We start from the raw sequence: 55,748 nt of genomic DNA, 5'->3' as shown, positions 1-55,748 counted from the left end.
CCCGCGGATCTCGTGGAGGGGCGCGACTCCGTGCGGCACCCTGTGGTCATCGCCGGCGGCGGCCCGACCGGCCTGGCCCTGGCGCTGGGACTGGCCAACCACGGCATCCCGGTGGTGGTGCTGGAAGCCGACGACACGGTCTGCAGCGGCAGCCGGGCCGGCGCCTTCACCCGCCGCACGCTGGAAATCCTGCAGCAGCTGGGCGTGATCGATGAAGTGATGCGAACCGGCCATAGCTGGTCCACCGGCTGGACCTACTACGGCGACAAGGAAGTGTTCCGCTTCGACATGCCGCACGACGCCAACCAGAAATACCCGCCCGCCATCAGCCACCTGCAGAACTACGTCGAGCACTGCATGGCGAACGAAGCCGCCGCACGCCGGGGCCTGATCGACATCCGCTGGCAGACCCGCGTGAAGGCACTGCGGCAGGGCGAGGACGGTGCGCGGCTCGAAGTCGAGACGCCGCTGGGCGGCTACGCGATCGACGCCGAATGGGTGGTGGCCTGCGACGGCGGGCGCAGCACCGTGCGGGAGCTGATGGACCTGCGGATGGAAGGCAAGCGCCATGAGGGACGCTACGTCATCATCGACATCCGCATCGACACCGAAGGGCTGCCGGTCGGGCGCCGCTGCTGGTTCGACCCGCCATCGAAGCCGGGCGGCACCCTGTTGATGTACAAGAAGCCCGGCAACATGCTGCGCTTCGACTACCAGCTCGGCGACGAGGACGATGAAGCCGAGGAGACGCAGCCCGAGCGCGTCTTCGCCCAGGTCGACCGGCACCTGAAGATGATGGGTGTCGAGCGCCCGTGGAAGCCCGTGTGGATGAGCCTGTACCGCGCCAGCGCGCTGACGCTCGACAGCTACCTGCACGGGCGCGTGCTGTTCGCGGGAGATGCGGCGCACCTGGTGCCCATCTTCGGCGTGCGCGGCATGAACTCGGCCATCGACGACACCAACAACCTGGCCTGGAAGCTCGCCTTCGTGCTGAAGGGGCTGGCCGGGCCGGGCCTGCTCGAGAGCTACAGCAGCGAACGCGTGCATGCCGCGCGCGAGAACCACCGCTTCGCCTCCAAGGGCGCGGAGTTCATGGCGCCGCCGTCGGCGCCGTTTCGCCTGATGCGCGACGCGGTCCTGTCGCTGAGCCAGCGCCATCCGTGGATCACGAGCCTGATGAATCCGCGCCAGCATGCGGCGATCCCGCTGTACCTGTCGCCGCTGAACGCCGCGCCCGAAGCGTCCGCCGCCTTCGAGGCGGGGCCGGCGCCCGGCGACATCCTGCGGGAATGTCCGCTCGAGAACGACGGGCGGGCCGGCTTCCTGACGGACCTGCTGGGACCGCATTTCACCGCGTTCTACTTCAGCGAGGACGGCGAGCTGCCCGAGGCGCTGGCCCGGGCCTTCGACGGCATCGCGCGGCGCATCCCGTTCAAGGCCGGCGTCATCGCCCGCACCGGCCGACGCGCCGGCGTCGCGGTGGACGCCACGGGACGCCTGTTCCCGCTCTATGGCGCGCAGCCGGGCAGTCTGTACCTGGTGCGCCCGGACGGCCATGTCATGGGCCGATGGCGGCGCGCCGACGGCGACGCGCTGACTCTGGCGATCGATCACGCGCTGGCGGCGCAACAGGAGGAATGCCATGTCTGACCAGGAACTCGACGACGTCTACACCCGGCTTTGCTATGCGCTGACCGACGTCGGCGACGCGCAGACGCCCGCCGTGCTGGCACGCCTGACGCTGCTGTTGATGAAGCAGGTCGGCGACGCGGCGGCCATTCACCGTGCCATCGATTCGGCCCTGGAAAAGGAACCCGCGTGACCCTCCCCACACACGAAGCGGATGCGCCGGCGCCAGCCTCGCGGATGACGGGTGGCGAGGCCCTGGCGCAACAGCTGGCCGGCGAGGGCGTGCGCGACATCTTCGGCGTGCCGGGCGTGCAGCTCGACTGGGCCGTCGATGCCCTGGCGGGCATGCAAGACACGCTGCGCCTGTTCGTCCCGCGGCACGAGCAGGCCACGAGCTACATGGCGGACGGCTATGCACGCTCCAGCGGACGCACCGGCGTGAGCATGGTGGTGCCCGGGCCGGGCATGCTCAACGCGCTGGCCGGACTGGCGACCGGCTATGCCTGCAGCTCGCGCATGCTGTTCCTGGCCGCGCAGATCCCGTCCGACAGGATCGGCCGCGGCCTGGGCGTGCTGCATGAACTGCCCGACCAGTCGGGCATCCTCAAGAGCCTGGTCAAGTGGCACGGGATGGCCGATTCGCCGAAAGCCGTGCCGCAGGTGGTGCGCTGCGCCATGGCGCAGCTGCGCGAGGGCAGGCCCCGGCCGGTGGGGGTCGAATTGCCGCAGGACGTCCTGCAGCGCTCGGACGAGGTGGCGCTGGCCCCGGTCGCGCCGGATGCCGCCCGCAGCGCCTGCGACCCGGTCCTGATCGAGCGCGCCGCCCGACTGCTGCGTGGCGCGCGTTGCCCGGTGATCGTCGCCGGCGGCGGAATCTTGGCCGCGGCGGCATCGGCGTCGCTGGCGCGGCTGGCACAGCGGCTGCAGATCCCGGTGCTGGTGACGGAGAACGGCACCGGCGCGCTGTCGTCGCGCCATCCGATGGCCCTGACCTGGCTGGCGTCGCGCGCCTTGCTGCCGCATGCGGACGTGGTGCTCTGCGTGGGCAGCCGCTTCATCGATCCGCAGGGCGCGCCGCCGCGCCTGCGGCCCGGCGCGCAGCTGATCCTGGTCAATGCGGATGCGCACGACCTGGGCGCCCCCCGGCAGCCGACCGTCGCGATCCACGACGACGCCCGCGCCACGCTCGACGCGCTCGATGCCGCGCTCGATGCGCGGCAGGGGCCGCCGCCGGACCGCACGCGCGAGGTGCAGGCGCTGCGGGTCTGGACCGAGGAGCAGCTGGGCGACATCGCACCGCAGCGCGAATGGCTGCAGGCCTTGCGCAAGGCCATTCCCGACGACGGCTTCCTGGTCAGCGACCTGACGCAGGTGGGCTATCCGGCGCACCTGGGCTACCCGGTGCACGAGCCGGGCACCTTCATCGGCGCGGGCTACCAGGGCACGCTGGGACATGCCTACTGCACCGCCCTGGGTGTCGCCGTGGCGCATCCCGACCGGGCCGTGGTGGCGATCGCCGGCGACGGCGGGTTCGGCTGGACGCTGCAGGAACTGGCGACCACGCGACGCTACCGGTTGCCGGTGGTGGTGGTGGTCTTCAACAACGAGGCCTTCGGCAATGTGCGCCTGCTGCAGCGCAAGCAGTTCGGGCGCGACTACGCGACCGAACTGACCAACCCCGATTTCATGGTGCTGGCCCGGGCCTTCGGCGTGGACGGCCTGCGGGTGGCCACGCCGGCCGCCCTGGCCGGCGCGCTGGCCGACGCCATCGCTTCCCGCCGGCCGGCGCTGATCGAGGCGACGACCGGCGACTTCCCCAGTCCCTGGCACCTGATACGGGGCCATGCGCCCGCCGATCCCAACCCTCTGGGTCAACCTGCCTGAAACGAAAGAGACAACCCATGAAAAAAGCTGCGCGCCTTCTCGCCACGCTCTGCCTGTCCATCGGGCTGCTGCCCCTGTCGGCCGGGGCCGCGGAGGTTTTCCCGCAGAAGGGGAAAGTGATCCGCATCATCACGCCGCTGGCGCCCGGCGGCTCCTCGGACATCCAGGCGCGCGCCATCGCGAACCGCCTGTCGCAAGAGCTGGGAACGCCCGTCGTCGTCGAGAACAAGCCCGGCGCATCCACCGCCATCGCGGTGCGCGAGCTGATGCGCTCGCCGGCGGACGGCTACACGCTGCTCTACACGATCACGGTCACGACCAGCCAACTGCCGCACCTGTACGCCAAGCCGCCGTTCGACGTCTTCAAGGACATGGCGCCGGTGGGCGTGGTCTCGCGCACCCGCACCATCCTGGTCGCCACGAAGGACGCGCCGTACAGCACGCTGAAGGAAATGATCGCCTACGCCAAGGCCAACCCCGGCAAGGTCAACTACGGCTCCTACGGGATCGGCTCGTCGGGCCACATCAACGGCGAACTGCTCAAGGCCAACGCGGGCATCGACATCGTCCACGTGCCCTACAAGGGCAGCACGGAAGCCGTGCGCGACCTGCTCGGCGGACAGATCCAGCTGGTCTTCGACGGCCCGTCGACCGCCATCGCCAACGCCAAGGGCGGGCTGGTGAAGATCCTGGGCGTCGCCGACAAGGAGCGGCTGCCGTCGATTCCCGACGTGCCCACCCTCACCGAGGCCGGCGTGTCCGGGATCGATCTGCCCGGCCTCGAACAGTTCTTCGCGCCGGCCGGCACGCCCACCGAGATCGTCGACAAGCTCAACGCCGCGATCATGAAGACCGCGCGCACGCCCGAGGTCACCGAGCTGTTCGTGCGGGGCGGCTCGACCATGGCGACCTCGACCCCCGCGGAGCACGCCCGGATGATGAAGGAGGACTCCGACCAGTGGGGCGTGGTGATCCGCAAGCTCGGCATCCGGATGGAATAGGCGTCGCATGTTCCTCGCCTTCGCGATCGCCAGTCTGGCGAGCGGGTTCGCCATGCGCGTGACGGACCCGATCGTGCTGCCGGTGGCGCAGCATCTGTCGGTCGATGTCGCCATGGCGGCCTGGCTGAGCCCCGCCTATGCCCTGCCGTATGCCGTGGCCCAGTTGTTCCTGGGGCCGCTGGGCGATCGGTTCGGCAAACTCCATTGCATGAAAGTCTGCGGCGTCGCCATGGCGCTGGCGCTCACCCTCGGCGCCTTCGCGACGACGTTTCCGCTGCTGCTGGCCACGCGCATCCTCGCAGGCGCCTTCGCGGGCGGGTTGATTCCGCTGGTGCTGGCCACCATGGGCGAGCGCTACGGCATGGCGGAACGCCAGGTGATGATCGGGCGCATGCTGCTGGCCATCATCGGCGGGCAGATGCTCGGCTCGGTCGTGTCGGGTCTGGTCCACGACGCGCTGGGCTGGCGCAGCCCGCTGGTCATCGCCGCGGCGCTGGCGGCGGCCGCTTCGCTGGCCCTGCTGCGGATGCCGTCGGTGCCGCACGCGGCCGGCAGCGCGCGGCTCTCCACCGCCGCGCTATATGGCCGGGTCTTCGAGAATCCCAAGGCGCCCTGGATCTATGCCTGCGTGGTGGCCGAAGGGCTGCTCTTCTTCAGCCTGTTTCCCTTCGCGGGCGCCTTGCTGCTGGCGCGTGCGCCCGGGATTGCCGGTTCGGTGGCCAGCCAGGCCGGGCTGGTGCTCGGTGCCTTCGGCGTCGGTGGCTTGCTCTATGCCGTGATGGTCCGCCAGCTGATCGCTGCGCTGGGCGTGCGCCGCATGTGCCTGGTCGGCGCCGTGGCCGCGGCAGGCTGCTACGCCGCCATGGCGTTCGCGACGACGTGGTGGATCTGCGCGGCGCTGATGGGGGTGGCGGGAATCGGCTTCTACATGATCCACAACTCGCTGCAGACCGAGGCGACGGAGCTCGCACCCGCGGCGCGAGGCTCGGCCATGGCCTTGTTCGCCTGCGGCCTGTTCGCGGGACAGGGCCTCGGTCCGCTGCTGGCCGCGCCCTTGATACGCTCCGCGGGCTTCGCCGCTTTCCTCATCGCGGTGGCCGTGGGCGTGCTGGCGCTGGGCGCGGTGGTGGTGCGCCGCATCGTGGTGCCGACGGCGGCAGTCGAACCCGGGAAGGGCGCCGCACTGCGTCCTTAAAATGAAGGACTCCATGACGAACAGCGCACCCACCCAGCCCAAGGACGAAGTCAGTGCCTTGGCACGCGGCCTGGCCGTGCTGCGGGTGGTCTCGCAGGCCAGCGCGCCGCTGAGCAACCGCGATCTGGCCGGCGCGACCGGCATTCCCAAGGCCACCGTGTCGCGCATCGCGGCCACCCTCGTGGGGGCCGGCTACCTGCGGCAATCCGCCGACAGCGAGCGCTTCAGTCTGGGGGCCGAACTGCTGAACCTGAGCAACGCCTACCTGCGCAATTTCGACCTGCGCAGCCACGCCCGGCTGTACCTGGCCGAACTGGCCGAGTTCGCGGGCGCGGCGGTGCACCTGGGCGTGCGCGACGGGCTCGAGATCGTGCTGATCGACTCCATCCGACCGCACTCCGCGGTGATCCTGTCGCGCCTCGATGTCGGCATGCGCATGGACATGGCCACGTCGGCCGCGGGCCGTGCCTATCTGGCCGCGCTCGAGGGGCCGCCTCGGGAGGCGCTGCTGGACAGCATCCGGCGCAATGCCGGCGCCGACTGGCGCAGCGTGAGCGCGCGCCTGGATGCAGCGATGCAGGAGTACGCGCAGAAGGGCTACTGCAGCTCGTTCGGCGACTGGCACCGCGACATCCATGCGCTGGGCACGACGCTGGCAGGTCCGCGCGGCGAGCTCTACGTCGTCACTTGCGGCGGGCCGGGCTACCTGCTTCCCAGGGAGATGATGGTGGACAAGATCGCCCCGCGGATGATGGAGACGGTGCGCGTGATCGCCAAGGAGGTCGGGGCAGTCGGCTGATTCGCGCCATGCGGACCGCAGGCACCCGAGCTCGATTCTGACCGGAGTTCATCATGCAGGTACGTGACGCTGGCCCAGGTGACATCGACGGCATCGCCGCCATCTACAACGATGCCGTGCTCAACACCACGGCGATCTGGAACGACAAGACCGTCGACGCCGCCAACCGCGCGGCCTGGCTCGCCGACCGCCAGCGGGTCGGCTACCCGGTCCTGGTCGCGGTGGATGACCACGGCGCAGTGGCGGGCTACGCCTCCTTTGGCGACTGGCGCGCCTTCGACGGCTACCGTCATACCGTCGAGCACTCCGTGTACGTGCGCGAGGACTGCCGCGGCGCAGGCATCGGCCGGGCCTTGATGACGGCCTTGATCGAGCGCGCGCGCACCCTCGGCAAGCATGTCATGGTGGCGGGCATCGAGGCGAAGAACGCGGGCTCCATCGAGTTGCACAAGAAGCTCGGCTTCGAGGAAGTCGGCCTGCTCAAGGAAGTCGGCACCAAGTTCGGCAGTTGGCTGGATCTTGCCTTCCTCCAGCTCAAGATCGATTCGCGCACGGATCCCGACGCCACCCCCGTGCCGTGAGCGGCGCGAAAGGGGCAAACCTCGGAGGCTCTCAGCGAACCAGATCGGCAACTTCTTCTGCGCAAGCAGATGCTCGGCGCCGAGTTCCAGCATTTGCGCGATGGCTTGACCCTCAAGGCACACGCTCTGCAGCGTGCCGGCTTCGTTCACGGTCAGTGGCCCTCGGGTGTCGGCGACGATCTCCCGAGGTGCAGCGACGCCAGAGCCAGCAGTCGAACCTCGATGCATCGACGATCCGGCTCGATGAAGAGGATCGCGCCGCCATCGCCGGATTGCCGAAGGACCGGCGCTTCGCGCCCGCGGCGATGATCACGATCGAGAGCGAGACCGTGAGCGCCCGCATCAAGGGAGAATGAGCAGCTCGGGCAGCAGGTCCATGGTGTGCGCATGCCGGATGCCGACGATCACCATCGTCGACAAGGGAAACCAGATCGAGTCCGCAACGTTGCGCAGGAAGGCACGCACATCGACCGTCCACTCGGCTGGCGTGCGATACAAGTCCAGGCGCGGGAAGAATGCCGGCGTCGTGCGCGCGTACTCCGCGTATTCCGGAAACCGGTCCAGCATCAGTTGCTCTTCGGCCTTTATGACCGCGGGATAGAGCACCGCGAAGGCAGACGCCAGAAGGCCGAGCACGAGGAAGGACCCCGTGAACGCTCCCAGCCCGACGATGCCGACGAAGTTGCAGACGTAGAGCGGGTGCCGGCACATCGAATAGGGGCCCGCGGTGACCAGGCTGGTTCCCTTGCGTCCCGACACATAGACCGCACACCACAGGCGGCCGGCCAGTGCGAAGGTCACGCAAGCAATCGCGATGAAAGTGAGTGCGCTCGTCAACCAGGGCGAGGCCGAAGCAGGGCTGCCGGTGACCAGTGCCGCGAGAACTCCGACCAGAAGGCATCGCCAGACCCCAATTCGGTGGCGAACCAAGAGCGGTTTGAACGAAGGCGCGGCAAGTTCGTCACTGGTCATATAAGAGACCTCCATCCAGAGAATCATTCAATCGGGGGCGATGCAAGCAGGCCCTTCGCATTTGTGGCCCGGTGGGGCTGCAAACCGATTCTTTGTGATGATCGTGAACGAAACGTGAATTCCGTCTTCGGCCTTCAGCCCGGCCGCGCGCAGCTGAAAATTATTGGACATCGTATAAACTTATACAACGTTCAAGTTTGGAGTCCATCTTGCCAGCCCCCAATCTTCCTGGCCGTCGCGAGCGGCGGCGCGCGCAGGTACTCGACCAGGTAGCGAAGGTCGCCATGCAGCTCTTCGAGGCGCACGGTTACGACACGACCACCATGGAGCAGATCGCGCTGCAGGCCGATGTGGCAAAGGGCACCCTCTACAACCACTTCGCAACCAAAGAGGCGGTCCTTGCGCACTGGGTGCACATGGAACTGGCGGTCGACACGGAGCGCCTGCGCGGCGTGATCGAGACTCCCGGAGATTTCGAGTCGCGGCTTCGCCAATTGCTCGAAGCGTCGGTCGAATGGTCGCAGCGCTACCGAGCCTACCTGCTTGCATACTTCCGTTTTCGATTTCTCAACATCGAGAGCGAACTCGAGGGCGGCAATGCCGAAGGGCGGCCGCGCGACCTGGCCGGGCTCTTCGCTCTGCTGATTGAGCGTGCGCAGCACGACGGCACGCTGCGCGCCGACGTGCCGGCCGAGCACCTGGCATCGCTTCTGCACCACTTGTACTTTGGCGCGCTGATGCGCTGGCTGACCCTGCCCGGATTGGTGCTGGCCGACGAACTCGAGATGATCGTCCAGATCTTTGCCGACGGTGCCCGCGCCGCCGGCAGACCGCAGCGGAGGAAGCGCGCATGAAGATCGCAGTGGTCACCTACGGCACCGAGGGCGACGCACGTCCGCTCGCCGCGCTGTGTCGCGCACTCGACGACGCAGGCCATTCATCGGTGTTCCTGGCGGACGCATCGACGCTGGGCACCGCCCGGAGGCTCGGTGTGCGCACCCAGGCGCTCGACGGCGACATCCGCGGCGCGGTGGGTACAGGTGGGGCGATCGCCAACGTGGTGGCAAGCAACCGGCCAGCGGCGGCCGCCCAGGCCCTCGCCGACATTGCCAACGCCAGCGCCACGGCATGGCTGCGCCAGATCGTCGAGACGGCGCGCAGTTGCGACGCCATCGTGTGTTCAGGATTGGCCGCCTTTGTGGGACTTTCGGCCGCCGAAGCGCTCCGGGTGCCGGTCATCGGCGCGGGGATGTTCCCGCTCACGCCCACCCACTGCTTTGCATCGCCATTCCTGCCGCCCGCGCAAGTACCGCGCCTGCTTCGCCGCGCGAGCCATCACCTCGTCAATGCGATGCTGTGGCGCGCGTTCCGGGCGGCGGTGAACACGGCGCGCGCCGAGGTGTGCGACCTGCCGCCGCGTCGGCGGATGTGGACCACGCACCCGATGGTCTATGGCTTCTCGCCGAGCCTTGTGCCGAGGCCACTCGACTGGCCCGCGAATGCCATGGTCTGTGGCCAGTGGGTGCCGCCCGCACCCGACTGGCAACCTCCGCCCGCATTGAACGCATTTCTCGCAGCAGGTGAGCCGCCGCTCTACGTCGGCTTCGGCAGCATGACCGGCTTCGACGCCGGCCGCCTGCGCCAGGCGATCATCAATGGCGTGGCGGGCCAGCGCGCGGTGCTGCAGCCCGGCTGGAGCCAGATGGACGTGCAGGGGTTGCCGGCCAACTTCCATGTGCTGGGTGACGCGCCGCACGACTGGCTGTTTCCCCGAATGTCGCTGGTGGTGCATCACGGCGGATCGGGAACCACGCATTCGGCGGCGCGTTCGGGGGTGCCGTCGGTGGTGGTGCCGTTCGCGGGCGACCAGTTCTTCTGGGCGCACCGGTTGAAGCAGGCTGGCGTGGCGCCGGATGCGGTGGCAGGCCATCGACTCCGCGCGGATGATCTGGCACGCGGGATCGCGTTCGCCGGGCATTCGGCGGTTCGGACGACCGCGCGGGCGCTGGGCGAGCGGATGCGCGCGGAAGACGGCTTGGCGCAGGGAGTCGCTGCGATCGACCGGATTTTGAACACGGGCCCTCTGCTGATCAGTCGCTCAGGCGCGCACCAGCTGTCGTGACAGAAAGCTGCAAGTCGCGACTAACAGGTTGGCGCATTCGGCCACGTTGCCCTCGATCCGGTGCCTGGGTCCGGCGACGGCCACGGCCAGCGTTTCGTTGTTGATCGTGAGAAAGGTCGCGACCGCCCACACGTCGCTCACGTTCTCGCCTCGCGTGACGAAGTAGCCGATCCTCCGGCTTTCCAGGATGTCCTGGATCAGTGCGTCGTGCTCGGTTTTCGTGGCGGAGGTGATGGGGACCAGTTGCCGGCCTTCCAGCCACGCGCGCAACTCGGGCTCCTTGAGGCTTCCCAGCAAGGCCTTGCCGATGGAGCTCGAATGCAGCGGCTTGAACTCGCCGGGCTTGGCCGAATAGCGGATCGAGTGAAGCCCTTCAATGACCTGCAGGTAGATCACCGATTCCGCCTGGCGCTTGCCGAGGATCACGGTTTCGCGGGTCGCGTCGCGCAAGCGCTCCAGCACCGGCGTGGCATGTTCGATGAAGGGATCCTTCGCGAGGATGTCGTGCGCCACGTCGTACATGCGCTTGGTCGGATAGAGCGCGCGCGGACGGTTGAGCGTGTACAGGTAGCCGCGTGCCGTCAGCGTCGCGACGATGGCATGACAGGTGCTCTTGGGAATGCCGACCGCCTCCGACAGGTCGGTCAGCGAGAGCGGCCGCTGGCTCGCCTGGAACGCCTCGAAGATGTCGATCACCCTCTCGATCGCAGTCACCGTCACACCGGACATCGCGCTTCCTTCCATGAACGTCTGTRGGGCCGAAGTTCGGCCGGTTGAACAAATCGGATCAATCCGCTTCGTTTCTCTCTCGCCGCCTCATTATGTTCGTAATGCTGAACATTGGTTCTTGTTCTAGAACTTGTCGGTTCATAGCATCGGCACGCAACAACTCGACGGAGACCAGACAGCGTGCAAACAAGCAAGGACATCGCAGTGGAGGAACGTGCCGGTGGCGTCGTGTGGATCACGATCGACCGGCCGCACAAGCACAACGCGCTCGCCCGGGGGGTGCTCGCCGAACTGGGGCGGGCCGTGGCCTCGGCCGGGGCCCGGCCGGACGCGCGCTTCATCGTCCTGAGCGGCGCCGGTGACCGCTACTTCGCCGCCGGCGGCGATCTCGTCGAACTGGCCAGCGTGCGCGACGAGCCCGCAACCATCGACATGGCCGAGCAGTCGCGTGCGGCGCTCGACGCGGTGCGCGCATGTCCGGTGCCGGTGCTGGCCTACCTGAACGGCGACGCCATCGGCGGCGGCGCGGAACTGGCCCTGGCGTGCGACATGCGGATGCAGGCGAAACACGCGCGCATCGGCTTCATCCAGGCGCGGCTGGCCATCTCGTCGGCATGGGGCGGCGGGCCGGACCTGTGCCAACTGGTGGGCGGCGCCCGGGCGATGCGCATGATGAGCCGGTGCGAGCTCGTCGACGCACCTCAGGCGCTGCAGTGGGGCCTGGCCGATGCGGTGGTCTCGGACGGTCCGGCGGGCGAAGACGTGCAGGCCTTCCTGGAGCCGCTGCGTGCATGTGCTCCCCAGGTGCTGCGCGGCATCAAGGCGCAGACCGTGGCCTGGCGCCAGGGCGCTTCCTACGAGGCCCGCCGCGCCATCGAGCGGCAGCAGGTGCTGAAGACCTGGCTCCATGACGATCACTGGCGCGCATCGGACAAGTTTCTTGCCAGGAGCGCGAAATGAGCGGCGGCACGGAGCCCGCGGTGCCCGACATGGAACCGCAGCTGCGACCCGTCAGCCCGAGCGGCATCGAAGTGCCGACCAGCGTCGGCCCCGAGGCCGTCCAGCCCGCCAGCATCGGCGCGGCCGGGGAGTACCCTTTCACGCGGGGCATCTTCCCCGATGGGTATCAGGGCCGCCTCTGGACCATCCGCCAGTACTCGGGCTTCGGCACCGCCGAGGAATCCAACGAGCGCTACAAGTTTCTGCTGGAAAAAGGGCAGACCGGCCTGTCGGTGGCACTCGACCTGCCGACCCAGTGCGGCCTGGATCCGGTCCACCCGATGGCGCGGCCGGAGATCGGCAAGGTCGGCGTCTCGCTGTCCAACCTGAGCGAGGCCGAGATCCTGTTCAAGGGCCTCGACCTGTCGAAGATCTCGACCTCGTTCACCATCAACGGCACGGCCGCCATCGTCTATGCGATGTACCTGGCCGTGGCCGACAAGCAGAACGTTCCGCGCAGCAAGCTGACCGGCACGATCCAGAACGACATCCTCAAGGAGTACGTCGCGCGCGGCACCTGGATCTTTCCGGTGCGCCCTTCGATGCGCCTGATCGCGGACTCGATTCTCTATTCCAACGACGTTTCGCCGCGCTTCAATCCGATCAGCATCGCGGGCGCCCACGTGCGCGACGCCGGCGCGACGGCGGCCGAGGAGATGGCCTACACCCTGGCCAACGGCCTGGCCTACGTGGACGAATTGCGATCCCGCGGCGGCGATGTGGAGAAGTTCGCCAAGCGCCTGTCGTTCTTCTTCTACGTGCACATGGATTTCTTCGACGAGATCGCCAAGTTCCGCGCCGGCCGCCGGCTGTGGGCGCGCCTGATGAAGGAACGCTACGGCGTCCAGGATCCGAAGGCGCAGCACTTTCGCTTCGGCGTGGTGTGCGGCGGCTCGTCGCTGGTCGCGCCGCAGCCCTACAACAACGTCGTGCGCGTGGCGGTGGAAACCATGGCGGCGGTGCTGGGCGGCGCCCAGTCCATCTTCACCTGCGCGTTCGACGAGGCCTTCCAGATTCCGACCGAGTCCTCGGCCGAGCTGGCGGTGCGCACGCAGCAGATCATCGCCTTCGAGAGCGGCATCGGGCGCACGGTCGACCCCTTGGGCGGCAGCTACTTCCTGGAGCAGCACACCGACCGGATGGAGCAGCAGATCACCCAGGTGATGGGCGAGATCGATGCGTACGGGGGCGTGATCCGGGCCATCGAAGACGGGTGGATCCAGCTGCGGCTCGCCGAGCGCGGACTCGAGCGCAAGCTCGACACCGATTCGGGCCGCAACGTGATCGTGGGCCAGAACCACTTCAAGAAGGTGGACGAGGAGATCAAGGTCGGCGAGGTGTTCACGCTCGATCCGACGGTGGCCCAGCGCGCGCTCGAGAAATACCAGCGGGTGCTCGACACGCGTCGGCAGTCGGAGGTCGACCGCTCGCTGGCCAGGCTGTCCGCCGCGGCAGCCAAGGACAACGAAAACATCATGCCCTACCTCGTGGAGTGCTGCCACGCCTATGCCACCGTCGGCGAAATGGTGACGCGCCTGAAAGAGCAATGGGGCGAATTCAAGGAACCGGTGAATCTATGAGTGCGCAACAGACCTCGGCCGCGCTGGCGGCCAAGCGGATACTGATCGGCAAGCCCGGTCTCGACGGTCACGACATCGGCGCCAAGATCATCGCGCTGACGCTGCGCAACGCCGGCGCGGAGGTGATCTACACCGGCCTGCGCCGCAGTCCGCTGCAGATCGCGCAGGTGGCGGTGGACGAGGGCGTGGACGCGGTGGGCCTGAGCATTCTGTCGGGCAGCCACAAGGAGCTGGTCGCCGAAGTCATCGCGCAACTGCGGGAACTCCAGGCGCACGATGTGAAGGTCTTCGTCGGCGGCACCATCCCGGCCGAGGATCAGCCCTACCTGCGCGACCTCGGCGTCACAGCGATCTTCACCGCCGACATGCCGCTGGACGTCGTTGTCCGTTCACTGGCGAAGAGTCTCGAATGAGCGCCGCGCCGGGCCGCTCCAGTGCGAACCACGAAGGTGCTCCGATGAACGCGCCGCTCGCGGGGATCCGGATCGTGGAGGTCGGCCACATGCTGGCTGGCCCCTATTGCGGCCTGATGCTGGCCGACATGGGCGCCGAAATCATCAAGATCGAGACGCCCGAAGGCGATATCGGCCGCACGATCAGCCCCCACTTCGTGGGACCACACAACGCCTATTTCGCGAGCCTCAACCGCAACAAGAAGAGCGTCGTGCTCGACCTGGCCAGCGACGAGGGGCGGGCCGCGCTGGGCCGCATCGTCGAGACCTCGCATGCGCTCGTGACGAACCTGCGGCCCTCGGCGATCCGCAAGCTCGGCCTCACCTACGAGGTGCTTCGGCGATGGAACGAGCGCCTGGTCTGCGTGGCCCTGACGGGCTACGGCCTCGATGGGCCGTACGCGGACAACCCGGCCTACGACTACGTCATTCAGGCGATGACCGGCGTGATGGCGTTGACCGGCGACCCCGACGCGCCGCCCACCAAGGCCGGCTACTCCGCCGTCGACAACTCGGCGGGGCTGGTGGCGGCGGTGGGGCTGCTGGCCAAGATCGTGCAGGGGCAGGGCGGCCAGGTCGACGTCGCGATGTACGACGTGATGCTCTCGCAGCTCAACTACCTCGCGGGTGCCGCGCTCAACGCCGGCGAGACCATCGAGCGGCTGGCGGACTCGTCGCACCCCTACGTCGTTCCGGCGCAGATCTTCGCGACGGCCGAGGGGTGGCTCACCCTGTTCATCACCCATGACAAGTTCTGGAAGACCTTCTGCGGCGAGATCGGGCGTCCCGAGTGGACCGTGGACCGGAAGTTCGCGACCATGGCCGGCCGGCGGGCGCATCGGGCCGAAGTCATCGCCGCCATCGCGAGCGTGCTGCGCCAGGCCTCGGCGGCCGACTGGGTGCGCCGCCTGAGCCCGCTGGGCTTGGTGGTGGCCGAGGTCGGCACGCTGAATGACGCCCTGCGCAGCGACATCGCCGCCGCGCGCTCGCTGGTCGTGCCGTTGGGAGACGGCAGCCTGCCGCTGCAGGCGGTGGCCAGCCCGATCCGCTTTCAAGGGTTCTCGCCGGTCTACGGCTTGCCACCCCTGCTGGACGAGCACGGCGACGAAGTGCTGGGAAGGGTCGCCTTGTGAGCACGCCGCCGCTCGATCGATGGGCGCTGAGCCGCGCGCTGACGCGCATGGCCAACGCCAGCACGGCGGAGCTGGCGCAGTCCGCGCCGCGCGAACGCCCGACACACGCGGCGTGCCGGATCGGCGTCACCGGGGCACCGGGTGCCGGCAAGAGCACGCTGGTCGGGCATCTCGCGCTCGAACGCACGCCGAAGGGCCGGCTGGGCGTGTTGGCCGTCGATCCGAGCAGCCCGAAGAGCGGCGGCGCGATCCTGGGCGACCGCGTTCGCATGGACGACCTGGCCGGCGTCGGGGACCTCTACATCCGCTCGCTCGGCTCGCGCCGTACCTGCGACGGCCTCGCCGACAACCTGCCCGAGATGCTGGACCTCATGGACGAGTTCGGCTTCGACGAAGTCCTGCTCGAAACGGTCGGCATCGGCCAGGCCGAGTACGCGGTGCGCGCGCAGGTCGACACGCTGGTCCTCGTGCTGCTGCCCGAGAGCGGCGACACGGTGCAGGCCATGAAGGCCGGGATCATGGAGATGGCCGACATCTTCGTGGTCAACAAGTCGGACCTGCCGGGAGCACAAAGAATGGCCACCGACATCCAGCGCATCGCGGCCGTGACCCGGCAGCCCGAGGGCGCGTGGCGGGCGCCGATCCTGCTGACCTCGGCCTCGCAGCCGGCCTCGATCGCAGCCCTGTCGGAAGCGATCGATCGCCACCAGGCGTGGCGCAGCGCCGACCCGCAGCGGCACCAGCGACTTCGCGCCCAACGGGCCCGCTATCGGCTCAGGCGACTGTTGGAGATGCGCGTCGCGGAGGCGATCGCCCAACAAGCCGATGATTTTTTCGAGGCACCGCTGAAGGAGCAGCTGGCACTGGTACTGGCGGCGGTGGTCCGCATCCCCGGCGCGCAGGGGGACTGAGCCATGCCGCGCGCACTGGTCGAGTCGCTGAAAAGTTCCCTGCGCAAGGGAACCGATGCGCGGGCCGCCGCGCCGTCCCTGGTCCGGCGCAACGTCGCTCACCTCGCGGCGGGGCGCTCTGGTGCGGGGCCGCCGCCCCCCGGGTCGCGCACCGTCGTGCCGGACGGCCGATGACAAGGATCGTTTGAATCAAAAAAACAGGAGACAAATATGAAGCGCATTTTCAACAACGCCCTGCCCAGGAAGACCTCGAGGTCACGAAGCCGCATCGCTGCGGCGGGGGCTCTGATATCCATCGCGGCCAGCGCGCCAGCCTGGTCGAAGATCAACGACGACGTCGTGAAGATCGGCGTTCTCGCGGACATGTCCGGCATCTACTCCGACATGGGCGGGAACGGAATCACCGAGGCGGTGAAGATGGCGATTTCCGATGTAGGCGGCACGATCAACGGCAAGAAGATCGAGATCGTGACGGCCAATCATTCCGCCAAGCCCGACATCGCGGCAACCACCGCGCGCGAGTGGTTCGACACCCAGGGCGTGGACATGATCATCAGCGGCCCCAGTTCGGGAACCAGCCTGGCCATCGCCAAGGTGGCTGCGGAGAAAAAGAAGATCGTCATGGTGACAGGCGGTGTCGCGGCCCAGCTGACCAACGAGGAGTGCTCTCCCTACACGGTCCACTATCTCTACGACACGGTGGCGCTGGCCCGCGGAACCGGCACGGCGATGACCCGGCAGGGCGGCAAGACCTGGTACTTCCTGACGGTCGACTACGCCTTCGGCGAGTCTCTTGAAAAGGAAACCACGCAGGTCGTCAAGGCCAACGGCGGCCAGGTGCTCGGCAGCGTGCGCCACCCGCTGTCGGCCTCCGATTTCTCGTCCTTCCTGTTGCAGGCCAAAGCTTCCGGGGCCGAAGTGCTGGGACTGGCGAACGGCGGAGGGGACACGATCAATTCGATCAAGGCGGCGAGTGAATTCGGCATCTCGAAGTCGATGAAGATCGCGGGGCTCATGCTGTTCATCACCGACGTGCACGCGCTGGGACTCAAGCTGACCAGCGGCATCAACCTGACCGAGGCGTGGTACTGGGATTCGGACGAGAAGACGAGAAAGTGGGCCGACCGCTTCCAGGAAAAGATGAAGAAAAAGCCCACCAGCATGCAGGCGGCCAGCTACTCCGCGGCGCTTCACTATCTGAATGCGGTCAAGCAGCTGGGGTCGGACCAGGCAGAGGAGGTGATGACGCAGATGCGGAAGGAGAAGATCAATGACATGTACACCCAGAATGGCTACGTCCGGGCGGACGGACGGATGGTCCACGATCTGCGGCTCATGGAAATCAAGAGCCCCGCCGAATCGAAGGGGCCCTGGGACTACTACAAGCAGGTGCAGATGATCCCGGGCGATCAGGCATTCGCTTCCAAGGCGGAATCCAAGTGCAAGTTGTGGAACTGACGGGAACTTCCTACGGGAGTTCGAAGAGCAGTTGATTTTTCGGTAACTACTATTCAGGAGACATGAACCATGATGACATCAGCGAGCGCGGAGATCGACAACAAGGTGGCTGCTTCCGCGGGCGTTCGGGCTTCCATTGCGGAGGGCAAGGATTTGCCGATATTGGACGTGGGGCCCTATCTGGCGGGCGTGCCTGGCGCGCTTGAGCAATTGGGGGCGGACGTGAAGTGCATCCAGGAGAACCTGGGCTTCTTCGCGATCGTCAACCACGGAATTCCGCAGTCGCTGATCGACGAGTCGTTCCGTCAGACCGCGAAGCTCTTCGATATCTCGATGGAGGAGAAGCTCAGGCACCGGGTCGGGTTCCACCACCAGGGCTACCTTCCGCCCAAGTCATCCATCCTGAAGTCGACCGCCATTGCCGAGAAGATCGCGGTCAATACCAAGAAGGACACCAACGCCGCCTGGCTGTTCATGAGGAATCGCTCCGCCGACGACCCGAAGGTGCTGTCCAACGTGCGACATCGCGGGCTGAACCAGTGGCCCGAGAGTCTGCCCGAGTTCAGGAAGACGCTGTTCGAGTACCAGACGTCGATGGAGAAGCTCTCCCTCAAGCTGCTGCCGATCTACGCGCGCGCGCTGGGTCTTCCGGCCGACTATTTCGACAGCATGTTCAAGGCGCCGGAGTACTACCAGCGCTGCGCCTACTACCATCCCGAAGAGAAGATGGAGGAGGGCCAGTACGCGCTGGCGCCGCACTCCGACGGCAGCTTCCTGACGCTGCTGCCGATGACGCCGGTGCCCGGGCTGCAGGTGATGACGCCCTCGAAGGAGTGGCTCAAGGTCAGCTACGTGAAGGACGCGCTGATCGTGAACACGGGGCAGATCCTCAACCGCCTGTCCAACGATCGGTTCATCGCCACGCCGCACCGGGTCGTCAATCCGCCGACGAAGCGCTATGCGCTGACCTTCTTCTTCTACCCGGATGACGACGCCAACGTCGGGCCGATCCCGGCGTGCGTGGGACCCGGCGAGAAGGCGAAGTACGACTCGCGCTCCTTCTACGACTTCTTCGTTCCCTACCTGGACGATCTCTACCACTACAACGATCCCAAGTTCATGAGCGAGGTCGAGCCTGCAGGGGCCGGCTCGAAGTGAAGGAGGCACGCGTGAGCAAATTGCTGATCGATGGGCGATGGGTCGATGCGGTCGATGGCGAAACCATCGACGTCATCGATCCGTGCAGCGGACAGGCGTTCGCGAAGATCGCACGGGGCCGGTCCGCGGATGTCGAACTGGCGGTCGCGGCGGCGCGCCGTGCGCTGGAAGGCCCCTGGGGGCGCATGACGGCCACGGAGCGGGGACGGATCCTGCAGCGCCTCGGGCAGGTCATCCTGGACCATGCCGAGGAACTGGCCGAAGTGGAGGCCCGCGATACCGGCAAGCCCATGTCCGTGGCCCGCGCGGACGCCAAGGCGGTGGCGCGCTATTTCGAGTTCTATGGCGGCGCCGCCGACAAGATCCATGGCCAGACCATTCCCTACCTGGGCGGCTACAACGTGAGCGTCGTTCGCATTCCGCACGGCGTCACCGCCCACATCATTCCGTGGAACTATCCCGCGCAGATGATGGGGCGCACGCTCGCTCCCGCACTGGCCATGGGGAACGCGGCGGTGGTCAAGCCCTCCGAGGACGCCTGCCTGAGCGCACTGAAGCTCGCCGAGTTCGCGATGCTGGCGGGACTGCCGCCCGGCGCCCTGAACATCGTGACCGGCTATGGCGCCGAGGCCGGCGCGGCGCTGACCTCGCATCCGGGCATCAACTTCGCGACGTTCACCGGCTCGCCGGAGGTCGGCGTCCAGGTGCAGCAATCCACGGCCCGCCACCATGTCCCGTGCGTTCTCGAGCTCGGAGGCAAATCGCCGCAGATCGTCTTCGAGGATGCGGACCTGGCCAAGGCGGCACCCATCATCGTCCGGGCCATCGTCCAGAACGCCGGCCAGACCTGCTCCGCCGGCAGCCGCCTGCTCGTTCAAAAAGGGATCTACGACCGGTTCGTCGCAACGATCGCGGCCAGCTTCGAGGCGCTGAAGGTCGGGACGCCGGAGATGGACCTGGACTGCGGCCCGCTGATCAACGCGAGGCAATGCGACAAGGTGAGCTCGTTCATCGCCGAAGCGGCCGCCATGGGGGTACCGAAGCTGGCCGAAGGCAGCCTGGCGCCAGGTGTTCCAGGCGAGGGCTACTTCGTCAAGCCCGTGCTCTTCGGACCCGTGCCTCGCGGGCACCGCCTGGCTTGCCAGGAGGTCTTCGGCCCGGTGCTGTCGGTCATGCCGTTCACCGACGAAGACGACGCGGTGCAGTTGGCCAACGCGACGGACTACGGTCTCGTCGCCGGCATCTGGACGGAGAACGGAAGCCGGCAGGCGCGGCTGGCGCAGCGCATCGCCAGCGGCCAGGTCTTCATCAACTGCTACGGCGCGGGCGGCGGGGTCGAGCTGCCGTTCGGAGGCGTCAAGAAAAGCGGCTATGGCCGCGAGAAGGGGTTCCTCGCCCTCGAAGAGATGAGCACCACCAAGACCATTGTCCAGCACTACGACTAAGGATTTCCAACATGTCCAGATTGAGCAAGAAAATCGCGATCGTCACGGGCGCAGGCAGCGGATTCGGCGCCGCGATCGCCCGGACCTACGTCAGCGAAGGCGCGAAGGTCGTCCTTGCCGACGTGAACCTGGAGGCGGCCCGGCGCATCGCCGCGGAACTGGGCGACAACGCCAGCGCCGTGGCGTGCGACGTGAGCCGCTTCGACCAGGTGCAAGCCATGGTTCGCCACTGCGTGGAACGCTTCGGCGTGCCCGACGTCGTGGTCAACAACGCAGGCACCACGCACCGCAATCAGTCGATGCTCGAGGTCGACGAAGAGACCTTCGATCGCGTGTTCGCCGTCAACGTGAAGTCGATCTTTCACATGACGCGCGCGGTGGTGCCCCTGATGAAGGAGAAAAAGGCCGGCGTGATCATCAACGTGGGTTCGGTCGGCGGCATCCGTCCGCGCCCCGGCCTGACCTGGTACAACAGCTCGAAGGGCGCGGTGAAGGTCATGACCAAGTCGATGGCCGTCGAACTGGCGTCCGACGGCATTCGGGTCAATCTCATTTCCCCGGTCATGGCGCCCACGGGTCTTCTTCAGGACTTCATGGGCGTGGCGGACACGGCCGAGAACCGGGCCCGCTTCGTCTCGACGATTCCGCTGGGAAGGATGTGCGACCCGGCCGACGTGGCGAACGTGGCGCTGTTCCTGGCCAGCGAGGAGGCTCGCTTCCTGACGGGGGTCGAGATGCCGGTGGACGGCGGACGTTCCATCTGACGGCCAGATTGCGGCGACCCCGTCAATCCACGGTCAATCCAAGCTCGCGCGTCATCGCCTGGTAGGTCGGCCAGCTGCGCCGGATGAGCTTCTGCAGTTCGGCGCCGGTCCAGGGCGGTCCTTCGACGCCCAACTGCGCGAGCACGCTCTTGACGTTGTCGGACTTGGTGGCGGCCTCGCGGGCCACCTCGGCCAGCTTCATCACGATGTCGCTGGGCAGGCCCGCGGGGCCAAGCACCATGTTGCATTCGATCAGGTCCTCGAAGGCTGGCCCGGTGAAACCTTCGTCGGCCCAGGTCGGAACGCCCGGCAGCAGCCGCTCGGAACGCTCGCCGGAGATGAGAACGATCGGCCGCAGCGAACCGCGCTGAATGCCGCCGGCCAGGCCCGCCATCGAGCCCGCGCCCATATCGATGTTGCCTGCCATCAGGTCGAACACCATCGGGCCCGTGCCCTTGTAGTTGACGATGTCGAATTTTCCGCCGGTCTGCTTGATCAGCTGGCTCACCATCAGTTGCCAGCCGGAGCCGATGCCGTAGTTGCCCACCGTCACCGGACGCTGGCGTGCCAGCGCGATCAGCTCCTTCAGGTTCCTCACCGGCAGATCCTTCTTGACCACCATCGGCGCGGTACCCGTGCTGAATGCGGCGATCGGCGTCAGGTCTTTCGTGGTGTCGAGCGGCACCTTCTTCAACAGCACCGGCGCCTGCGCCAACTGGCTGTGCAGGGTGATCAGCAGCGTGTAGCCGTCCGCGGCCGAGCGCGCCACGTTGTCGGCGGCGATCATGCCGATGCCTCCGGGCCTGTTCTCGACCACCACGGGCGTGTGGAGGCGCGTCGTCATGTACTCGGCCAGCGCGCGCGCGGTCGCGTCGTTGGACGACCCCGGCGCTTGGGCGGCCACGATCCTGATCGGTTTGGAGGGCCAGGCCTGTGCCTGTGCCTGCGCCAACCCCGGCAGCCACCCGGCACCGAGCGCGCCGAGTCCCGCGGCAAGCAAGCGGCGCCGTTGCGCCTCGGTGGCGGGCAATGTCGTTTCGAGTCTGGTGTTCATGTTGTCTCCTGCGGATGGATGGCGGGTTGCATGGCCGGGGATGTGCCGTGACGGCCCCCAAGAATGTCCGGGCGGCCGGCCGGCGCTCGACTCACATGCCGATCTGGTCGGCACGGGCTACCAGGTTCTTGACGATGCGCACGGAGGCGATGTCGATCATCTTTCCGCCGTACTGCACGGCGCCCAGGCCTTGCGCCAAGGCTTGGTCGTAGGCCTTGATCATGTCGCGGGCGCGCGCGACGTCTTCGGGCGAGGGGGAGAATGCCTCCTGCGCGATCTGCACCTGCGATGGATGGATGGCCCATTTGCCGACCATGCCGAGGATCATCGAGCGCCGGCATTCTTCGCGGAAGGCTTCGGGTTCCTTGAAGTCGGCGAAGGGGCCATCGACCGCGTCGATGCGATTCGCGCGGGCCGCGATCGTCAGCTTGTGACGCTGGTAGCTCCAGATGTCACCCGGATAGCCGCTCGGGCCACCGATGTCGCGAATCGAGATGCCCTGGCTGGCCGAGTAGTCGCCCATGCCGAAGATCAGGCACTCGAGGCGCGGCGTCGAAGCAGCGATCTCCTCGACCCGCATCATGGCCTCGACTTCCTCGATCAGCACATCGATGCCGATGCGCTTGCGAAGGCCGAGCTTCCTTTCCATCATCGTGAGCAGCTTGTCGACGAACTGCACGTCGGACGCGCCCATTGCCTTCGGCAGCATGATCACGTCGAGGTTCTCGCGCGCCCCTTCGACGACTTCGATGATGTCCTCGTAGGCGTATTCGGTCGTCAAGTCGTTGATGCGCACGCAGCGCGTCGTCCGGCCCCAGTCCAGTGTGTTGAGGGCTTCCACGATCCTGGCGCGGGCCGGCCGCTTCTCGGTGGGGGCGACCGCATCCTCGAGGTCCAGGAAGCAGAAGTCCAGGTCCATCTCCGACGCCTTCTTCATCATCTTTTCGCTGGAGCCCGGCACGGAGAGTTGGCAGCGGCGCAGTCGGCGCGGTCGGTCTTGAATCAAGGTCATGTCCTCGGTTGGAAAAAAAGGGGGTTACTGAACGACGTCGTCAGCGCGCAGCGCCGCGATCTCGTGGGGCTCGAAACCGAACTCGGCAAGCGTGCGGTCGGTGTGCTCGCCGGTCATCGGCGCACGGCGCCGCACGCCGCCCGGCGTCTCGCTCATGTGCACCGGCGTGCCGGCCACGGTCAGCGGGCGCGTCGCACCGGGCTGTTCGGTCTCGACCAGCATCTCGCGAATGCGGAAATGCGGGTCTTCGAAGATGTCGGCCGCGTCGAACACCGGACCGAAGGGGATTTCGCCGCCCAGCAACTCGGACAGCTCGGCCTTGGTGTGGCGCGCGGTCCAGCCGCTCACGGTGGCCTCGACCTCGGCCTTGTGCGCCATTCGGGCGTCATTGGTCGCATAGCGCGGATCGGTCGCCATCCCGGGTTGGCCCATGCGATGGGTCAGCGGTACCCAGAAGCGATCGTTCGGCACTCCGAGGCTGACGTAGCCATCCTTCGCGGGGAACAATCCGAACGGGCACAGCAGCGGGTGCCCGTTGCCTTCGGGTCCTGGCGATTGCGCGGAGGCGCTGTACTGGAACACCAGCCGCTCGCAGACCGCCAGCACGGCATCGACCATGCCGACGTCCACGAACTGGCCGCGGCCGGTGCGCTGCGCGCGCCAGCAGGCGGACGCGACGCCGAAGGCCAGGAAGGCGGCCGGGATCAGATCGCCGACGCCGGGGCCGATCTTGGTCGGCGCGCCACCGGGCACCGGGCCTGTGATGCCCATGATGCCGCCCATCGCCTGCGCCACCGGGTCGTATGCGGGCCATGTCGCGTAGCTGCTCTCGCCGCTGCGCGGGTCGCCGAAACCGCGCAGGGCGCCGTACACCAACCGCGGATTCACCTGCGCGAGCACGTCGTAGCCCAGTCCGAGCCGCTCCATCACGCCGGCGCGATAGTTCTCGACCAGCACATCGGCCTTCTCGACCAGCCGCAGCAGGGCCGCCTTGCCGGCCGGCTTCTTGAGGTCAAGCGTGAGCGAGCTCTTGTTGCGGTTGATCGAGGCGAAGTAGCCGCCGAAGCCCCCTTCGTCGATCTTCAGCGCGCCGTCGATGTACGGGCCGTTGCGGCGCGTCAGGTCACCGCCGGGTGGCTCGATCTTGATGACGTGCGCACCTTGGTCGGCCAGCATCATGGTGGCGTAAGGGCCGGCCAGCATCTGGGTCAGGTCCAGCACGACCAGCCCGTCGAGCGCACCGAAGGAGGGGGCGCGCGCGGTCACTTCTGCGCCCAATGGCTCTTTCGCTTGAGCAGAACGGTGCGCTCCGCCTCCACGCAGAGCTTGTCGTCCTGGTTCAGGCCGTAGTGCTTGAAACGCACGATGCCGGCGTCCGGCCGGTCCGCGTCGAGCCGCTCCAGAACTTCGCTGTACGCATAGAGGGTGTCGCCGTGGAAGACCGGGTGCGACAGGCGGATCTTGTCGAGCGCGAGCTCGCGCAGGCACTGCTCGGCCGTGTCCTGCGCCGCGAGCCCCAGCACCATCGACAGATTGATGCCGCCGAACACCACGCGCTGCGCGAAGATGCCGCGCGCGTCCTGCTGCATCGCATGCTCATTGAAATGGCCATCGGCCGTGTTCATGACCATGTTGGTGATGAGCACGTTGTCCATTTCGGTAACGGTCTTGCCGCGTGCATGCCGCAGCAGCAGTCCGGGCTCGAAGTCCTCGAAGTAGTTGTCGGTGCTGGTGAGCGTGGATGACTTCATGCCGCACCTCCGCTGCGTGCCTGGGATTCGTAGGCGCGGCCGGCGATCATGGCCTCGACCTCGGACTTGCCCAGCAGGGTGCTTGCGATGATGCGTTGCTGGATCTCCGACGTACCCTCGAAGATCTTGGTGAGCCGCGCGTCGCGCCAGTAGCGCTCGACAGGGAACAGCTTGGTGTAGCCGGCGCCGCCGAAGATCTGCATCGCTTCCGATGTCACCCGCTCTGCCATCTCGGAGGCGAAGTACTTCACCATCGAGGATTCCTTGTCGCAGCGGCGACCGCGATCGATCTCGCCGCACACGTAGTACATCAACTGCCGTGCGGCCTCGATCTCCGTCGCCATGGTGGCGATCTTGAAGCGGATGGCCTGGTACTCGGCGATCGGCATGCCGAACTGCTTGCGCTCGCCTGCATAGGCGATGGCGTCCTCGAGCGCGCCCTGCGCGAGCCCGATGGCCCGCGCCGCCGTGTGCGCCCGCGCGCCTTCCAGTCCCTTGGTCATCAGGAGGAAGGCCTTGCCCTCCTCGCCGATCAGGCCTTCGGCCGGGACGCGCAGGCCGTCGAGCGCGAGCTCGAAGGTCTTCCAGCCGAAGTAGCCGATCTTGGGAATGGGGGAGCCGGTCATGCCCTTCGGAAAGCTGCCGCGCTCCTTCTCGATCAGGAAGCACGAGATGCCCTGCCAGCGTTTGTCGGCGCTGGGCGGCGGGGCCGTCCGCGCGAACAGGGTGAGGTAGTCCGCGCCGTCGGCGAAGGTGCACCAGTACTTGTTGCCGGTGATGACCCACTCGTCGCCGTCGCGCACGGCGCGGCACGAGATCGAGGCCAGGTCGGAGCCGGTGTCGGCTTCCGACAGCGCAGCCGCATTGAGGAATTCGCCGCGTACCACGCGCGGCAGGTACTTCGCGCGCATCTCCTCGGACATGGCCGACTTGATCCAGCCGCCCTGGGCGCGCGCCACGATCGAGGCCACCGACATCCAGCCGCGCGCGAGCTCCTCGCAGATCAGGCAGTACTCGAAGTAGCCCAGACCCAGGCCGCCGTATTCCTCGGGAATCATGATGCCGAAGTAGCCCATGTCGGCCATCTTCTGGCGCAGGTCCATCGGGATCTCGCCGTCCGGGCCGTCCAGTTTGTTGGCGACCGGCAGAACCTCCCGCATGGTGAAGTCGCGCGCGGCGTCGCGGATCATGCGACGCTCCTCGGTCATGTAGCCCATTCCATCTTCCGACATCTTCAGTTCCTTGTTTTGACCAGGTTCGAGCGCTTGAAGGTGATGACTTCCTCACCTCGTTGATTCGCCCCGCGCGTGTGCCACGTCACGATCGCGTAGCCGGGCCGGTTCGAGGCCAGGCGGCCGGCGATGACTTCCGAACGCGCATACAGCGTGTCGCCTGGATACACGGCCTCCAGATAGACCAGTTCATCCACGCCCAGGAAGGGGCCGCCGCCTTCCGACAGGTCTTCCACCGACAGGCCGAACACCGTGTTGAAGACCAGCAGCGGGTTGACCGGCGTGCCCGGATGCCCGTGCGCCTTGGCGAAGGCTTCGTTGGTGTAGTGGGGGTTGTAGTGAAGGGTGAGGGTCGAGAACAGCGTGTTGTCGGCCGCAGTCAGCGTGCGGCCCCAGTGGTGCACGAATTGCCGGTCGATCTCGAAGTCTTCGTAGCGGTTGCCGCGCGGCCGCAGCCGCGCGTCGGCCTTCAGTCGCGTGACTGTCAGTTCGTTGGGAGTCATTGAATCGCTTCAAGCAAGGGTTGGAGGGAAGGGGCACGATCGAGCGACTCGACCGCATCGACGAAGCGGCCGAAGCGCTCGATGCCGAGCACGGGCTCGGCGATCGAGCGGGCCTTGGCCACGAGCCGCGTCCATTGCGCCGGGAGATCGATGGCGGGAATCGCGACGTTGGCGGTCCGCGTGAATCGCTCGCCGCCGCGCGTGTGAAGAACGACGGTGGCGGCATCGAGGTCCTCGGCGGGGATCACTTCCATTGCGATGCGCTTTGCCGCTTCGCTGTAGCGCGCATCGAGTGCAGTCTCCAGCGAATAGAGACCGAGATCCGCGGTGTCCGCGCCATCGAGCGCGAGCGCAGCCAAGTGCTGAATCGAGAACTTCACATTGAGCCCGGTCTGAGGGCTGGCGATGTCGCAGACGCCGCGCTGGCTGCCGGCGACCACGATCGTCATCGACTCGAGTGCATCCAGGTCGACGCCGCAGTCCTGCCTCAACTGGCGGATCGCCTCGATCGCCGAATGCGTGAGATAGCACGCGGCGTGGTACTTGAACAGCGTGCTTTGGATGGCGAAGCCACGGCTCGTGTCGATCGGTGCGGCAAAGGCATTGGTTCGGGGCGCCAGGGTCCGGGCGAAGCCCTGGAAACACTCGATCGCGTCATGGCCGGCCGTGAAGCCGCGGGCTGCCAATTGGGCCGCCATCAGGCCGTTCATCGCGGCCTTGCCGGCGTGCAGCGGCTTGGCCATGGTGCCGAACATGCTCTTCAGGCCGGCTGCCTGCGTGGCGGCCAGGCCGAGCGCGTGCGCGGTCTGCTCGCTGTCCAGCCCGCGCAGGTTGGCGCAGGCCGCCGCGGCGCCGAAGGTGCCGACCGTACCGGTCGGGTGGAAGCCCTGGGCGTAGTGGCTGGATCCGACCATCTCGCCCAGGCGGCTCTCGACCTCGTGGCCGATCACCAGGGCGCGCAGCAGTGCCCGGCCCGATGCGCCGCCGACCTGCGCCAGCGCCAGCGCGGCCGGAGCGACCGGCACGGTCGGATGCCCGACCATGCGCAAGGCCACGTCGTCATAGTCCAGTGCGTGGCCCGCCGTGCCGTTGATCAGGGCCGCGTCGTGCGGCCTGGCACGGGCACCGCCAGCGATCAGGGTGCAGGGTGCATCGGTCGGGCCGGCATACTCTTCAGCCAGCATCAGGACCATCGGATCGCCGGCACCGGCGATGCTGACCGCCAGCCAGTCCAGCATCACGTGCTTGGCCCATTCGAATGCGACGGGAGTGATCGACGCATCATCTGCTCGGCTGATCCACTCGGCCAGCAGGCGCGTGGCAGCAACGCCGCCGTCGGCGGCCCGGATGTCTTTTTCCACTGTGTCTCCTGCCCGTGCAATGGGGCGATCGTTGATCGGCAGGCGTCAGTATTGACTCGCCGATCTGTCAAATTGATCGCATATGTGATGGTTGATGTCTGCGCCAATCCATCACATCCATGATGGTGGTGCTGCGTCGCGTAGCCCACACTCCGACGGGCGCCACGCCTTCCACTCGGGAAGGCCGCCTCGTTCCATCCATCGACATCCGTTGCATGATCATTTCCACTCCCACTCAAAAGCCACGTCGCTCGGCGATGTACGTTCCCGCGGTCAACACGCGCGCTCTCGCCAAGGTCTGCAGCCTCGATTGCGATGCGGTCATCTTCGATCTGGAAGATGCAGTCGCGCCCGGCATGAAGGACGCGGCACGCAGGAACCTCGTCGAACTCTTCGCCAGCGCCCGGCCGGCTCGGCAGGAACTCGTGATCCGAACCAATGCCATCGGCAGCGACGATTTCGCACACGACATGGCTGCCATCGCGCAGTGCCGGCCCCACGCTGTGCTGGTCCCCAAGGTCGGCGCGGGACACTGTTTCACCGCGGTCGCCGCGGCGGCGGCTGCGCACGGCCTGAGCCACACGCTGCGCCTTTGGGCCATGGTCGAGACCCCCGCCGCCTTGATGGCCCTCGACGAGATCGTGCGTGCCGGCCTGCAGACGACGCCGCGGCTCGACTGTCTCGTGGTTGGCACCAATGACATCGCGAAAGACACCGGCGTCTTCCCCGGCGACGGACGGACCTTCCTTCTGCCCTGGCTGATGAACATCGTGCTGGTCGCCAAGCACCGCGGCGTGTGCGTGCTCGACGGCGTGTGGAACGACTTTGCGGACGTCGCTGGCTTCGACGCGGAGGCGCTGCAATCCGTGAAGATGGCGTTCGACGGCAAGACGCTGATCCATCCCACGCAGGTCGCGCCCGCGAACCGGGCCTTCTCGCCTTCAGAACCCGCCGTCGCCGAGGCTCTCCGCGTTGTCGCCGCCTTTCAGCGCCCCGAGCACGCCGGTGCGGGCGTGATCAACCTCGACGGCAAGATGGTCGAGCGACTCCACCTGGCACAGGCGCAGCGCCTGTTGGCGATCCACGACGCGATCGATGCCCGTGCGAAGACCTCGCCCTAGCGGCGCCGCAATTAGGTCAAGAGCTCCGGGCGATCGAGAGCAGCGCCTTCAGCAATGGGCCGCGCCGCTTGTGCAGACGTTCGATGGGGCCGCCGACGCCGATGCTCAGGCGCTGGCCGCGGATCGACGTGGCCAGCAGCGTGGCGATCACCCCCGCGCCCGGTGTCGCCAGATTGGCGGATTCATAGTAGCCGTGCTCACGCGCGAAATCGACGGCGCGCTGCGTTTCGGCCAGCTTGGCGGGCGGGCCTCCGTGGCTGCCCTCCGCGTTGTAGCGCCGCAGCAGGCGGCCAATCTGGTCGTTGTCGAGCGCGCTCAGCAGCATGATGCCGGTGGCGGTGCGGTGCATTGGACGTATCGTCCCCGGAGCCGGCGAGAAGCGAAGCGCGTGAGGGGCGTCGATCACCGACAGGTACTGCATCAGCATGCCGTTCTGGCGTCCCAGCAAGACGGTTTCGTCGGTCTCGTTGGCGAGGCGTCGCAGGGTGTCCTGCACGGCATCGCGCCGATGCGGGACGTGCGTGACCCAGTCGCCGAGAAAAGCGATTCGTACCGAGGGGCAGTACTCCCGCGTGGCCGCGTCGAATTCCATGTAGCCGCGCGTCACCAGCGTCTTCAACAGCATCGACACGCTCGACTGCGGCGCGCCCGTCTTCTGGACGATCGTCGCCACGCGCAGCGGCCGGCGCTCGACCTCGAACAGCTCGATCAGTTCGAACACGCGAACCGCCGACTTCACCATCCCGTCCTGCACTTGATTCCCCTTGGATGCGAACCTGACCCGTCATGCCCGCCCCATCGCGATCGAGGTCCCGGGTGTTCATCACATCCATGATGCCACGACGAGGTCCTCGGTCCCGGCCTTGCAGGCCGCCTTCGAATTCATCAGCGCCCGGACGAACTCGCGTGGCGCTTCGCTATCGCCCGGGGGGGGGGGGCTGGCCTTTGCGGCGATGCGAGATCGCACCGGCAATTGTTGAGCACTGCGCTCGTCAAATGAATCACATATGTGATGAATGAAGACGCGAGCGTGTTCGTGGGGTTCAGAAGTCTCGTCAGCGGCCGATATTGGGGCATGCCTCCAAAGACCTTCAGGTGGCTCACCCTATGAGCCACTGACGCCCAATACTTGACCATGTGTTGAAAAAACCTGGAGAAAACAGATGACCGCAAAAACCGCAAAGAACGTCGACCCCGCCGCTGCCGACCTGGAATGGCTGCTGCGCCATGCCGAGTCCGAAGACCTCGACACCCTGGTGGACTACATCACCGACAAGGGAGAGGGTCGGGTGGCCCTGGACGGCGATGTCTGCAAGCGGCTCGTCGCTTGCAAGGGCATCAAGGGCCTCTACAACGACGAGGACCGCGAAATCATCGCAAGGGAGATTCGCCTCTTCGGTGGCAGCACGCTCGTCAACATGTTCCGCGGAGATGGCGTTGAGTACGCCGAGGTCGTCCGCGATGTTGCCAAGCACCTCAAGGTCAACTTCAGCAGCGATGCAAGCACCCTGTCGCTCGAGCAGGGCATTCTCGCCAAGCTCGTCGACGCCGCCTTCGAGGACATGAGCTCCGAACAGCAGAAGGCGCTGCTGAAGGAACTGAATATCGTCAACCTGTCTGCCGCGGGCCCCGGCGCGGCCATCCTGGCGCTCGGCATCGGCAGGGCGGGAGGCTTCGCGACCTATCAGATGGCCGTGGTGGTGGCCAATGCCCTCGCCAAGACCGTGCTCGGGCGAGGCCTGCCGTTCGTCGCCGGCCCGGTGATCAGCAAGGGCCTGGGCGTCCTTCTCGGCCCGATTGGCTGGGCGGTCACCGCCGCCTGGGGCTTGGCGGACATCTCGGGCGCGGCGTACCGCGTCACCGTGCCCTGCGTCGTGCATATCGCCTACATCCGCCAAAAGCTCATCGCCGCGCGGAACTCGGCAGCCTGCCCGTCATGCCAGGCCCCGAATGCCGTGGCATCCAAATTCTGCGGCGAATGCGGCAAGCCCCTGTCGAAAGCCGCCTGAACGCCTGGCGCGGCAAGCGATCAGGCGTCCGCGTACTGTTGCAGCGCCTGGCTCAGCGCTCGCCGGACGTCGCTTCGCAGGCCCGAGGGCCCTAGAACCTCGACATGGGGGCCATGCCGAAGGATGTCCATGGTGAGCTCGCGAGCGTCCGTGTACGGCACTTCCAGAATCAGCCGCCCCTTGTCGTCGCGGGTCGCGCGCTGCTGGGCGTGCCAGCGCTCGCGCTCGACCCAGCGGGCTCGCTCGGCGCTGAACCGCAGCCGGGCCCAAGTCAGCTTTCGGCCCGAAAAGATGCCGTACCCGTTGCCGACGAAGTCGTCCAGGTCCTGTTTGGACACTCTGGAAGCCGGGCGCGACAGCGCCTCCACATCCTCAATCGAATCCATCGCGAACGACCGCAACCCCTCCTTCTCGTGGCACCACGCCACCAGGTACCAGTTGCTGCGGTAGTGGATGAGCAGTTGAGGCGACACCAGCCTTCGGGACGACTCGCCGCGCTCTCGCCCGTAGTAGGCCAACTCGAGCCGCTCGCGGCGAAAGAGCGCCGAGGCCACGACTTCGAAATGCTTGTCCGGCACGGCCCGCGAGGCCGTGGTCAGCAGCTTGACGCGGCTCTCCACATCGCTGGCCGCCTGGTGCCCGGTCTCGATCAGCGCCCGAAGCCGCGCTTTCAGGGGCTCGATGTGCCCACCCAGGAGGCCCGGCTGCATGTCCGCCAGCACGGCCTGCATCGTCAGCAGCGCATAGGCCTCGCTGGAATTGAACCAGAGGCCGGGCAGCGCCTGCCTTCCCAGCTCCGGCCCGTCTCCCGAATACCGATAGCCGCCCGCGTCTCGGTCCCACTCGATGGGCGCATGGAGCCGGTCCCGCATGTATTCGATGTCGCGCTTGAAGGTCGCCCGGGACACCTCGAGCTCCTCCAGCATCCTGTCGATGGAAACGATGCCATGCCGCAGCAACAGGGAGTCAATCTTGTGAAAGCGTTCCGACCGGTCCATTTGAATTTTCCAAGCAGAGATTCGAATTCGTTCAATGGCTCACGTCATGAGCCACCTCGACCCCATAGTACCTGCATCGCCACCAAACATTCCGAAGGATGTCCCCCCCAGTCCCTGCTTTCGATCAACCCGCTCCCACCCGCGTCGCTGTGCTCGACAGTCCCGACAGACGCGTGACTGTCGAACTCTCGTTCTTCGAGCAATGCGCCGGTGAGCCGAAGGTTCGCGTGAGGGCCTTTCGCCCGGGCGCCGCCAGCGCGACCTTCCATCTGGACAGCGCAGCGGTGGTGAAATTCAGCCTGGATTCCCGCTGGCTGGTCATGCACGACCGCGCCGCCATCGTGCTCTGGAGCACATGCTCGCCGGGCGTCAAGCACTTCCGGTCGCCACGCAGTCAGGCACGCGGCTGGTTCGGCTGGAGCCGTCGCTGTGTCATCCAGTCCGTGACCGAAGTGGAGGGAGTCCTCATGGTCCGCTACGACGAGCCGGCGCACGACGGTCGAAGCGTGCAGGTCCTGCCGCTGAACGGCTCCGCGGGCTGGCTCGCGGGGCCGGGGCCGACACCTTGCGCGCTCGGTTCGACAGATTCACTCACTTGAAACGGTAAACGATGATGATTCCCTCTCCGCTGCAATACCTCGCGTCGTACACCATCGCCTTCGTGGCGGGCGCAGTCGCTCTGGCAAGCGTTCACGCCTATGGCAAATGGATGAAGGCCTCCGGCATGCGCGAGCGCGATCGGACCTGCTGAACGGAAGCCGGGAGAGCGCGCAGCGATCTCGCAAAACCCACCGGAACGCTCGGCCTCCTGCCTGTGCGTATCATCGGACGCGCATTGCAGAACAGCGCCACCCATGAACAACATCTCCGAATCCTGCAATTGCCTTCCATGCATGCGCGCGACGTCCCGCACTGATTGAGACTTCGCCGTGCCCATGCTCATCATGATGTCCGCCGCCGGCGAGACCCGGCAGGTCCCGCTCCATCCCCACGACAACAGGGTAGGGCGCGGCACCGGCAACGATGTGATCGTCGACTCCGCGCAGGCGAGCCGCGACCACGCGGTCATCGACGTCGAGCAGGCGTTCGTCACGATCACGGACCTCGGCAGCCGCAACGGGACCTTCGTGAACGACATCCGGATCGAAAGCCAGGTTCTGGCTCACGGTGACGCGATCCGCCTCGGCAGCTACGAGATGCGCTTCGTCGCCGCCGACCAGGAGTTCACGCAGGTCGAGGCCTTGCGCCTGCTGACCATGCACGGGCTGCTCGTGAATCTCGAGCGGGAACGCCCACCTTCGGACGCACCGACCGTGCCGGACGCGCCTCGGAGCGAGCGCGGCAGGCTTTGACCGCTCTCGCCGGCTGAGACGGCACGCCCTTCGCTCGCCGGCCCCTCACAAGGCGCTTGCCTTTTTTGGCCGGCGCGTCCACAGTGTTTTGAGTGTCATGTGGCCTCGAGCCGGACCAGGCCCCCCCGATCGAAGGCCGGCAAGGAGACAAGCATGGAGATCGATGCAACCGAGACCGGGCGCAGGGTCGAACGCCTGGACGAGGTGATTCAACTCATCCGCACCAAGGTCGCGGGCGATCCGGCGGAGCTGCTCGCTGCCTTCGTCCGGCAGTACTTCGGCCAGGTCGATCCCGAAGACCTGGACGAACGGCAGGCGGCGGACCTCTATGGCGCCGCGCTGTCGCACTGGAACTTTGCACGCAAGCGCGAACCGGGGCGCGCGAAGCTGCGCGTGTTCAACCCGACGATTGCGGAACACGGCTGGCAGTCGACCCACACCCTGATCGAGATCGTCAACGACGACATGCCGTTCCTCGTCGACTCGGTGACGATGGAAGTCAACCGCCATGGACTCACGCAGCACCTGATCATCCATCCGCTGGTGGCCGTGAGGCGCGATGGCGAAGGCGTCCTTCAGGGCCTGGCGGCGGATCCTGCGCCGCCCGATGCCTGCCGCGAGTCCTTCATCCACGTCGAGGTGGACCGCGTGGCCGACGCGAGCCGCCTCGACGCACTGGCTGCCGACCTGACGCGCGTGCTCGGCGACGTGCGGCTGGCCGTGACGGACTGGAAGCAGATGCAGCAGCGCGTGCTGGCCATCGCCCAGGATCTCGACGAACGCGCGCCGCCGATCCCGCCGCAGGAACTCGCCGAGGGACTGGCCTTCCTGCGTTGGCTGGCCGACGACCACTTCACCTTCCTGGGCCACCGCAGCCATGAACTGGAGACGGTCGACGGCGAGGATGCGCTGCGGATCGTGCCGGAATCGAGCATGGGCATCCTGCGCGAGGCCGCCAAGGATGCGACGGCCGCTTTCGCCGCGCTGCCACCGGAGGTGCGCGCCCACGCGCGCCGGCCCGAACTGCTGGTGGTCACCAAGTCGACGTCTCGCTCCACCGTCCACCGACCCGGCTACCTGGACTACATCGGCATCAAGCGCTTCGACGCCGATGGCCGGGTCTGCGGCGAGGACCGCTTCCTCGGCCTCTTCACCTCCGCGGCCTACAGCGCCAACCCGAGCGAGATTCCGCTGCTGCGGCGAAAAGTGGCCGACGTGGTCGAGCGCGCCGGCCTGGCGAGCGGCAGCCACTCGGGCAAGGCGCTGGTCAACATCCTCGAGACCTATCCGCGCGACGAGCTGTTCCAGACCCAGCCCGACGACCTGCTGCACACGGCCATGGGCATCCTCCACCTGGGCGAGCGCCAGCGCTTTCGCCTGTTCGTGCGGCGCGACCTGTTCGAACGCTTCCTCGCGTGCATGATCTTCGCGCCGCGCGAGAACTACACGACCGAGCTGCGCCAGAAATGGCAATCGATCCTCATGCAGGCCTTCAACGGCACCAGCTCGGAGTTCAACGTGCACCTCTCGGAGTCGGTGCTGGCACGCATCCAGTTCGTCGTGCGTACCAAACCCGGCAACATCCCGTCCTTCGATGTGCGCGAACTCGAGCAGCGCATGGCTGCCGCGGCCCGGCGCTGGGACGACGACCTGAAGTCGGCGCTGACCGAGGCGACCGGCGAAGCACGCGGCAGCGAACTGCTGCGCCGGTTCGGCGGCGCATTCCCGGCCGGCTACCGCGACGAGTTCGCGGCGCGGGCCGCGGTGCACGACATCGAGCTGATGGAGCGCTTGACCGATGCGCAACCGCTCGGCATGAACCTCTACCGGCCGCTGGAAGCACCGCCCGGTACCTTGCGCTTCAAGGTGCTGCAGCGCGGCGGACCGCTCGTCTTGTCGGCCAGCCTGCCGATGCTCGAGCACCTGGGAATGAAGGTGCTCGACGAGCACCCGCACCGGCTGGCACCGGAGGGCAGGGCCCCGGTCTGGATCCATGACTTCGGATTGCAGAGCGTGCTCGGCGCCGCCGACGCCGACACCGAGGTCGACGCGTTGCGGCCGGTGTTCGAGGATGCCTTCGCAGCGGTGTCTTCCGGTGCCGTCGAAAACGACGACTTCAACCGCCTGGTGCTCGCGGCACGCCTGCCGGCGCACGAGATCGTCGTGTTGCGCGCCTACGCGAAGTACATGCGGCAGATCGGCTTCGCGCTGTCGCAGTCGTTCATCGAGGGCACGCTGGCGGCGAACGGACGAATTGCGCGCGCGCTGGTCGAGCTGTTCAAGCTGCGCTTCGACCCCGCGCAGGCGGCCGGCGGCGAAGGTCCCGCGGGCGAGAAGGTGCGCGAGATCGAGGCCGCGCTCGAAGACGTGGCCAATCTGTCGGAAGACCGGGTGCTGCGGCAGTACCTCGCATTGATCCTGGCCACCACGCGGACCAACTTCTGGCGCCGCAATGCGACGGACAAGCGGCGCAGCTTCCTGTCGTTCAAGTTCGATTCGGACAAGGTGCCGGACCTGCCGGCGCCGAAGCCGATGTTCGAGATCTTCGTCTATTCGACGCGCTTCGAAGGCGTGCACCTGCGCGGCGGCCGCGTGGCGCGCGGCGGGCTGCGCTGGTCCGATCGGCCGGAAGACTTCCGCACCGAGGTGCTGGGCCTCGTGAAGGCGCAAATGGTCAAGAACACCGTGATCGTGCCGGTCGGCTCGAAGGGCGGCTTCGTGCTCAAGATGGCGCCTTCCCCGAGCGATCGCGACGCCTACCTGCGCGAAGGCGTGGCCTGCTACCAGGACTATCTGCGCGGCCTGCTCGACCTCACCGACAACCGTGTCGCCGGGGCGATCGTGCCGCCGCCGCAGGTCCGGCGCCATGACGGCGAAGACCCGTACCTGGTGGTCGCGGCCGACAAGGGAACGGCCACGTTCAGCGACTACGCCAACGGCATCAGCAACGAATACGGTTTCTGGCTCGGCGACGCCTTCGCCTCCGGCGGCTCGGTGGGCTATGACCACAAGGCCATGGGGATCACGGCGCGCGGCGCCTGGGAATCGGTGAAGCGGCATTTTCGCGAGATGGGCATCGACACCCAGACGACCGAGTTCACGGTCGCCGGCATCGGCGACATGTCGGGCGACGTGTTCGGCAACGGCATGCTGCTGTCGAGGCATATCCGGCTCGTGGCGGCCTTCGACCACCGGCACATCTTTCTCGATCCGAGTCCCGACGTGCCCCGCAGCTTCGCCGAGCGCGAACGCCTGTTCAAGCTGCCGCGTTCGTCGTGGGCCGACTACGATGCGGCGCTGATCTCCGAGGGCGGCGGGATCCATGCGCGCAGCGCCAAGTCGATCCCGCTCACGCCCCAGGTCAAACAGGTGCTGGGCCTCGCGGCCGATGCGCTCACGCCGACCGAACTGGTCAACGCCATCCTCAAGGCCCCGGTCGACCTGATCTACAACGGCGGCATCGGCACCTACGTGAAGGCGACGAGCGAGAGCCACGCGCAGGTGGGCGACCGCGCCAACGACGCCCTGCGCGTCAACGGCAGGGAGCTGCGCTGCAAGGTGCTTGCCGAAGGAGGCAATCTGGGCTGCACGCAACTGGGCCGGGTCGAGTTCGCGCGGGCGGGCGGGCGCATCAATACCGACGCGATCGACAACTCGGCCGGGGTGGACACCTCCGATCACGAGGTCAACATCAAGATCCTGATCGGCCTGCCCATCGCCGAAGGGGAGCTCACCGAAAAGCAGCGCAACGCGCTGTTGCCCGAGATGACCGACGACGTGGCCGCGCTGGTGCTGCGCGACAACGTTTTCCAGACGCAGGTGCTGTCCGTCACCGGGCGCATCGCCCCGCAGCTGCTCGATGCGCAGACCCGCTTCATGCAGTACCTCGAGAAAGCCGGGCGCCTGAACCGCGCGATCGAGTACCTGCCGTCCGACGAAGAGCTGGCCGAGCGGCGCGCCCAGGGCCAGGGATTGACCAGTCCCGAGCGCGCCGTCGTGCTCGCCTACAGCAAGATCTGGCTCTACGACGAACTGCTGGCCTCGCCGCTGCCGGACGACCCCTGGGTCGCGACCGCGCTCGAGCGCTATTTCCCCACGCTGCTCGCGCACAGGTTCTCGGCCTACATGCCCAAGCATCCGCTGCGGCGCGAGATCATCGCCACCCACGTGACCAACAGCATGATCAACCGTGTCGGCAGCACCTTCGTGCACCGCCTGGTCGAGACCACCGGCGCCCGCGCGTTCGAGGTCGTGCGCGCCTACCTGATGAGCCGCGAGATCTTCGGCATGGTGCCGCTGTGGCTGTCCATCGAGGCGCTCGACAACCGCGTCGACGATGCGGTGCAGTCGAACCTGCTCATCGACACCAGCCGGCAACTGGAACGCGGCACCAAGTGGTTCCTGCGCTCACGGCGCCTGAAGGAAGACATGGCGGCGACCATCGAGCACTTCACGCCGAACGTCGACGCGCTGTCGGCGAGGCTGACCGAACTGCTGGATGCCGATGAACGCGCCCGCGTCGATGCGGCGGTCGCCCACTATGTGGCCGGCGGCGTGCCGCGCGAACTGGCCGAGCATGTCGTCACCTTCGATTCGCTGTACGCCACGCTCGACATCGCCGAAATCGCCGGCGGCGCCAGGTGGCCGGTCGCCCTGGTCGCCGCGATCTACTTCGACCTCGCCAACCGGCTCGGCATGCCGTGGCTGCGCGATCGGATCGCGGCATTGCCGGGCGACCAGCATTGGCAGATGCTGGCCAAGGGCGCGATGCTCGACGACCTGTCGGGCCTGCAACGCTCGATCACCGGCGCGGTGCTCGCGGGGGGCGGTGAGGCCGAATCGCCGGCCTCGCTGGTCGAGGCCTGGCAGGCTGCCAACGGCCGGGCGCTCGAACGTGCCGCGAAGCTGATGGGGGAACTGCGTGCCGTGCCCATGCCCGACGCGGCGATGCTGTCGGTCGCGCTGCGGGAATTGCGGGCCTTGGGTTAGGGCCTGTGAACAGGTCCTAGCCGCTCTCAGGGTCGTTGGGGCGATGCAGCGCAGCAGCGCTCCAGTGGTGGCAGTATCCCGAATGGCCGGGTCACCCGAATTGACCGCACGGCTGCTTCTAACCTGGCGGAGGCCCATCATGGCGAGACTGGTCATGCGCACGCGCAGCAAGCCCTACCCGGTGACTGTTGGCGACGAGACGAAATACATCTGCGGCTGCGGCCTGTCGGCGACCCAGCCTTTCTGCGACGGCACGCACAAGAAGACTCGCGACGAGCCGGAAGGGACGCTGTGCTGGTATGACGCCGACGTGGGTCGCAACGAACTCGCGGATGCGTTCCCCAACATCCGAACGCCGAGCGAATAGCTCGCGCGCACGAGATTCGCTTCGCGCCCGCGCCGCACAAGATTGACAACCACAGGGGTTCCGTTAAGAATCAATTCGACTATCTCGGTTCCAGCCTGGGCATTCTTGTGGCATCCAGCCACGAAGGAAATTTGTGGAACGACCGAATGAATCCTTCACGAAGGCACAGGAGTTGCGCAGCTTCCTGTTCCTTTCCGTTGTCACGGCACCCGTGCTCGCAGGCATCATCGTCGCGAGCTATGGCTTTCTCGTTTGGATGTATCAACTCCTTGCCGGCCCACCCGGCAGTTGATCCTTCACGCGTCGCGCCCAGCGCGCACCAGCCACCTGTCAAAAGGAAGCCAACGTGCCTGAGGAAGTCCATATCAGCAGTCTTGTGGTGCATGCCGCGCCCAAGCGATTGCAGCGCGTCGAGGATGCCATTGCCCGGATGCCCGGCGCACGGGTCTACGGCAGCTCTCCCAACGGGAAGCTGGTCGTCACGCTCGACGCCGGCAGCGCCGACGAAATGCTGTCCAGGGTGGGCGAGATCCAGCGCACCGATGGGGTTCTTTCCGCCGCGCTGGTGTACCAGTACGCCGATACCGTCGAAGCGATGAACGAGGAGATCCCCGATGCCGATTGACAGACGGGACTTCATCCGCCAGACCGCGGCGGCCACCGCGGGCGCGGTGGCCGGCATTCCCTTGACCGGCCTCGCGCAGTCGGTGTCTCCCGACACCGCCGGTCTCAAGTGGTCCAAGGCGCCTTGCCGCTTCTGCGGCACCGGATGCGGCGTCACGGTGGCCGTGAAGGACAACCGGGTGGTCGCCACGCACGGCGACCCCGAAGCCGAAGTCAATCGCGGCCTCAACTGCGTCAAGGGCTACTTCCTGTCGAAGATCATGTATGGCGACGACCGCCTTCTGACGCCCTTGCTGCGCATGAAGAACGGCCAGTATGCGAAGGACGGCGAGTTCACGCGCGTCTCATGGGACCAGGCCTTCGACGTGATGGCGGAACAGTTCAAGCGGGTGCTCAAGGACAAGGGCCCGACCGCGGTGGGCATGTTCGGCTCGGGCCAATGGACGATCTGGGAGGGCTACGCCGGGCTCAAGCTGATGAAGGCCGGCTTCCGCTCGAACAACCTCGACCCGAATGCGCGGCACTGCATGGCGTCGGCGGCGGTGGGCTTCATGCGGACCTTCGGCGCCGACGAGCCGATGGGCTGCTACGACGACATCGAGGCCGCAGATGCCTTCGTGCTGTGGGGCTCCAACATGGCCGAGATGCATCCGATCCTGTGGACCCGCGTGACCGACCGCCGACTGAGCGGGCGCAACGTGAAGGTGGCGGTGCTGTCGACCTTCGAGCATCGCTCGTACGAACTGGCGGACATCGAACTCACCTTCACCCCGCAGACCGACCTGGCGATCCTCAACTACATCGCCCACCACATCATCGCGACCAACCGCGTGAACCGTGACTTCGTCGACAAGCACACCTCGTTCCGGCTCGGCAACCCCGACATCGGCTACGGGCTGCGGCCTGAACATCCGCTGCAGAAGGCGGCCAAGAATGCGGGCGATGCGGGCGGATCGAAGCCCATGACCTTCGACGAGTTCGCCAGGTTCGTCTCGACCTACGACCTCGACTACACCGCCAGGCTCAGCGGCGTGCCGCGCAACCGCCTGCTGGCGCTGGCCGAGATGTACGCCGACCCGAAGGTCAAGGTGATGTCCTTCTGGACCATGGGATTCAACCAGCACACGCGCGGTGTGTGGTGCAACAACATGGTCTACAACATCCATCTGCTGACCGGCAAGATCTCGACGCCCGGCAACAGCCCCTTCTCGCTGACGGGTCAGCCGTCGGCTTGCGGCACCGCGCGCGAGGTCGGCACCTTCTCCCATCGGCTGCCGGCCGACATGGTGGTGACCAACCCCAAGCACCGGGCCGAGACGGAACACATCTGGAAGCTGCCCGACGGCACCATCCCCGGCATCCCCGGCTACCACGCGGTGCTGCAGAACCGCATGCTGAAGGACGGCAAGCTCAACGCCTACTGGGTGATGGTCAACAACAACATGCAGGCCGGCGCCAACCTGATGCAGGAGGGCTACCCGGGCTACCGGAATCCGGACAATTTCATCGTCGTGTCGGATGTCTACCCGACCGTCACCGCGCTGAGCGCCGACCTGATCCTGCCGGCGGCGATGTGGGTCGAGAAGGAGGGCGCCTACGGCAACGCCGAGCGCCGCACGCACTTCTGGCATCAGCTGGTCAGCGCGCCCGGCGAGTCGCGCTCCGACCTGTGGCAGCTGATGGAGTTCTCGAAACGCTTCAAGGTCGAGGAAGTGTGGCCCGAGGAACTGATCGCCAAGAAGCCCGAACTGCGGGGCAAGACGCTGTTCGAGGTGCTGTTCCGCAACGGCCAGGTCGACAAGTTTCCGAGCTCGGAGGTCGAGGCCGGCTACGACAACGACGAGGCCAAGGCCTTCGGCTTCTACGTGCAGAAGGGCCTGTTCGAGGAGTACGCCAGCTTCGGACGCGGCCATGGCCACGACCTGGCGCCGTTCGACACCTATCACCAGGTTCGCGGATTGCGCTGGCCGGTGGTGAACGGCAAGGAAACCCTCTGGCGCTATCGCGAAGGCTCGGACCCTTACGTGAAGGCCGGCACCGGCTTCCAGTTCTATGGCCACCCTGACGGCAAGGCGCTCATCTTCGCGTTGCCCTACGAGCCGCCGCCGGAGGCACCCGACAAGGAGTTCCCGTTCTGGCTGTCGACGGGGCGCGTGCTCGAGCACTGGCATTCGGGCTCCATGACGCGCCGCGTGCCCGAGCTGCACAAGGCCGTGCCCAACGCGGTGTGCTACATGCATCCGGACGATGCGAGGGCCCTGGGCGTGCGGCGCGGCATCGAGGTGGAGATCAGTTCGCGGCGCGGCAGCATGCGCACGCGGGTGGAGACGCGAGGCCGCAACAAGCCGCCGCGCGGACTGGTGTTCGTGCCGTGGTTCGATGCCAGCCAGCTGATCAACAAGGTCACGCTGGATGCCACCGATCCGATCTCCTACCAGACGGACTTCAAGAAATGCGCGGTGAAGATCGTCAAGGTATGAGGCCCGTCCCGGAGATACCCGCATGACCCCACGCAAGCTCCTCCCGCTGCTCGGCCTGTTGGCCGCGTTCGCGTGGGCCCAGCCGTCCGGCGGCCTGGTGGACGCGGCGCGCGGCCCGGTGCCGGTGCCTGAGCTCACGCAGCCGCCGCGCCTGGGCAATGCCGTGAACGACGACGTGCGCCGCCCGCGCAACTACGACATGCAGCCGCCGACCATTCCACACCGCGTGGACGGCTACCAGATCGACAAGAACTTCAACAAGTGCCTGGATTGCCATGCGCGCGCCAGAACGGAGTTTTCGCAGGCGATCCCGGTCAGCCCGACGCACTACATCGACCGCAGCGGCAAGGTGCTGCCGCAGATCTCGACGCGGCGCTATTTCTGCATGCAGTGCCATGTGGCCCAGGACCCGGTTCTGCCGCTGGTGGGCAACGCCTTCGAGAACGCCGACCAGATGGCGAAGAAGGCGGCCGAGGCCGCCCAGGCCGGCAAGAAGTAGAAGCGGGAACGCCACACCATGATGAACCTCCTCAAGCGCTACTGGGCCATCATCCGCCGGCCGAGCGTGCATTTCAGCCTGGGTTTCCTGACGCTGGGCGGCTTCATCGGCGGCATCATCTTCTGGGGTGCGTTCAACACGGCGATGGAGCTCACCAACACCGAGAAGTTCTGCACCGGCTGCCACGAGATGCGCGACAACGTGTTCGTCGAGCTCAAGTCCACCATCCACTACACCAATCGTTCGGGCGTGCGTGCGATCTGCTCCGACTGCCACGTGCCGCACAACTGGACCGACAAGATCGCGCGCAAGATGCAGGCCTCCAAGGAGGTGTGGGGAAAGATCTTCGGAACCATCTCCACGCAAGAGAAGTTCCGCGAGAAGCGGCTCGAGCTGGCGCAGCACGAATGGGCACGCTTCAAGGCCAATGACTCGCTGGAATGCCGCAACTGCCACAACTACGATTCCATGGACTTCACGCGGCAAAGCGTGCGCGCGCAGAACATGCACATGACCTTCCTCGCGAACAAGGAGAAGACCTGCATCGACTGCCACAAGGGCATTGCCCACAGGCTGCCCCACATCCCGCCGGGTCAGGGGCCGACCGACACACCGGGCCAGGTCGTCCCCAAGGAAGGCGACGAGGCGCTGGCGCCCGCCGGCGGGGCTCCGGGCGGCGCCAAAGCGGGTGGCTGAGGTCTTGCACGGCGGCCTCCGCGTTCGCGACCTGGCCTGCGCGAGGGGAGGGCGGCGCGTGTTTGCCGGCCTCAGCTTCGAGGCCGCGGCGGGAGACGTCGTGCAGGTGCGTGGATCGAACGGCAGCGGCAAGAGCAGCTTGCTTCGGGTGCTGTGCGGCCTTCTGCAGCCGATCCAGGGTGAAGTGCATTGGCGCAATCGGCGTGTTGGCGCGCGCGACGCGGACTTCGCGAGGGAGGTGGCCTACATGGGGCACGCGGGCGGAATGAGCGGCGAACTCACGGTACTCGAGAACCTGCGCTTCTCGCTGCATGTCGCGGGCAGCGCCTGCGTCGATGCGGCGTGCCGCGACGTGCTGGAGCGGCTGCAGCTTTCGGGCCGCGAGGACGCCCCACTGCGACATCTGTCGCAAGGCCAGCAGCGCMGCCTGAGCCTGGCGCGCGTGCTGCTGAGCCAGCGGCCGCTGTGGCTGCTCGACGAGCCCTGCGCCGGCCTGGACGCGGAAGGAGAAAAGAGCTTCGATGCCTACCTGGCCGAGCACGCCCGCCACGGCGGCATGGCCGTGGTGACCACCCATCGCGACATCGGCCAGGATGGCCCTTGCGCGTACGCCCTCGACATGAACGACCTGAGCAATGCTGGCTGCCTCGATACCGATCATCGGACGTGAAGTTCGCACGGCCTCGCGCCGACCGATGGATGCACTCAGCGCACTGCTGTTCTTCGTCGTGGTCGGCAGCGTGTTCCCGCTGGCCGTCGGACCCGACGCAGCGCTGCTGGCGGCCATCGGTCCCGGCGTCGTGTGGGTGGCGGCGCTGCTCGCGGTGATGATCTCGCTGCATCGCCTCTTCCTTGCGGACCTGGAGGACGGTTCGCTCGAACAGTTGTTGCTGTCGCCGCGTTCGCTGACGGGCATCGTCTGCGTCAAGATCGCCGCGCACTGGCTCATCACCTGCCTGCCGCTGATCGCGGTCGCGCCCTTGCTGGGGCTCCAGTTCGGGCTTCCGGCGCAAGCCATCGGCCTCCTGCTGGTGTCGCTGCTGCTGGGCACCCCGACGCTGGTCTTGCTCGGCGCATTGGGTGCGGCGCTCACGCTGGGCCTGCGCGGGAACGTGCTGCTGGCGCTGATCGTGCTGCCGCTTTGCGTACCGGTGCTGATCTTCGGCAGCGGCGCGGTGACGGCCGGCAACCAGGGGCTGGCGGTGAACCCGCACCTGTCGCTCCTCGGCGCCTGCCTGTTGGTGGCCGCGTTCCTGTGTCCCTGGGCGGTGGCCGCGGCCCTGCGCCTGGCCGTCGAATGAGCGGTCGCACCATGGACTCGCTGCGACGCATCGACCCCGCCGCCCTGACACCAGCGCCGGCAGGCATGCGCGGCGGGTGGCGGCGGCTTGCATCACCTGCCGTGTTCCATGGCTGGGCGGGCCGGGCCGTACCGTGGTTTGCGGCCCTGGCCGGCGTGCTGGCGATCGCGGGGCTGGCGGTCGGCCTCCTGGTCGCCCCGACCGATCATCAACAGGGCGAGGTCTACCGCATCATCTTCATCCACGTTCCCGCGGCCTGGATGTCGATGTTCATCTATCTCGTGGCCGCGTTCCATGCCGCGATGGGCCTGGTCTTCAACACGCGCATCTCCGCGCTCATGGCGCGGGCGCTCGCACCCACGGGGGCGCTGTTCACCGTCATCGCACTGTGGACCGGCGCGGTGTGGGGCAAGCCGACCTGGGGCACCTGGTGGGTGTGGGACGCGCGACTCACCTCCGAACTGATCCTGCTGTTCCTCTACCTGGGCTACCTGGGCCTGGTGTCGGCCATCGACGATCCGCGCCGCGCGGACCGCGCCGGGGCGATCCTGCTGCTGGCCGGAGCGGTCAACGTGCCCGTCATCTATTTCTCGGTGCAGTGGTGGAACACCCTGCACCAGGGCGCATCGATCAGCCTCACGGCCGCGCCCGCGATGGCCCACACCATGCTCGCGGGCCTGTTGCTCATGGCGGGTGCATGCTGGGCCTACTCGGTGGCGGTGGCGCTGGCACGGGTGCGTTGCCTGATCATGGAGCGCGAGGCATTGGCGAGGCCGCGATGAACAGCAACGATCCGGTCTTCTTCCTTCTCGCAGCATACGGCGTCACGCTGGCGCTGATCGCCGCCGAGGTCTGGGCCCTGGTGCGGCGCGGCCGCGCGCAAGCCCGACCGCCGTCGCCAAGGCCGCGCGATGAAGCCTAGGCAGCGGCGCATCGCGATCATCGGTTTCGGACTGCTGGCGTTCGGCCTTGCGGCCGCGCTGGTGCTCAACGCACTGCGCTCCAACCTGGTCTTCTTCTTCAGTCCCAGCCAGGTCGTGGCCAACGCAGCGCCGCGCAATGGCGCCTTCCGCATCGGCGGGCTGGTGGAGACCGGCTCGGTGCGGCGGGCCGGCGACGGACTGACCGTCCGCTTCGTGGTGACCGATCTGGCGCAGCGCGTGCCGGTGAGCTACCGCGGCCTGCTGCCGGACCTGTTCCGCGAGGGCAAGGGCGTCGTGGTGGCCGGCCGTTTGCAGCCCGACGGGTCGTTCGAGGCGAACCAGGTGCTGGCCAAGCACGACGAGAACTACATGCCGCCCGAAGCGGCCGCGGCGCTGGAACAGGCGCGGCAGTCCCATACGGCGCCGACACTCGAGGCGCCGCCATGATTCCCGAGATCGGCGTCTTCAGCCTGGTGCTGGCGCTGCTGGTCGCGCTGGTGCAGGGCACCCTGCCGCTGGCGGGCGCGCATTGGGGCGTGGCCGGCTGGGTGCGCGTGGCGCGTCCGGCGGCGCTCGGACAGTTCGTCTTCGCGGCCATTGCCTTCGCCTGCCTGGCGTGGAGCTTTCTGGACAACGATTTCTCGGTGCTCTACGTGGCGTCGAATTCGCATGCCGAGCTGCCCGCCGCCTACCGTTTCGCGGCCGTGTGGGGCGGTCATGAAGGCTCGATGCTCCTGTGGCTCTGCCTGCTCACCGCGTGGGCCCTGGCCGTGGCCCTCTTCAGCCGGCAGCTGCCCGACGCCTATGTCGCGCGGGTGCTCGCGGTGATGGCGTGGCTCGGCGTGGGATTCCTGCTGTTTCTGCTGTTCCTGTCGAATCCGTTCACCCGCCTGATGCCGCCGGCCCTGGAGGGGCGCGACCTGAACCCGCTGCTTCAGGACCCCGGCATGGTGGTGCATCCGCCGATTCTCTACATGGGATACGTGGGCTTCTCGGTCGCCTTCGCCTTCGCGATCGCCGCGCTGCTGTCGGGCGAACTCAACGCGGCCTGGGCTCGCTGGTCGCGCCCGTGGACCGTGGCGGCCTGGATGTTCCTGACGCTGGGCATCCTGCTGGGCAGCGCCTGGGCCTACTACGTGCTCGGATGGGGCGGCTGGTGGTTCTGGGATCCGGTGGAAAACGCGTCCTTCATGCCCTGGCTCGTGGGCACGGCGCTGATCCACTCGCTGGCGGTGACCGAAAAGCGCGGCGCCTTCCGCAGCTGGACCGTGCTGCTGGCCATCTGCACCTTCTCGCTCAGCCTGCTGGGAACCTTCCTGGTGCGCTCGGGCGTTCTCACTTCCGTGCACGCGTTCGCGGTCGATCCGGGGCGCGGCCTTTTCATCCTGGCCTTCATGGTGGCGGTGGTGGGCGGCTCGCTGCTGCTGTTCGGCTGGCGCGCACCGCGCATCGGGCTCGGCGGACGCTTCGGCGTGCTGTCGCGCGAGTCGCTGCTGCTGGCCAACAACGTGGTGCTGACGGTTGCGGCCATGTCGGTGCTGATCGGTACGCTCTACCCGCTGGCGCTCGACGTGCTGGCGGGCCAGAAGATTTCCGTCGGGCCGCCGTACTTCGAGGCCGTGTTCGTGCCGATCATGGTGCCGGCGATCTTCCTGATGGGCGTGGGGCCGGTGGCGCGCTGGAAGCATGCGCCGCTGCCGGAACTGGCGCGGCGCCTTCGCTGGGCCCTGGCCGCCAGCGGGGCAGCCGCGCTGCTGTTGCCGTTGACGCTGCCGACCGGGCAGCGCGGCTGGCCGGCGATGTCGACCTTCGCGCTGCTGCTGGCGGGCTGGGCGGTCGCCAGCGCGGCCGCGCACGCCTGGCAGCGCCTGCGCGGCGCACCGGGCGGCTGGCTCGAACGCGCGCGGCGCCAGCCGCGCGGCTGGTACGGCATGCTGGTCGCCCACGCCGGCATCGGCGTCTTCATCTTCGGCGCGACGATGGCCAACGGCTTCGAAAGCCGGCAGGAGCTGAAGCTGCGGGTGGGAGAGAGCACCGCGCTGGCCGGGTTCGCGTTCCGCTTCGACGGCATCGCGCCGGCCAGCGGGCCCAACTTCGACGCGCAGCGCGCCACGGTGCGCGTCACCCGCAAGGGCGAAGCAGTGTCCACGCTGCACCCGGAGAAGCGGACCTACCGCGCGCAGCAGATGGCCCTGAGCCAGGCCGCCATCGACGTCGGCCCGATGCGAGACCTCTTCGTCGCGCTCGGCGACCCGGCCGGCGACGAGGCCTGGACCATGCGCATTCACGTCAAGCCCTTCATGGCCTGGATCTGGGCGGGCTGCCTGCTGATGGCCCTGGGTGGCCTGCTCGCGGCCACCGATCGCCGCTACCGCCTCGGCCTGGCCGCGCGCCCCGATGCGGTCGCCGGCGGCGCCCCCGTCGCGCTGCGGCCGCAGGAGGGCGCCTGATGCGCTTCAAGCTGCCTTTTGCGATCTTCATCGTGCTGGCGGTCCTGCTGGCCGTGGGGCTGCGCCGCGATCCGAAACTGCTGCCCTCGGCCTTGATCGACAAGCCCGCGCCCACGATCGACCTTCCGTTGCTGCACGACCCGCAGCAGATGCTGAAAGTCGAAAGCCTGCGCGGACAGGTCTGGCTGCTGAACGTATGGGCTTCATGGTGCGCGCCTTGCCAGGACGAACTTCCGGTGCTAATGGAATTCGCCAGCAAGGACGGCGTGAGGCTCTATGGCCTCAACTACAAGGACAAGGGCGATGCGGCGCGCACCTGGCTGCTGCGCTGGGGCAACCCCTACCTGGCATCGGCGGTCGACAGCGACGGCCGCATCGGCATCGACTACGGCGTCTACGGCGTGCCCGAGACTTTCGTGATCGACCGCGCGGGCCGCATCCGCTACAAGCATCCGGGTCCGATCACCGCCGAGATCTGGCGCGACCGCCTGCTGCCTGTGGTGCGGAGCCTGCAATGAGCCGCCCGGGCTTCTCTCGGGCAGCGGCTTCGGCATTCCTGCTGTGGGCATTGACGCAGGGCGCGGCGACGGCAAGCTCTATCGAGGACAGGGAGGCGCAGCTCTCGGCCAGCCTGCGATGCCTGGTGTGCCAGAACCAGACCCTGGCCGAATCGAACGCGCCGCTGGCCGCGGACATGCGCCAGCAGATCCGCGAGCAGCTCGGCCAGGGCCGCAGCGAGCAGCAGATCAAGGACTACTTCGAGCAGCGCTACGGTGCCTTCGTGCGCTACGACCCGCCCTTCAGGCCCTCGACCTGGCTGCTGTGGCTGGGGCCTTTCGTGCTGCTTGCGGCGGGCTTCGCGGCCATGTGGCGCATCGTGTCGCGGCGCAGCCGGTCGGAGCCCGTGCCCCTGACGCCGGCGGAACGCGAACGGGCAGCGTCGCTCCTGGAAGAGGACGCGCCGTGACGGGCTTGTGGCTGGCCGCCGTGGCGCTGCTGGTGCTGGCGCTGCTGTTTGTCGTGCCGCCCTTGCTCAGGGCGTCGGCAGCGCGTCCGCTTGCGCAGGCGGAACTCGCACGCCGCCTCCATGCCGACCAACTGGCCCAGCTCGAGAGGGATCTTCAATCCGATGCACTGAGCGCACACGATCGCGCGCAGGCCATCGACGAGCTGCAGCGGCAGTTGCTCGACGACGCATCGCAGCCGGCGCCGCGACCCGGGCTCGCGATCCGACCCTGGATGGGCGCGGGTGTCGCGGGCCTCCTGAGCATCGTCGTGCCCGCCGCGGCACTGCTGCTGTACCTCGAGGTGGGCAATCCGAAGGCGGTCGCGACGCAGACGCTGGCGGCGCAGCGAACGGGCACCCATGAAGGCGATGGCAACGAGGTGGAAAGCATGGTCAGCCGTCTGGCGATGCGCCTGCGAGCGCAGCCCGACGATGTCGAAGGCTGGATCGTGCTGGCGCGGTCCTACGAGTTCCTTCGGCGCTACGACGACGCGGTCGTTGCGTACCAGAAGGCGATGGCCCTCGCGCCGGACCAGCCGCAGCTGCTCGCCGACTATGCGGACGCCCTGGGTTCGGCGCGGGATGGCGATCTGACGGGACCGGCGCAGGCGGCCATCGACGCCGCATTGGCTCTGGACGCCGACCATCCCAAGGCCCTGGCGCTGGCCGGCATGGCCGCGTTCAAGCGCGGCGATCTTTCGCTGGCACGGCAGCACTGGGAGCATGTGCGTTCGCTGCTCCCGCCGGGTTCCGAGGCCGCGATGAAGGTCGATGCCGATCTTGCCCGGTTGAATCGGCCCGAAACCCCCACCCAGCCCATCGCGAATGCCTCGTCGAAGCGCGTCGAGGGCACGGTCTCCATCGCGGCTTCGTTGCGGGACAAGGTCTTGCCGCAAGACACCGTTTTCGTGCTGGCCAAGGCTTCGGCGACGGGACGCATGCCCGTCGCGGTCCTCAGGCTTCAGGCCAAGGACCTGCCTGCCAGGTTCGTGCTCGACGACAGCCTTGCCATGTCGCCGGAGCTGCCCATGTCGCGCTTTGCCTCGCTGACGATCGAGGTCCGGGTGACGCGCTCGGGCCAGGCGGCGCCACAGCCCGGCGACCTGACGGGTTCCGTCGCCGAGGTTGCACTGGGTCAGGAGGGCGTCGCGCTGCTCGCGGACCAAGTGATCCGGTGATTGGCACAGCCCGGCTGCCCGCCGAGGCATGGCGCCCCATCGGTGCTTCCTATAATCCGCCCCGACGGTAGATCGCTCCTTGCTGGAGCGATCTCCGCCACGGTTCGAAGGTGCCCCCCACGCCGGAAATGGTTTGGGGGGTTAAACGGGAAGCAGGTGCGCGCGTCGACGACGCGCAATGCCTGCGCTGCCCCCGCAACGGTCAGCGGATAGAGAAGTTTCGAGTGAGCACCCGCGGGTGTTCGCAGCCACTGCGCTCGAGTCGAGCGTGGGAAGGCGAGGCTTCTGTTGTCGTGCGCAAGCGCATGACAGCAACCCGCGAGCCCGGATACCGGCCTTCGCAATCGCCTTCGGACGCTGCGGGAGTGCGTTTGTCCGGGCTGCTCGGCACCTGCGTGCCGGGTTGGCATCGGCTCGTGCAATTGCAGCGTGTGTCTCTTTGAACAGCCCAGCGGGAATGCGGGCTAGAGGAACAACGTATGCGCAAGCCTGCCGAGCTCGGGATCTTGACCCGGGTCTCAGGTCCTTTCACGACCCATGACATCACGATCCCGGCATTTGTTGCCCTGCTCGCCAGCACCCCGGCGCTGGCGCAACAGAGCCTGCGACCCGTCGAGGTGACGGCCACCCTGCAGGATCAGGCGCCGGCGCTTCAGGCAACCACCGAAGTTGCCGGCAGGCTGGGCCTGAGCGTGATGGAAACGCCGGCTTCGGTCGAGGTGATCAGCCAGGAGACCATGGAACGGCGTGGCGCACGGACTTTCGAGGAAGCCTTGCGCGGCGGCGTGGGCATCACCGCCGGCGGAGCGCCAGGATCGCCATCGGTGATCTCGACGCGCGGCTTCACCGGCGGCTTCATCACCTATCTGTTCGACGGCGATCGCATTGCGGTGCCGACGATGGTGAGCCGGCCCCAGGACACCTGGAACTACGAACGCATCGAAGTCCTGAAGGGCCCCTCGTCGGTGCTCTACGGCGAAGGCGCCATCGGCGCGGCCGTCAACTTCGTGACCAAGCGACCCGACCGCAACAACCCCGGCGCCGAGGCCATGCTTTCCTACGGAAGCTTCGGCACGGCCAGAGCCGGCGTCGGCCTCGGCGTCAACGTGGGTGAGTCGAGCGCTTTCCGGCTGGACTACAGCCACCAGCAAACCGATGGGTACGTCGACCGCAACACGCAGCGCTACGACAACCTCACCATGGGCTTCGGCACGGCGTTGACGCGCGATCTCACGCTCGATCTGTCGATGGACTACGCCAGGGACAGTGCGCTGTCCTATCAGGGCACGCCGCTGGTGCCGCGTGCCTACGCGCTCCAGCCCACGGACATCGTCAGCGATGCCAACGGGCGGGTGGTCGACCGCAGCATCGCGTTTCGCAACTTCAACTTCGACGATGCAGAGATGAGTGCGAACAGCCTCTGGACGCGCGCCAAGCTCAGCTGGCAGATCGCGCCGGAATGGAAGCTGCGCAACCAGCTTTCCTACTACACGGCGGACAGGGCATGGCGCAACTCGGAGTCCTATGCCTTCGCCGCCCCGGGCCGCATCGTGCGCGACCTGGTCGGCATCACGCACGACCACCAGATCCTGACGGATCGGCTCGATCTCGCGAACACGTCGCCGATCGGGGGAATGAAGAACCGGTTCGTGGCGGGGCTCGAATACACGAAGACCGACTTTTCTTCCAACCGCGACTTCTCCAACGGATCGACCGCGGCCAACAATGCGCTCTCGGTGAGCGAGTTCGCCACCATCCCGGGAAGCTACCGCTTCTTTGCCGCGAACCCCGCCCTGTTCGCGGGTGCCGGCAATCGCACGGTCTTCGACGCACGGATCCCCACCGGTTCGATCTTCATGGAAGACGCCCTGTCGGTCAGTGATCGATGGACCCTCGTGGGCGGCCTGCGGCAGGACTACGTGAAGCTGGAGCGTCACAACCTGGACCTCAACACCGGGGCCCAGGCATCCTTCACGCAGAGGTACAAGCCCACATCGGCACGTCTGGGCGTGGTCTTCGCGATCGACCCCGATACCTCGGTCTACGCCCAGTACTCGAACGCGAGTGCGCCGGTCGGTACGGGCAACCTTCTGCTGCTCTCGGCGGCCAACGCCGCCTTCAGTCTCTCGACGGGCAAGCAGCTGGAGCTCGGCCTCAAGCAGTCGGCGCTGGAGGGCCGCCTCGACTACACGCTGGCGGCCTACAGGATCGAGCTCGACAACGTGCTGTCGCGCGATTTCAGCAAGCCGACGCTCACGGTCAACAGCGGCAAGCAGTCCGCGCAGGGCCTGGAACTCGCCGCGGCCTGGAAGGCGACGCGCGAGCTGACACTGAGCGGCAATCTCGCATGGGTCGATGCGCAGTTCGACAGGCTCATCGAAGCCGGCAACGTCTCGCGCGCGGGCAACACCCCGCCGAACGTCCCGGGCACGGTGGTCAACCTCTGGGCCGACTACAAGGTGCCGGGATGGCCGCTGCGCATCGGTGGCGGCGTCAACCGAACCGGCTACGCCTACGCCAACAACGCCAACACGGTCCGCATGAACGGGTTCACGACGGCGACTGCCTATGCGACCTGGAGCCTGCAGAAGGGCGAAATCACCTTTCGCGTTCGCAACCTGACCGACGAGCTCTACGCGTACTGGAGCGGCGCCAATTCGAACAATCAGGTCATGATCGGCGCGCCGCGCAGCTTCGAAGTCAGCTACCGGGCGGCCTTCTGACCGGCAACGGCGGTGGCACGGGCATGAAGCGCGCACTGATCTTCGTCCACAAGTGGCTCGGCATCTCGTTGGCCCTGCTGTTCCTGATGTGGTTCGTCACCGGGATCGTGCTGTACTACGTGCCCTTCCCGAATCTCTCGCAGGCCGAGCGGCGCTCGGGGTTGCAGCCTCTGGCGCTGGGCGCCGGTTGCTGCCTGACCGCCGAAGCGGCTGCCGGGCGGGCCGGCCTGAGCTTCACCGAGGCACGCCTGGGCATGGCCGGCTCCGGGGAGCCGGTCTGGCGGCTCCTGGTCGATGCCGGTCAGGCGAAGGCCGCGCGCTGGCAAGTCGTCGATGCCCGCACCGGCACCGCGAAGGCGCCGCTCGGCGCCGGGCAGGCCATGAAGGTGGCCGAGGCCTTCAGCGGCCGGCGCGCGCTTGGGGCCGAAGCGCTGGCGCGCGACCAATGGACGGTTCCGCAAGCCTTCGACCCCTACCGCCCGCTCTTCAAGGTCAGCCTGGAAGGAGACGACGGTCTCGAACTGTACGTGTCGAGTGCCGCCGCCGAAGTGGTGCGCGACACCCGCCGCAGCGAGCGGTTCTGGAACTGGATCGGTGCGGTCCCGCACTGGATCTATCCGACCGTGCTGCGGCAGTTTCCGCAAGCGTGGAACCAGGTGGTCGTCTGGCTGTCGATCCCTGGCGTGGTGCTGGCCGCGACCGGACTGGCGCTGGGCATCTGGCAACTGTTCCTGAACCGCACGCGCTGGATTCCGTATCGCAAGTTCTGGATGCGATGGCATCACATCGCGGGCCTGGTCGCCGCGGTGTTCACGCTCACCTGGATCTTCTCGGGCCTGATGTCGATGAATCCCTATGGCGTGTTCTCGCCACGCGGGCTGTCGGCTGCCGAGCGCGAGCGCTGGCTCGGCCCCAGCCGGGACGCGGTCCTGGCGCCGCCGCTTGCCCTGGCTGCGGTCTCGGCCGGCAAGGCCGGTGCGCAGCCATTGGAACTCGAGCGGATTCGAGTCGACGGGCAGGTCTGGTATCGAATCCAGGGCACGGACCGGCGATGGTGGGTGCGCGCCGACGACGCAAGCGCTGCATCGACACTGGCTCCGGCGCTGCCGGAGCCGTTGATGTCGGGCGTCCTGCGGCAGCTGCGCGGTGCGGACAGGCCTCCTTCGAGCGTGGAGCGGATGGATCGCTACGACGATGTCTACTACGCGAAGAATCCAGGCTCGGCCGAAGCCTCGGAGGCCCGGCCCCTGCCGGTCTGGCGCGCGCATTGGTCCGACGGCACCGACCTCTATGCCGATCCGGCCTCGGGCAGGGTGCTGTTGCGGGTCGATCCCTCGGGACGATGGCAGCGGTTCATGTACCAGGGATTGCACAGCCTCGACTTCGAGCCGCTGCGCGAACGGCCTTGGTTGCGCGAGGCGTTGGTGCTGATCCTGTCCGCCCTGGGCATCGCCTTGTGCGTCACATCGTGCGTCGTCGGCTGGCGCGCCCTGGCGCCCAAGGCTGCGTCACGCAAGACAAACTGACGGCGCACCGCCTGAGCGGAGGTGTTCCGCTATGATCGCCCCGTTGGTGCTCGCTTCGTCTTTCCGGTCGAAGCAGTTCAACGGGAATCAGGAGGGGTGGTGCGAGCCATCGCGCGCCCTAACCTGAGCTGCCCCCGCAACGGTAAGCGAACGTGAGCCATCGTGCTCGCCGCTCGTGTCAGCAACCCACTAGGTGAAATCCGCGCAAGCGGTGCCGCCTGGGAAGGGAACACGGGTCGTCTTCGCCAGCCCGGATACCGGCCAACGAGGCGGCGCGCCGTGCGAACGGCGCGCCTTGTGGTGCGTACCTGCGGGGAAGCGGGTGAGCATGGCTGGCGCGGTATTTTCCCTATGACACTTGTTCCGTTCAGGCGATATGGCCCGGGCTCACGCGGCTGCGCGGTGGCGTTCGTGCGCTGCGAGTGGCCGGCAGTCCGATGAGGGTCGAGGGATGATCGCGCCCGCAGCGTTGCGCTGTCCCGCGCTGCTGGTCACGGCACCGGCATCGGGCCAAGGCAAGACCACCGTCACTGCCGCATTGGCGCATTGGCATCGCAGCCAGGGCCGGCGCGTGCGCGTGTTCAAGACCGGGCCGGATTTTCTCGACCCCATGGTCCTCGAACGGGCCAGCGGCGCGCCAGTGCAGCAGCTCGACTTGTGGATGGGCGGGGAAGCGCACTGTGCCGAGCTCTTGCACAGTGCGGCTGCGCAGGCCGACCTGATCCTGGTCGAAGGTGCGATGGGGCTGCACGACGGAACGCCGTCGAGTGCCGATCTGGCGCTGCAATTCGGACTGCCGGTACTGGCCGTGATCGACGCATCGTCGATGGCGCAGACCTTTGGCGCAGTCGCCCACGGGCTGGCGACCTATCGCCCCGGCCTGCAACTGGCGGGCGTGCTGGCCAATCGCGTGGGCAGCGCGGGCCATGCGCAGATGGTGCGCGAGAGCCTGCCGGCCGGCATGGCCTGGTACGGCGCGCTGCCGCGCGGCGGGCACTATGCGTTGCCATCGCGTCACCTCGGCCTCGTGCAGGCCGGCGAAGTGGACGACATCGCCGAGCGCATCGCAGCCGCCGCGCTTGCGCTTGCCGAGCACGGGGCGCTGCCGATGCCGCCTGCCGTGGAATTCAAGGCGCCGCTGCGCTCGACTTCGGATTCAGGTCTGCCCGTCTCGCTTGCCGGCGTCACCATCGCCATCGCGCAAGACGCCGCCTTCTCGTTCGTCTACGCCGCCAATCTCGAGGTCCTGCGCAGCCTGGGCGCGCAACTGCGCTTCTTTTCGCCGCTGGCCGACGAACCGGTGCCGCAAGGGGCGCACGCGCTGTACCTGCCAGGCGGTTACCCGGAACTGCATCTGCAGGCGCTGGCCGGCAATGCAGCGACGCGTGAGTCCATCGCTGCGCACCATGCCGCGGGTCGCCCGATGGTCGCGGAGTGCGGCGGCATGCTGGTGCTGCTGGAGTCGCTGAGCGACGCCGCTGGCCACAAGGCGCCCATGCTGGGTTTGCTGCCCGGGCAAGGCGCGATGTCCGACCGGCTCGTCAACCTCGGCATGCACAGTCTGGAATTGCCCGAAGGCGAGGTCCGCGGCCACACCTTTCATCACGCCCGCATCGACACGCGCGCGCCGGCCGCACTGCACACGCGGGCCCGGCGCCAGCACGGCCAGGTCGAAGCGGTCTTCCGCCAGAAACGCCTGTTCGCGTCCTTCATGCATCTGTACTTTCCGAGCAATCCGGCGGCCATCGCCGCGTTGTTCAAGCCCTGATCGCGAGCTGGCA

At 67.3% G+C, this 55,748-nt stretch carries 54 protein-coding genes and 2 riboswitches (1 of these 56 only partly in view); of the genes, 43 read left to right on the top strand and 11 right to left on the bottom strand.

Translation table 11 applies throughout. The features are described from left to right. From AB4Z46_RS12760 to AB4Z46_RS12725, 8 genes are all read left to right on the top strand, one after another. Positions 1-1,650 carry the 3' portion of an FAD-dependent monooxygenase gene (locus AB4Z46_RS12760; RefSeq protein WP_442283860.1) on the top strand. Its footprint begins 54 nt before the window's first position, so the window shows 1,650 of its 1,704 coding nt (coding positions 55-1,704); the start codon falls outside the window, past its left edge; the stop codon is at positions 1,648-1,650. After that, complete coding sequence (locus tag AB4Z46_RS12755) at positions 1,643-1,822, top strand: DUF2783 domain-containing protein (RefSeq protein WP_442283859.1); 180 nt, start codon at positions 1,643-1,645, stop codon at positions 1,820-1,822. The genes AB4Z46_RS12760 and AB4Z46_RS12755 overlap by 8 nt, the downstream gene beginning before the upstream one ends. Then, entirely contained in the window at positions 1,819-3,513 is a 1,695-nt protein-coding gene (locus AB4Z46_RS12750) for a thiamine pyrophosphate-dependent enzyme (protein WP_442283858.1), read from the top strand. The genes AB4Z46_RS12755 and AB4Z46_RS12750 overlap by 4 nt, the downstream gene beginning before the upstream one ends. 17 nt (positions 3,514-3,530) lie before the next feature. Then, positions 3,531-4,514, top strand: a complete 984-nt coding sequence (locus tag AB4Z46_RS12745) for a Bug family tripartite tricarboxylate transporter substrate binding protein (protein WP_442283857.1) — start codon at positions 3,531-3,533, stop codon at positions 4,512-4,514. A gap of 7 nt (positions 4,515-4,521) precedes the next feature. Continuing rightward, complete coding sequence (locus AB4Z46_RS12740) at positions 4,522-5,709, top strand: MFS transporter (RefSeq protein WP_442283856.1); 1,188 nt, start codon at positions 4,522-4,524, stop codon at positions 5,707-5,709. A gap of 13 nt (positions 5,710-5,722) precedes the next feature. Then, entirely contained in the window at positions 5,723-6,508 is a 786-nt protein-coding gene (locus AB4Z46_RS12735) for an IclR family transcriptional regulator (RefSeq protein ID WP_442283855.1), read from the top strand. A 53-nt stretch (positions 6,509-6,561) separates the two neighbouring features. Further along, positions 6,562-7,089 carry a GNAT family N-acetyltransferase gene (locus AB4Z46_RS12730; RefSeq protein WP_442283854.1) on the top strand — a complete coding sequence of 176 codons (528 nt, stop codon included), beginning with the start codon at positions 6,562-6,564 and terminating at the stop codon, positions 7,087-7,089. A gap of 188 nt (positions 7,090-7,277) precedes the next feature. Then, on the top strand, positions 7,278-7,445 hold the full coding sequence (locus tag AB4Z46_RS12725) for a hypothetical protein (protein ID WP_442283853.1): 168 nt from the start codon (positions 7,278-7,280) through the stop codon (positions 7,443-7,445). Here the strand turns inward: AB4Z46_RS12725 and AB4Z46_RS12720 are convergent. Further along, positions 7,432-8,088 carry a methyltransferase family protein gene (locus AB4Z46_RS12720; RefSeq protein ID WP_442283852.1) on the bottom strand — a complete coding sequence of 219 codons (657 nt, stop codon included), beginning with the start codon at positions 8,086-8,088 and terminating at the stop codon, positions 7,432-7,434. The two genes, AB4Z46_RS12725 and AB4Z46_RS12720, sit on opposite strands and share 14 nt — an antisense overlap. Before the next feature lie 182 nt (positions 8,089-8,270). On the opposite strand from AB4Z46_RS12720, the gene AB4Z46_RS12715 reads away from it, so the two are divergent. Then, the gene (locus tag AB4Z46_RS12715) at positions 8,271-8,915 is read left to right on the top strand and encodes a TetR/AcrR family transcriptional regulator (protein ID WP_442283851.1); all 645 of its coding nucleotides are present in this window, start codon (positions 8,271-8,273) and stop codon (positions 8,913-8,915) included. Further along, entirely contained in the window at positions 8,912-10,183 is a 1,272-nt protein-coding gene (locus AB4Z46_RS12710; protein WP_442283850.1) for a glycosyltransferase, read from the top strand. Before AB4Z46_RS12715 ends, AB4Z46_RS12710 begins: the two co-directional genes overlap by 4 nt. Here AB4Z46_RS12710 and AB4Z46_RS12705 read toward each other — a convergent pair. Then, on the bottom strand, positions 10,160-10,912 hold the full coding sequence (locus AB4Z46_RS12705) for an IclR family transcriptional regulator (RefSeq protein WP_442283849.1): 753 nt from the start codon (positions 10,910-10,912) through the stop codon (positions 10,160-10,162). The genes AB4Z46_RS12710 and AB4Z46_RS12705 overlap by 24 nt on opposite strands. A 180-nt stretch (positions 10,913-11,092) precedes the next feature. Between AB4Z46_RS12705 and AB4Z46_RS12700 the strand changes: the two genes are divergently transcribed. From AB4Z46_RS12700 to AB4Z46_RS12660, 9 genes are all read left to right on the top strand, one after another. Beyond that, on the top strand, positions 11,093-11,872 hold the full coding sequence (locus AB4Z46_RS12700; RefSeq protein WP_442283848.1) for an enoyl-CoA hydratase/isomerase family protein: 780 nt from the start codon (positions 11,093-11,095) through the stop codon (positions 11,870-11,872). Then, positions 11,869-13,491, top strand: a complete 1,623-nt coding sequence (locus tag AB4Z46_RS12695; protein ID WP_442283847.1) for an acyl-CoA mutase large subunit family protein — start codon at positions 11,869-11,871, stop codon at positions 13,489-13,491. The genes AB4Z46_RS12700 and AB4Z46_RS12695 overlap by 4 nt, the downstream gene beginning before the upstream one ends. Beyond that, positions 13,488-13,904 (top strand): cobalamin B12-binding domain-containing protein, encoded by a 417-nt coding sequence (locus AB4Z46_RS12690; protein ID WP_442283846.1) that lies wholly within the window; start codon positions 13,488-13,490, stop codon positions 13,902-13,904. The genes AB4Z46_RS12695 and AB4Z46_RS12690 overlap by 4 nt, the downstream gene beginning before the upstream one ends. A 44-nt stretch (positions 13,905-13,948) precedes the next feature. Beyond that, a complete protein-coding gene (locus AB4Z46_RS12685; RefSeq protein WP_442283845.1) occupies positions 13,949-15,076 on the top strand; it encodes a CaiB/BaiF CoA transferase family protein in 1,128 nt (375 codons plus the stop codon). Beyond that, positions 15,073-15,987 (top strand): ArgK/MeaB family GTPase, encoded by a 915-nt coding sequence (locus AB4Z46_RS12680; RefSeq protein ID WP_442283844.1) that lies wholly within the window; start codon positions 15,073-15,075, stop codon positions 15,985-15,987. The genes AB4Z46_RS12685 and AB4Z46_RS12680 overlap by 4 nt, the downstream gene beginning before the upstream one ends. Before the next feature lie 210 nt (positions 15,988-16,197). Beyond that, on the top strand, positions 16,198-17,445 hold the full coding sequence (locus AB4Z46_RS12675) for an ABC transporter substrate-binding protein (protein WP_442283843.1): 1,248 nt from the start codon (positions 16,198-16,200) through the stop codon (positions 17,443-17,445). 69 nt (positions 17,446-17,514) lie between these two features. Further along, positions 17,515-18,603: an isopenicillin N synthase family dioxygenase gene (locus tag AB4Z46_RS12670; RefSeq protein WP_442283842.1), complete on the top strand. Its 1,089-nt coding sequence runs from the start codon at positions 17,515-17,517 to the stop codon at positions 18,601-18,603. 11 nt (positions 18,604-18,614) lie between these two features. Continuing rightward, the gene (locus AB4Z46_RS12665) at positions 18,615-20,048 is read left to right on the top strand and encodes an aldehyde dehydrogenase family protein (protein WP_442283841.1); all 1,434 of its coding nucleotides are present in this window, start codon (positions 18,615-18,617) and stop codon (positions 20,046-20,048) included. A gap of 11 nt (positions 20,049-20,059) precedes the next feature. Then, the gene (locus tag AB4Z46_RS12660; protein WP_442283840.1) at positions 20,060-20,812 is read left to right on the top strand and encodes an SDR family oxidoreductase; all 753 of its coding nucleotides are present in this window, start codon (positions 20,060-20,062) and stop codon (positions 20,810-20,812) included. A 22-nt stretch (positions 20,813-20,834) separates the two neighbouring features. Here the strand turns inward: AB4Z46_RS12660 and AB4Z46_RS12655 are convergent, their stop codons facing one another. The 7 genes from AB4Z46_RS12655 to AB4Z46_RS12625 form a co-directional block, all read right to left on the bottom strand. Next, positions 20,835-21,866: a Bug family tripartite tricarboxylate transporter substrate binding protein gene (locus AB4Z46_RS12655; protein WP_442283839.1), complete on the bottom strand. Its 1,032-nt coding sequence runs from the start codon at positions 21,864-21,866 to the stop codon at positions 20,835-20,837. 91 nt (positions 21,867-21,957) lie between these two features. Next, positions 21,958-22,869 (bottom strand): HpcH/HpaI aldolase/citrate lyase family protein, encoded by a 912-nt coding sequence (locus AB4Z46_RS12650; RefSeq protein ID WP_442283964.1) that lies wholly within the window; start codon positions 22,867-22,869, stop codon positions 21,958-21,960. A 33-nt stretch (positions 22,870-22,902) separates the two neighbouring features. Next, the gene (locus tag AB4Z46_RS12645) at positions 22,903-24,144 is read right to left on the bottom strand and encodes a CaiB/BaiF CoA transferase family protein (RefSeq protein ID WP_442283838.1); all 1,242 of its coding nucleotides are present in this window, start codon (positions 24,142-24,144) and stop codon (positions 22,903-22,905) included. Next, entirely contained in the window at positions 24,141-24,629 is a 489-nt protein-coding gene (locus AB4Z46_RS12640; protein ID WP_442283837.1) for a MaoC family dehydratase, read from the bottom strand. Before AB4Z46_RS12640 ends, AB4Z46_RS12645 begins: the two co-directional genes overlap by 4 nt. Next, positions 24,626-25,846: an acyl-CoA dehydrogenase family protein gene (locus AB4Z46_RS12635; RefSeq protein WP_442283963.1), complete on the bottom strand. Its 1,221-nt coding sequence runs from the start codon at positions 25,844-25,846 to the stop codon at positions 24,626-24,628. The genes AB4Z46_RS12640 and AB4Z46_RS12635 overlap by 4 nt, the downstream gene beginning before the upstream one ends. Before the next feature lie 17 nt (positions 25,847-25,863). Continuing rightward, on the bottom strand, positions 25,864-26,364 hold the full coding sequence (locus AB4Z46_RS12630) for a MaoC family dehydratase (protein WP_442283836.1): 501 nt from the start codon (positions 26,362-26,364) through the stop codon (positions 25,864-25,866). Beyond that, positions 26,361-27,725 carry an MmgE/PrpD family protein gene (locus AB4Z46_RS12625; RefSeq protein ID WP_442283835.1) on the bottom strand — a complete coding sequence of 455 codons (1,365 nt, stop codon included), beginning with the start codon at positions 27,723-27,725 and terminating at the stop codon, positions 26,361-26,363. Before AB4Z46_RS12625 ends, AB4Z46_RS12630 begins: the two co-directional genes overlap by 4 nt. 119 nt (positions 27,726-27,844) lie before the next feature. On the opposite strand from AB4Z46_RS12625, the gene AB4Z46_RS12620 reads away from it, so the two are divergent. Beyond that, positions 27,845-28,846 carry an HpcH/HpaI aldolase/citrate lyase family protein gene (locus AB4Z46_RS12620; protein WP_442283834.1) on the top strand — a complete coding sequence of 334 codons (1,002 nt, stop codon included), beginning with the start codon at positions 27,845-27,847 and terminating at the stop codon, positions 28,844-28,846. 16 nt (positions 28,847-28,862) lie between these two features. On the opposite strand, the gene AB4Z46_RS12615 is transcribed toward AB4Z46_RS12620, so the two are convergent. Then, the gene (locus tag AB4Z46_RS12615) at positions 28,863-29,588 is read right to left on the bottom strand and encodes an IclR family transcriptional regulator (protein ID WP_442283962.1); all 726 of its coding nucleotides are present in this window, start codon (positions 29,586-29,588) and stop codon (positions 28,863-28,865) included. Between the two features lie 421 nt (positions 29,589-30,009). Here AB4Z46_RS12615 and AB4Z46_RS12610 point away from each other — a divergent pair, with 421 nt between their 5' ends. Beyond that, positions 30,010-30,855 (top strand): ubiquinol-cytochrome C chaperone family protein, encoded by an 846-nt coding sequence (locus AB4Z46_RS12610; protein ID WP_442283833.1) that lies wholly within the window; start codon positions 30,010-30,012, stop codon positions 30,853-30,855. 20 nt (positions 30,856-30,875) lie between these two features. On the opposite strand, the gene AB4Z46_RS12605 is transcribed toward AB4Z46_RS12610, so the two are convergent. Continuing rightward, positions 30,876-31,853 carry a helix-turn-helix transcriptional regulator gene (locus AB4Z46_RS12605; protein WP_442283832.1) on the bottom strand — a complete coding sequence of 326 codons (978 nt, stop codon included), beginning with the start codon at positions 31,851-31,853 and terminating at the stop codon, positions 30,876-30,878. A gap of 173 nt (positions 31,854-32,026) precedes the next feature. Here AB4Z46_RS12605 and AB4Z46_RS12600 point away from each other — a divergent pair, with 173 nt between their 5' ends. The 22 genes from AB4Z46_RS12600 (at position 32,027) to AB4Z46_RS12495 (ending at position 55,735) form a co-directional block, all read left to right on the top strand. Continuing rightward, the gene (locus tag AB4Z46_RS12600) at positions 32,027-32,452 is read left to right on the top strand and encodes a hypothetical protein (RefSeq protein ID WP_442283831.1); all 426 of its coding nucleotides are present in this window, start codon (positions 32,027-32,029) and stop codon (positions 32,450-32,452) included. An 11-nt stretch (positions 32,453-32,463) separates the two neighbouring features. Further along, positions 32,464-32,604 (top strand): hypothetical protein, encoded by a 141-nt coding sequence (locus AB4Z46_RS12595; RefSeq protein ID WP_442283830.1) that lies wholly within the window; start codon positions 32,464-32,466, stop codon positions 32,602-32,604. 184 nt (positions 32,605-32,788) lie between these two features. Beyond that, a complete protein-coding gene (locus tag AB4Z46_RS12590) occupies positions 32,789-33,205 on the top strand; it encodes an FHA domain-containing protein (protein ID WP_442283961.1) in 417 nt (138 codons plus the stop codon). A 153-nt stretch (positions 33,206-33,358) separates the two neighbouring features. Then, positions 33,359-38,194: an NAD-glutamate dehydrogenase gene (locus tag AB4Z46_RS12585; protein ID WP_442283829.1), complete on the top strand. Its 4,836-nt coding sequence runs from the start codon at positions 33,359-33,361 to the stop codon at positions 38,192-38,194. Between the two features lie 139 nt (positions 38,195-38,333). Next, positions 38,334-38,561: a CDGSH iron-sulfur domain-containing protein gene (locus AB4Z46_RS12580; protein ID WP_442283828.1), complete on the top strand. Its 228-nt coding sequence runs from the start codon at positions 38,334-38,336 to the stop codon at positions 38,559-38,561. Between the two features lie 133 nt (positions 38,562-38,694). Further along, positions 38,695-38,853, top strand: a complete 159-nt coding sequence (napE, locus tag AB4Z46_RS12575; RefSeq protein WP_442283827.1) for a periplasmic nitrate reductase, NapE protein — start codon at positions 38,695-38,697, stop codon at positions 38,851-38,853. 54 nt (positions 38,854-38,907) lie between these two features. Next, on the top strand, positions 38,908-39,186 hold the full coding sequence (locus AB4Z46_RS12570; protein ID WP_442283826.1) for a chaperone NapD: 279 nt from the start codon (positions 38,908-38,910) through the stop codon (positions 39,184-39,186). Continuing rightward, entirely contained in the window at positions 39,176-41,665 is a 2,490-nt protein-coding gene (gene napA / locus AB4Z46_RS12565) for a periplasmic nitrate reductase subunit alpha (RefSeq protein ID WP_442283825.1), read from the top strand. The genes AB4Z46_RS12570 and napA overlap by 11 nt, the downstream gene beginning before the upstream one ends. A gap of 22 nt (positions 41,666-41,687) precedes the next feature. Then, on the top strand, positions 41,688-42,164 hold the full coding sequence (locus tag AB4Z46_RS12560) for a nitrate reductase cytochrome c-type subunit (RefSeq protein WP_442283824.1): 477 nt from the start codon (positions 41,688-41,690) through the stop codon (positions 42,162-42,164). Positions 42,165-42,182: 18 nt separating this feature from the next. Next, positions 42,183-42,860: a cytochrome c3 family protein gene (locus AB4Z46_RS12555; RefSeq protein WP_442283823.1), complete on the top strand. Its 678-nt coding sequence runs from the start codon at positions 42,183-42,185 to the stop codon at positions 42,858-42,860. After that, complete coding sequence (gene ccmA, locus AB4Z46_RS12550; protein ID WP_442283822.1) at positions 42,853-43,530, top strand: cytochrome c biogenesis heme-transporting ATPase CcmA; 678 nt, start codon at positions 42,853-42,855, stop codon at positions 43,528-43,530. Before AB4Z46_RS12555 ends, ccmA begins: the two co-directional genes overlap by 8 nt. Positions 43,531-43,555: 25 nt before the next feature. Further along, positions 43,556-44,161 carry a heme exporter protein CcmB gene (gene ccmB / locus AB4Z46_RS12545; RefSeq protein WP_442283821.1) on the top strand — a complete coding sequence of 202 codons (606 nt, stop codon included), beginning with the start codon at positions 43,556-43,558 and terminating at the stop codon, positions 44,159-44,161. A gap of 11 nt (positions 44,162-44,172) precedes the next feature. Beyond that, positions 44,173-44,943 carry a heme ABC transporter permease CcmC gene (gene ccmC / locus AB4Z46_RS12540; protein WP_442283820.1) on the top strand — a complete coding sequence of 257 codons (771 nt, stop codon included), beginning with the start codon at positions 44,173-44,175 and terminating at the stop codon, positions 44,941-44,943. Next, entirely contained in the window at positions 44,940-45,083 is a 144-nt protein-coding gene (locus AB4Z46_RS12535) for a heme exporter protein CcmD (protein ID WP_442283819.1), read from the top strand. Before ccmC ends, AB4Z46_RS12535 begins: the two co-directional genes overlap by 4 nt. Further along, positions 45,073-45,531 carry a cytochrome c maturation protein CcmE gene (gene ccmE / locus AB4Z46_RS12530; protein WP_442283818.1) on the top strand — a complete coding sequence of 153 codons (459 nt, stop codon included), beginning with the start codon at positions 45,073-45,075 and terminating at the stop codon, positions 45,529-45,531. The genes AB4Z46_RS12535 and ccmE overlap by 11 nt, the downstream gene beginning before the upstream one ends. Continuing rightward, positions 45,528-47,534, top strand: coding sequence for a heme lyase CcmF/NrfE family subunit (locus AB4Z46_RS12525; RefSeq protein WP_442283817.1), 2,007 nt, complete (start codon positions 45,528-45,530; stop codon positions 47,532-47,534). Before ccmE ends, AB4Z46_RS12525 begins: the two co-directional genes overlap by 4 nt. Next, positions 47,531-48,052, top strand: coding sequence for a DsbE family thiol:disulfide interchange protein (locus AB4Z46_RS12520; RefSeq protein ID WP_442283960.1), 522 nt, complete (start codon positions 47,531-47,533; stop codon positions 48,050-48,052). Before AB4Z46_RS12525 ends, AB4Z46_RS12520 begins: the two co-directional genes overlap by 4 nt. Next, positions 48,049-48,501 carry a cytochrome c-type biogenesis protein gene (locus tag AB4Z46_RS12515; protein WP_442283816.1) on the top strand — a complete coding sequence of 151 codons (453 nt, stop codon included), beginning with the start codon at positions 48,049-48,051 and terminating at the stop codon, positions 48,499-48,501. The genes AB4Z46_RS12520 and AB4Z46_RS12515 overlap by 4 nt, the downstream gene beginning before the upstream one ends. Then, on the top strand, positions 48,402-49,718 hold the full coding sequence (gene ccmI / locus AB4Z46_RS12510; RefSeq protein ID WP_442283815.1) for a c-type cytochrome biogenesis protein CcmI: 1,317 nt from the start codon (positions 48,402-48,404) through the stop codon (positions 49,716-49,718). Before AB4Z46_RS12515 ends, ccmI begins: the two co-directional genes overlap by 100 nt. Before the next feature lie 92 nt (positions 49,719-49,810). Next, positions 49,811-50,072, top strand: a riboswitch (cobalamin riboswitch). Between the two features lie 125 nt (positions 50,073-50,197). Then, positions 50,198-52,441, top strand: a complete 2,244-nt coding sequence (locus AB4Z46_RS12505; protein ID WP_442283814.1) for a TonB-dependent receptor — start codon at positions 50,198-50,200, stop codon at positions 52,439-52,441. Positions 52,442-52,464: 23 nt separating this feature from the next. After that, positions 52,465-53,967 (top strand): PepSY-associated TM helix domain-containing protein, encoded by a 1,503-nt coding sequence (locus tag AB4Z46_RS12500; RefSeq protein WP_442283813.1) that lies wholly within the window; start codon positions 52,465-52,467, stop codon positions 53,965-53,967. Positions 53,968-53,994: 27 nt separating this feature from the next. Continuing rightward, a riboswitch (cobalamin riboswitch) is annotated at positions 53,995-54,247 on the top strand. A gap of 171 nt (positions 54,248-54,418) precedes the next feature. Beyond that, positions 54,419-55,735 (top strand): cobyrinate a,c-diamide synthase, encoded by a 1,317-nt coding sequence (locus tag AB4Z46_RS12495; RefSeq protein WP_442283812.1) that lies wholly within the window; start codon positions 54,419-54,421, stop codon positions 55,733-55,735. Positions 55,736-55,748: the final 13 nt, after the last annotated feature.

It is taken from the genome of Variovorax sp. M-6, assembly GCF_052114385.1.
GTDB lineage: Bacteria > Pseudomonadota > Gammaproteobacteria > Burkholderiales > Burkholderiaceae_C > Variovorax.
Note: the sequence above shows the minus strand (reverse complement) of the source record. Positions and strands in the feature narration are given on the sequence as shown.

What these genes read in the sequence shown, in the direction of transcription:
- AB4Z46_RS12635 (WP_442283963.1), bottom strand. Translation starts at nt 25,846, where the DNA reads ATGGGCTACATGACCGAGGAGCGTCGCATGATCCGCGACGCCGCGCGC.
- AB4Z46_RS12630 (WP_442283836.1), bottom strand. Translation starts at nt 26,364, where the DNA reads ATGACTCCCAACGAACTGACAGTCACGCGACTGAAGGCCGACGCGCGG.
- AB4Z46_RS12505 (WP_442283814.1), top strand. Translation starts at nt 50,198, where the DNA reads ATGCGCAAGCCTGCCGAGCTCGGGATCTTGACCCGGGTCTCAGGTCCT.
- AB4Z46_RS12515 (WP_442283816.1), top strand. Translation starts at nt 48,049, where the DNA reads ATGAGCCGCCCGGGCTTCTCTCGGGCAGCGGCTTCGGCATTCCTGCTG.
- AB4Z46_RS12580 (WP_442283828.1), top strand. Translation starts at nt 38,334, where the DNA reads ATGGCGAGACTGGTCATGCGCACGCGCAGCAAGCCCTACCCGGTGACT.
- AB4Z46_RS12695 (WP_442283847.1), top strand. Translation starts at nt 11,869, where the DNA reads ATGAGCGGCGGCACGGAGCCCGCGGTGCCCGACATGGAACCGCAGCTG.
- AB4Z46_RS12745 (WP_442283857.1), top strand. Translation starts at nt 3,531, where the DNA reads ATGAAAAAAGCTGCGCGCCTTCTCGCCACGCTCTGCCTGTCCATCGGG.
- AB4Z46_RS12500 (WP_442283813.1), top strand. Translation starts at nt 52,465, where the DNA reads ATGAAGCGCGCACTGATCTTCGTCCACAAGTGGCTCGGCATCTCGTTG.
- AB4Z46_RS12555 (WP_442283823.1), top strand. Translation starts at nt 42,183, where the DNA reads ATGATGAACCTCCTCAAGCGCTACTGGGCCATCATCCGCCGGCCGAGC.
- AB4Z46_RS12605 (WP_442283832.1), bottom strand. Translation starts at nt 31,853, where the DNA reads ATGGACCGGTCGGAACGCTTTCACAAGATTGACTCCCTGTTGCTGCGG.
- AB4Z46_RS12690 (WP_442283846.1), top strand. Translation starts at nt 13,488, where the DNA reads ATGAGTGCGCAACAGACCTCGGCCGCGCTGGCGGCCAAGCGGATACTG.
- AB4Z46_RS12735 (WP_442283855.1), top strand. Translation starts at nt 5,723, where the DNA reads ATGACGAACAGCGCACCCACCCAGCCCAAGGACGAAGTCAGTGCCTTG.
- AB4Z46_RS12670 (WP_442283842.1), top strand. Translation starts at nt 17,515, where the DNA reads ATGATGACATCAGCGAGCGCGGAGATCGACAACAAGGTGGCTGCTTCC.
- ccmE (WP_442283818.1), top strand. Translation starts at nt 45,073, where the DNA reads ATGAAGCCTAGGCAGCGGCGCATCGCGATCATCGGTTTCGGACTGCTG.
- AB4Z46_RS12620 (WP_442283834.1), top strand. Translation starts at nt 27,845, where the DNA reads ATGATGGTGGTGCTGCGTCGCGTAGCCCACACTCCGACGGGCGCCACG.
- AB4Z46_RS12495 (WP_442283812.1), top strand. Translation starts at nt 54,419, where the DNA reads ATGATCGCGCCCGCAGCGTTGCGCTGTCCCGCGCTGCTGGTCACGGCA.
- AB4Z46_RS12705 (WP_442283849.1), bottom strand. Translation starts at nt 10,912, where the DNA reads ATGTCCGGTGTGACGGTGACTGCGATCGAGAGGGTGATCGACATCTTC.
- AB4Z46_RS12755 (WP_442283859.1), top strand. Translation starts at nt 1,643, where the DNA reads ATGTCTGACCAGGAACTCGACGACGTCTACACCCGGCTTTGCTATGCG.
- AB4Z46_RS12740 (WP_442283856.1), top strand. Translation starts at nt 4,522, where the DNA reads ATGTTCCTCGCCTTCGCGATCGCCAGTCTGGCGAGCGGGTTCGCCATG.
- AB4Z46_RS12710 (WP_442283850.1), top strand. Translation starts at nt 8,912, where the DNA reads ATGAAGATCGCAGTGGTCACCTACGGCACCGAGGGCGACGCACGTCCG.
- AB4Z46_RS12560 (WP_442283824.1), top strand. Translation starts at nt 41,688, where the DNA reads ATGACCCCACGCAAGCTCCTCCCGCTGCTCGGCCTGTTGGCCGCGTTC.
- AB4Z46_RS12655 (WP_442283839.1), bottom strand. Translation starts at nt 21,866, where the DNA reads ATGAACACCAGACTCGAAACGACATTGCCCGCCACCGAGGCGCAACGG.
- AB4Z46_RS12525 (WP_442283817.1), top strand. Translation starts at nt 45,528, where the DNA reads ATGATTCCCGAGATCGGCGTCTTCAGCCTGGTGCTGGCGCTGCTGGTC.
- AB4Z46_RS12535 (WP_442283819.1), top strand. Translation starts at nt 44,940, where the DNA reads ATGAACAGCAACGATCCGGTCTTCTTCCTTCTCGCAGCATACGGCGTC.
- AB4Z46_RS12730 (WP_442283854.1), top strand. Translation starts at nt 6,562, where the DNA reads ATGCAGGTACGTGACGCTGGCCCAGGTGACATCGACGGCATCGCCGCC.
- AB4Z46_RS12615 (WP_442283962.1), bottom strand. Translation starts at nt 29,588, where the DNA reads ATGGTGAAGTCGGCGGTTCGCGTGTTCGAACTGATCGAGCTGTTCGAG.
- AB4Z46_RS12660 (WP_442283840.1), top strand. Translation starts at nt 20,060, where the DNA reads ATGTCCAGATTGAGCAAGAAAATCGCGATCGTCACGGGCGCAGGCAGC.
- AB4Z46_RS12675 (WP_442283843.1), top strand. Translation starts at nt 16,198, where the DNA reads ATGAAGCGCATTTTCAACAACGCCCTGCCCAGGAAGACCTCGAGGTCA.
- AB4Z46_RS12685 (WP_442283845.1), top strand. Translation starts at nt 13,949, where the DNA reads ATGAACGCGCCGCTCGCGGGGATCCGGATCGTGGAGGTCGGCCACATG.
- AB4Z46_RS12610 (WP_442283833.1), top strand. Translation starts at nt 30,010, where the DNA reads ATGACCGCAAAAACCGCAAAGAACGTCGACCCCGCCGCTGCCGACCTG.
- AB4Z46_RS12590 (WP_442283961.1), top strand. Translation starts at nt 32,789, where the DNA reads ATGCTCATCATGATGTCCGCCGCCGGCGAGACCCGGCAGGTCCCGCTC.
- AB4Z46_RS12595 (WP_442283830.1), top strand. Translation starts at nt 32,464, where the DNA reads ATGATGATTCCCTCTCCGCTGCAATACCTCGCGTCGTACACCATCGCC.
- ccmC (WP_442283820.1), top strand. Translation starts at nt 44,173, where the DNA reads ATGGACTCGCTGCGACGCATCGACCCCGCCGCCCTGACACCAGCGCCG.
- AB4Z46_RS12640 (WP_442283837.1), bottom strand. Translation starts at nt 24,629, where the DNA reads ATGAAGTCATCCACGCTCACCAGCACCGACAACTACTTCGAGGACTTC.
- AB4Z46_RS12585 (WP_442283829.1), top strand. Translation starts at nt 33,359, where the DNA reads ATGGAGATCGATGCAACCGAGACCGGGCGCAGGGTCGAACGCCTGGAC.
- AB4Z46_RS12720 (WP_442283852.1), bottom strand. Translation starts at nt 8,088, where the DNA reads ATGATTCTCTGGATGGAGGTCTCTTATATGACCAGTGACGAACTTGCC.
- napA (WP_442283825.1), top strand. Translation starts at nt 39,176, where the DNA reads ATGCCGATTGACAGACGGGACTTCATCCGCCAGACCGCGGCGGCCACC.
- ccmB (WP_442283821.1), top strand. Translation starts at nt 43,556, where the DNA reads ATGGATGCACTCAGCGCACTGCTGTTCTTCGTCGTGGTCGGCAGCGTG.